Here is a 57671-nt window from a genome sequence, read left to right on the forward strand (position 1 = left end):
GCGGCGGCCGCGAACTCGTCCGGACCGAGCTCGCGAGCCAGCTGCGCCAACTGCCGCTCCGCGCTCGCCCGCGTCTCGACATCGCTTTTGCTGCCCAGGCGCCGGAAGAACTTGCGGATCACCTCCTGCGGTTCCTCGTCGAGCACCCCCTCCTGCGCGGCAGCAGCTGTCGCGGGCAGTTCCGGGGCCAGACGTTCCCCCGTCATCGCTGTGCGGGTACCGAGGGTCTCCGCCAAACGGATACGCTGCCCAGCCCGCCTGCGGGAGATCCGCAGCAACACCGCCAGAGCGTCGGGGACCGATCCCCAGATGTCGTCGAGACCACGCAGATCCATCAGATCCGCCAGCCAGGTGTGCGACTGCCCGAACAACGACCGCGTCACCGCCTCGGTACGCACCAACACCGCACGCTGATCCGCCGTGCTGGCGCCGCGCATGTTCATCCGACTCAGAATCTCCACCTGACGCTCCAACGTCGCCACCACCTGAGCCAGATACGCCGCCTCGATCGGCAACACCGACCCCGTACTGTCGACCGCCGAGTCGTCGACTGCCGCGTCACCGACCGCCGAGTCACCGACTGCTGTCCCCGAACCCTCATCCCCCATGAGCATGACACCACGATAACCAGACCCACCGACAAGTTTTCGAACACACGTTCCCATACCGTCGGAGTTGCTGGATACTTCGATCGTCCGCGAACTCGAGCGAACCGGACGAGACAGCTGATCGAGCAACAGCCTGAAACTTACGGTCGATCAATCCAATTCGTCGTTTGCCACCGACTCGATCCAGTCGACGGCGGCGTCGGTCAGTTCCGACTGATCTGCCGAAGAATGCCCGGCCCACCACGCCGGGTCGGGCGAATCTCCCGCGACGGAGAGAAGTTCGGCTTGAACATACGGGTCGAGCGGCTCACCGTTGTGTTCGATCAACCACGATCGCGTACGGACTGCCAGTAATGGCCACACTTGTTGGATCTGCATCACTTCATCGTTTCGCCAGGTACGGGCGCCGTCAATCGGGGTCGACCCTGAGATTTACCCCGAAGCGCGATCAGTGTCCGAACATCCGTCGGAACGACGTTCCGAGTGGGTGTTTGGCGGTGACGGAGCCGAAGCGGACTTTGCCGCGCACGACAACGTGCAATCGGCCGATGGGCGGGCCGGTGCGGACCTTGTTGTTGGCGCTGCCGCCCACGGTGTCGAGGCCGTTGAGGTCGACCGTCGCCTCCTCGGGGACAACGAGAGAGATTGTGCTGCAGTAATCGTCGACGGTCACCTCGACCACCTGAGTCGACATGATCGCCTGTGTGAAATCGAGCGTGATCGTCGACATCTTGCTCTGGATCGACAACTTCGGCGGCACGTGCCACGGCCCTTTGCGCGACACCGTGGACATCGTTCCGCGCACCACGTCGCCAGGACCGCCGTGAGCGTTTCCTGCGTGCCCCTGCCAGGGCGAATGCGTCGGCGGTTGATAGGCAGGCGCCGGGACGGCGTTGTACGGAGTGGGACTGGGCGGGCGGTGCTCCTCGGCGATTTGCATGCCAGGTAGGTCGGCGAGGACGGAGTTCAGTTCACCGCGGGTCTTGGCGGCCAGCGCCGTGTCCATCCGCTCGGTGAATTCGCCCAGTGACAGCATGCCCTGCCCTACTGCGCGCTGCAGGAGCTGACCCACATGCTCCTTCTCTGCGTCGGACACTCGTAGATCCCTCGCCTCCATGCGTTCCAGGATAGGTGTCGACGCCGAACCTGGCCATCATGCGGATTCGAGCACGCTCAGCATCCCCGCCACCGACAGCGGCCAGCCGAACTGCTCCGCCCTGGCCCGCGAGGCCGTCCGTCGGGCTGGAGCGGGTAGGTCGAACACCCTCGACAGTTCCGTCGCCAATCCATCTGCGGTGTCGTCGAAGCGCCCACCGCAGTCGGTGGTCACGATGTCGGCCAGCGCGGACGACCTCGATACGACGACGGGGGTTCCGGTGGCAAGCGATTCGAGTGCGGCCAGCCCGAATGTCTCGTGCGGGCCCGGCGCCACCGCGACATCCGCCGAAGCGAGCAGGGCGGCGAGTTCCTCACGCCCGTCGACGAATCCGAGGAACTCGATGGGGAGCCCTCGGGCTCTCCGTTCGAGCCCGGCGCGCCTCGGTCCGTCGCCTGCGATCACCAACCGGACATCGAATCCGGAATGGTGAAGCGCAGCAACCGAATCTATGCTGCGGTCCACCCGTTTCTCCACCGACAATCGACCGCAGTGGACGAGCAGTCGGCCACAGCCCCGATGCCAGGGCGACGCGGAATCGCCGACGCGTCGGCCCGGATGAAACATGTCGAGGTCGACGCCGAGTGGAACCTGCGAGACGTTGGTGGCGCCGATGCGCTCGAACTCGCGTCGGGCAAAAGCGGTGGTGCACACGACGGCGTCGTACGTCTCGGCTGTGCGACGGTTCGCGACGTCGGCGAGTGCTCGTGCCGTCGCGTCGGGCATCATCTGCCCGAGTAGGCGATCGAGGCGCTCGTGGGAGATCATCACGCTTCGAACTCCGCGCCGGGCTGCCCACTTCCCCATCCCTCTCAGCGTGAGGCGGTCCGACACCTCGACGACGTCGGGACACAGCGCACTCAGGAGTCCGGCTGTGGATCGAGGATTGACCGCGCGATAGCCACCGGTGAAGGGGATCTTGCCTGCAGGACGGGTGATGCGCAGAACCCCCGACGGCAGGATCGTCTCGGTCGCTCGCTCTCCTGGCACGACCAGAATCACCTCGTGGCCGGCCGCCGTGTAGCCCGCACCCAATTGATCCACGGCGGTTCGAAGACCGCCGGAACGCGGTCCGTAGAAGTTCGCAAGCTGCACGATGCGCACTGCGTCGAGTGTGACCGCGCGCCGTGACCGTTCGTCGACGAGTAGGAGAACGACGAGTAGGAGGACTCTGAACGTCGGAAGTCCGGACAACGACCTTCCCCGCACTACCTAACGGCCAAATAGACCGCTCACCACGTTTTTCTCGGCGAATCGCCGGGTAAATTCGTGGAGATGGAGATCACGATCGATGCCGTTGGGGAGGCGAGAGCCGGTGCGGTGTGGGAGCGGTACATGGACCCACGCCAGTGGTCGTCGTGGGCAACGCAGATCGTGTCCGTCGAATACTCCATGTCGCGCGTGTGCACGCAGTCGTTCGGCCGGCTCGAAGGCCCACTGTGGCTTCGACTCGACTTCGAGGTGACCGAAGTAGACGAAGCGGGCTGGACGTGGACGTCGAAAGTCTGGTTCAAGAATCGCAAGCTGGGGTTGACGCTCACCCACGGGGTGGCGTCTCGGCCGGACGGGAGCCGCACCTGGCTGACCCTGGATGGACCGCCGGCCTTCGTGCTCCCGTACCTGCCGTACGCGCGGTGCGCCATCGGGCGCCTCGTCCGGCGCTGAACAGGCTGGCCAGGACTTCCGCCTGCCCAGCCTGGGCGTCACTCGGTGCGGGTGGTGGTCTTCGGGTCCGTCGGAGTGTCCGTCACGTCGTCCGGATCGGGCGTCGGGAACGACGGTGAATCACCGGATCCGTCGATGTGCTCGTCGAACTCTTCGATTGCGCGTCCGCGCTCGTTCGCGCTCTGCCCGGTGTCGGCATCTTGACCGCGCGTCTTCTCGGTGGGATCGACGGTGGTGTCGACGGGCTTGTCGGTATCGGTCATGCGTTCAGGTGTGCCCGTCCGCGCGGGCACGCAAACACTCGGCTACAGACCCTGTTCGATCGCGTAGCGCGTCAATTCGACTCGATTCGCGAGTTGCAGCTTGCGCAACGTGGCCTGCACATGATTCTCGACGGTTCGATGACTGAGCGTCAGCTTCGTGGCGATCTGCTTGGAGCTCAACCCTTTTGCGACCAGACGAAGAACCTCGGTCTCGCGTTCGGTCAACGTCGGGCGAGAGTCTCGCTCTCCCTCCGGCGCGCTCGACATCCGCCGGTACTCACCCAGAACCAACGCCGCGAGTCCGGGCGTGAACACCGCCTGCCCCGCAGCGGTGGAACGGACGGCCTCGTACAGTTCGTCGGCCGACGCGCTCTTGACCAGGTACCCCGTCGCACCCGCTTTGATGGCGTCGAGTACGTCCTCCCGTTCGGACGATGCGGACAACACCAGAATTCGGCTGTTCTTCGAGCCCTCGAGGACCTTGCTCGTCGCATCTGCTCCATTTCCGTCCGGCAGATGCATGTCCATCAGCACGACGTCGGGCTGTGTGGCCTTCGCCCGCCTTCCTGCGGCGCCGACGCTATCTGCCGTCGCGACGACGTCGAATCCCGCGGCCTCCAGATCCCGTGCGACGCCGTCGCGCCACATGGGGTGGTCGTCGACGACCATGACGGTGATCTGCTCCTGCGTCATCGTTTGTCCTTCGGGTCGTTCCGCCGGCTCCACTCCTGCCCCTTCGGGTCGTTCCGCTGTTTCGGCACTTTGATCTCCCATTCGGTTCCGACGCCGACGTCGGTGTCCAGCACAGCCGTTCCGCCGATCGACGAGACCCTGCCCAGTATCGACTTCGACACGCCCATCCGCCCTTCGGCTTCCGCAGCCGCCAGTCGGCCGGGAGCGATACCGTCGCCGTCGTCGCGCACGCTGACGATGACCATGTCGTCGACGTCCTCCAGCAGGACATAGGCTCGAGCACCCTCGCCTGCATGAAGCGCGACGTTGGACAGTGCAGTGTCGACCACGGCGGAGAGTTCCTCGGCCACCGACCTGTCGAGCAACACCGGATCCGGCGGGGAGGACACCGAGACAGTGGTGCTGCCGTAGGGACGAAGAAGGCTGCGCAAGTCCACTTCAGCCTGGGTGGCGTCGACTCGGCTCGGCTCCCCCTGCTCGGAGATGAGCATTCGCAACGCTACTTCCTGTTCACCCGCCAGCTCGGCGAGTTCGCCTGCAACACCACCGATTTCCGATCCACGACGGCGAACGAGCGCGAGGACCTGCAACACACCGTCGTGCACCTGCCGGGCGAGACGTTCTCTTTCCTCGGTGATTGCCGCGAGTCGGGCCGCGCGCTGGAGTTCGGCGTGCGCTCGATGGGCGGTGTTGCTCGCCAACCCGAGCGCAAGACCGACGGACACCAGAACCGGTGCGGTCGCATCGGTCCACAGATCCAGATCGATCTGATCGCGCACCACAGCACTGACCACCGACAACAGGATGCCTGACGCGATACCGCCCTTGGGCCCGAACAGGATTGCCGCCGAAATGACCGCATTGGTCGCCCACAGCGTGGTTGGGAGGGTTTGGTGAGTGCTGTACCACTCGTATTCCGACACGAGGCGAGTCGACGCCATCAGCCCGATCACGACGATCTGGTCGGCGAGTACCACCTTCCACCGCGGGAGCGTCGCCCTCGACAGCAGCGCCGCGGACAGACCGGTCCATACCGCCATCAACGCCACGAAGAACCAGCTCAGCCGAGCATTGCTGTAGTAGGACATCGAGGCCACCTGATAACTGATCGCGTAGATCAACGTGATCAGACGAAACGCCTGCGAGGCCCGCCACAGCGGCGTGACAGCGTCACCCATCGGTCGGCTTCCGTTCCGAGCCGGTCTCTTTCGACAGATCCGGGGTGCTCAGACTGCCCGGGTCGAGTTCGCGATTGTGGGGATGCGGGCTGTCGGCCTCGGCCGGGAACAGAGGCTCCCCTGGATCGTGTTCTTCCAGTTCCTCGTAGACCTCGTCGGGATCGTCGGCGAGCAACGACCGAACCGCAGTGTTGAGGACGGCGACGATGGGGACGGCCAGCAGGCCACCGACGATTCCGGCCAGCAGAATGCCGACGGTGATGGCCAGTACCACCGCGAGCGGGTGCAATCGCACTGCACGGCCGAGCAGCAACGGTTGCAGCACATGCCCTTCCAGCTGCATGACGGCGACGACGATGCCCAGCGTGATCAGCGCCGTCAGCCAGCCCTTGGTCACCAAAGCGATGAACACGGCCACGAATCCGGTGACGAACGCACCGACGATCGGAATGAACGCTCCGATGAACACGAGCGATGCCAACGGAAGTGCGAGCGGTACGCCGAGGATGGCCAGACCCGCGCCGATTCCGATGGCGTCGGCTGCGGCGACGGCGACCGTCGCGCGCACGTATCCGACGAGGGATCCGAAGCCTTGACTGCCGGCGAGGCGGATCCGCCGTCGCGCTCCGGTGGGGGCGAGTCTGGTGACGAATTCCCAGATCTGGTCTCCGCCGTACAGAAAGAAGATCAGGATGAACAGCGTCAGCGCGGCGCCGGTGAGGATTTCGCCGATGACGGTCGCAGTGGTCAAGGCGCCCGACGTCACTGCGGCCTGGTTGTCCTGGATGACCTTGACGAGGTTCTCGCTCGCCTGACTGATCTGATCCTGCGAGATGTGGAAGGGCCCGTCGGCCAGCCACCGCTGGACGTCGTTGATCGACGTGGTGAATTGGTCACCCAACTGCGGTAGCCCCTCGATGAACTGCTCGACGACGAACGTCATGATCCCGGCGACGACGCCGATGCTCGCGATGATGACGATCACGACGGCCGCGGCCCTCGGCACGCCGCGTCGCTGCATCCAGTCGACGAGCGGGAGCAGCATCGCCGACGCGAGTAACGCGAGGCCGAGGGGGATGACCACGGTGTCCAGCCGTGCGACGACGTAGCAGAACGTGATGAAGCCGGCGAAGATGACCAGCAGACGCCAGGTCCATTCGGCGCCGATCCGGACAAGGGGATGCACCGAATCGGCAGGAGTGGAGCCTGCGGAATGACCAGATGGGCCAGGAGTGGAGCCTGCGGAATGACCAGATAGGCCAGGAGTGGAGCCTGCGGAATGACCAGATAGGCCAGGAGTGGAGCCTGCGGAATGACCGGAGGGGGCCGCTGTTGGAGGGGGTGCTGGACGGCTGGGAAGTACCTTTGACGCTTCTGCCTGCGGCTCGCGTTCGGTCACCCGGTAAATTTAACCCGTGCTGGCATCTTTGAGAGCGGTCTCGCTCACCCTGAAGAGTCGCTGGCCTCTCTATATGTTGTCGATGTTGCTGTCGAATCTGTTCGGCGCGGTGTTGGTGTTCGCGTTCGTGCGGTACGGGCTTCCCATCGAGGAGTCGCAGTCGATCGTCGCGGATCGTGTTCGCAATGTGTACGTGTTCGGGGCGTATCTGGTCGCAGCCGGTGCGGTGAGTCTGTATTACGCAGCTCGGACGTTGCGGAGTGTGATTCGGTGGCAGTTGCGCGGTGGCCCGCCGAACCGCAAGGAGCAGATGGCGACGCTGCATGCGCCGCTGCGACAGGCGATCGTGCATCTCGTCCTGTGGGTCATCGGCGGCGTCCTGTTCGTGCTGCTCACGGTGACGGAGATGCCGTCGCTGGCGGTGGCGGTGATCGTCACGGTGGTCATGGCGGCGACGGTGACGTTCGGTTTCACGTACATGCTCGGCGAGAGAATCCTGCGGCCGGTGGCTGCGATGGCTCTCAGCGAGGGCCGATTCGACCGGACGATGACGCCGGGCGTCGGGACCAGAATGGCGATGACGTGGGGTCTGGGCACGTTGATGCCCGTCATCGGCATCATCTTGCTGTGCGCGACGCAATTGACGACGGATCTGGTGTTCTCCACCGATTCGTTCGCGGTGGCGATCATCCTGCTCAGTGTCCTGGCGATCGGTCAGGCGTTCATTCTGTCGATGCTGACGGCGAGTCAGATCTCCGATCCCATTCGCCAGCTTCGCCGGGCGATCGAGCGTGTCCAGCGTGGGGACAACGACGTCGAGGTCGACGTGTTCGACGGCAGCGAGATCGGTCGACTGCAGGTCGGCTTCAACCGGATGATGGAGGAATCGGCCGAGCGTCGAGTGCTGCGGGAGCTGTTCGGTCAGCATGTCGGCGAACACGTGGCCCGACGCGCATTGCAATTCGGTACCGAATTGGGCGGGGAAACTCGCTTCGTGGCGGTGCTGTTCGTGGACATGGTCGGATCGACGGCCACGGCGTCGGAGCGCCCACCCGGTGAAGTCGTCGAGCTTCTCAACGAGTTCTTCCGTGTGGTGGTCGACGTGATCGATCAGCACCACGGTTTCGTCAACAAATTCATGGGCGACGCCGCCCTCGCGATCTTCGGGGCGCCGCTGGACCGGCCCGACGCTCCGACGGCAGCATTGGCTGCCGCACGTGACCTGCGGTTTGCCCTCGACGACATCGTCGGACTCGACATCGGCATCGGTGTGTCGGCCGGCCTTGCGGTGGCAGGAAACATCGGCGCTAAGGAACGCTTCGAGTACACCGTCATCGGAGACCCGGTCAACGAGGCATCTCGTTTGACCGAATTGTCCAAACTTCGGCCCGGCCGCGTGCTGGCGTCGACGTCCGCTCTGTACTTCGCAAGTGACGAGGAACAGGAACACTGGGAGCTCGGAGATCAGGTCCAACTACGCGGCAGACGACGCCTCACCCACCTCGCATGGCCCGTGGAGCACCCGTGAACGTTCGACTCGTGTGGTTACCCTGTGAAGGTGGCCGAACCGAGACCCGAGCATGTGGCCGGCGCTCCTGAGGCAGGCAACCGAGGCCGGAGAAACCGCCTCCGCTGGCTGAAGTGGATCGCCGGGGTCGCGTTGATCGCTCTGCTCGTCGGCGAGGGCATTTATCTGTGGCCGCGGTTGCACGAGTCCTGGCAGGCGCTCACCGAGATCCATTGGGGTTGGCTCGCCGCGTGTGTGTTCACCCAAGCCGTGTCGCTGAGCGCGTTCGGGCGGGTGCAGAAGCAGTTGCTTCAGGCCGGCGGTGTGCGGGTTCGTCAGGCCAAGTCCGTCGCCGTCATCTACGGCAGCACTGCAATGTCTCTGACGCTGCCCGCCGGTCAGGTGTTCTCGACGGCGTTCACGTACCGCCAGACCCGACGCTGGGGTGCGAGTCCCGTCGTCGCGTCGTGGCAGCTCGCGATTTCGGGTGTCATCGCCGCTGCCGGGCTGGCCGTCCTCGGCGTCGCGGGCGCGTTGCTCGTCGGCGGATCGGTCAACACCTTCACACTGGTGCTTCCGATCGCCGGTGTGCTGGCGATCGTTCTTGCCGTTCGGTACGTCTCGGCGCACCCTCGGTCCATCCGCAGTGCGGCGCGGTGGGTTCTGCACAAGGTGAACGACTTTCGCAATCAGCCTGCCGATGCCGGGCAGGAGCGGATCGACGAGATCATCGAACAGGTTCAGTCGGTACAGCTCGGTAAGCGAGACGCCGGCCTGACGCTCGGCTGGTCGGCGGTGCATCGTCTCGCCGACGTCGCCTGCCTCGGTTTCGCGTGCTTCGCCGTCGGCGCAGATCCCCGCCTGTCCGGGTTGCTGTTCGCGTTCGCCGCCGCCAAGGCCGTCGGGTCGGTGCCGCTTGCTCCCGGCGGACTCGTCATCGTCGACGCCACCCTGATCGCGCTGCTGACCAGCGCGGCGTCGATCAGCGCGTCGCAGGCCGTGGCAGCGGCGTTCGTCTACCGCGCCGTCAGCTTCATCCTCGTCGCCGTCGTCGGCTGGATCGTCTTTCTCGTGCTGTTCCGTAAACACCAGCACGAGGACCTGGGGTACGACATCGCGTTGGAGAAGCAGGAGGCCAGGAACCTCCACCTCGACGTCCAGCCGAAGATCGACAGGTCGGATCCGGAACCTGCCTGATCACCGTGCGAGCGTGAGGATTTCGACTCCGTCGTCGGTGACGGCGATGGTGTGCTCGCTGTGCGCGGTGCGACATCCGGTGGAACTCTTGAGCGTCCAGCCGTCGGTGTCGGTGATCAACTTGTCGGTATCGGCCATCACCCACGGCTCCAGGGCGAGCAGCAGACCCGGCCTGAGCGTGTAGCCGCGGCCCTTGCGGCCACTGTTGGAGACGTGCGGATCCTGATGCATCGTCGAACCTATTCCGTGCCCACCGAATTCGGTGTTGACCTTGTAGCCGGCACCGGTGAGGACCGACCCGATGGCATGGGAGATGTCGCCCATCTTCACGCCCGGACCCGCGGCCTCGATTCCGGCGGCCAACGCGCGCTCGGTGGCGTCGATCAGCGCGACGCTGTCCGCGGGCTTCGTCTCGCCGACGACGAAGCTGATGGCGGAGTCCGCGGCGATACCTCCGAGCAGGATCGCGAGGTCGAGCGAGAGCAGGTCGCCGTCGGCGAGGGTGTAGTCGTGAGGGCGGCCGTGCAGAACAGCGTCGTTGACGCCCGTGCAGATGTAGTGACCGAACGGGCCGCTACCGAAGGACGGCGCGTAGTCGACATAGCAGGACTCGGCACCTGCCCCGAGAATCATTTCCTTGGTCCACCGGTCGATGTCGAGCAGATTGGTTCCGACGACGCTACGGCTCTTCATGGTCTGCAGGATCTCACCGACGAGTGCGCCGGTCTCGCGCGCCAGGGCGACCTGGCTGGGGTTCAGAATCTCGATCACGGTAGGGCCTTCCCGAAACAATCCAATAACTATACCGGCCGAACTATACCGGTCGACGAATCGAAAAAGTCTCCCGGGAATAGATGCGGACCGCGGTCCGCTTATGTACTATGCGTGTTGAACCTTCAATCAAACAGGAGTTGTCATGACCACCGCCATCGCATTGCCCGAACTGTCCGCAGGCACCTGGAACATCGACCCGGCGCACTCCACCGTCGGATTCTCGGTACGCCACCTCGTCGTCAGCAAGGTTCGCGGCCGCTTCCAGGCTTTCTCCGGCGCCATCACGGTCGCGGAGGACGGCACCCCCTCGGTCAACGCCGAAATCGACGTCACCTCCATCACCACCGACAACGAGCAGCGCGACGGCCACCTCAAGACGGCCGACTTCTTCGAGGTCGAGAAGTACCCCACCGCTACGTTCACCTCCACCTCCGTCAAGGCCGACGGCGGCGACTTCGTGGTCACCGGTGACTTCACCCTCCACGGTGTCACCAAGTCCATCGACCTGAAGCTCGAGTTCAACGGCGTCAACCCCGGAATGGGCGCAGGCCCGGTCGCAGGCTTCGAGGCCAGCACCACCATCAACCGTCGCGACTTCGGCATCTCCATCGACATGCCCCTCGAAGGCGGCGGCGCAGTCGTCGGCGACAAGATCGCACTGACCCTCGAGATCGAGGCAGGCCTCGCTGCTTGATGCAGCCCGCCTCTCTCCACCTGAGCACCGGGTGACCTCTTCGGTCGCCCGGTGCTCTCGTATGTCGGCAAGAACGACCCATTCGGACGGGAGTGGAGCCGGCAGGAACGACCCATTTACTCTGTGTGGGTGACCAAGCGCAGCCCGATTTTCGCCGCCGTCGTCGATCTGATTCTCGTGATCGTGTTCTGCGCGATCGGCCGGCGCAGCCATGACGAGGCGGGTGCCATCACCGGTCTCGTGCACACGGCGTGGCCGTTCGTGGCAGGTGCCGCGGTCGGCTGGGCTGCATCGTGGGCGCTGTATCGGGACAAGTTCGACGCGTACCTGATTGTCCCGACGGGCATCGTCGTCTGGGTGTCGACGGTCGTCGTCGGGATGATTCTCAGGGTGATCAGCGGGCAGGGAACGGCCTTCAGCTTCGTTCTCGTCGCGTCGACGGTGCTTGCTGTTTTCCTGCTCGGGTGGCGCGCACTCGCGAAGTTGTTGCCGACCCCGAAAAACTGACCGTATCTCCCCCAATTCGCCGCCTGAGCATGGGACAGTTCACTAATGGCCGATGTTCAGAGCAAGCAAGACACAGCGTTCTTCGGGCAGCCGTTCGCGCTGGCGAACCTCTTCGGCGTGGAGATGTGGGAGCGATTCTCGTTCTACGGGATGCAAGGCATCCTCATCTACTACCTGTACTACTCGGTGGCCGACGGCGGACTCGGAATTGCGGAGAGTTCGGCGACGTCGATCGTGGGCGCCTACGGCGGAACGGTGTACCTCTCGACCATCCTCGGCGCATGGATCGCGGACAGGCTCCTCGGCTCGGAGCGCACGTTGTTCTACAGCGCCGTCCTGATCATGCTCGGCCATATCGCCCTGGCACTTCTTCCCGGTTTCCTCGGGGTCGGAGTGGGTCTGGTCCTCGTCGCATTCGGTAGCGGCGGCCTCAAGGCGAACGCGACGTCCCTCGTCGGCGATCTGTACGACGAGCACGACAATCGTCGAGACGCCGGGTTCTCGCTCTTCTACATGGGCATCAATCTCGGCGCGTTCGTCGGCCCACTGCTGACCGGTCTGGCGTGGGACACCGCGGGATTCCATGCCGGATTCGGCTTGGCGGCAGTCGGTATGGCGCTCGGACTGATTCAATACACCCTCGGCCGCAAGCACCTCGGCACCATCGGAGCCACGCCTCCGAATCCGCTTCCCGGCGCCGAGCGTGCACGGTGGGCGATCATCGCAGTCGTCGCGATCGTTGCCGTCGCACTACTCGCGATCTTCGGCGCACTCACCGCGTCGAACCTGTCCGACGTGGTGGTGGGCGTGACCGTCGTCGCCGCGATCGGTTACTTCGCAATCATTCTCTCCAGCAAGCAGATCACGAAGATCGAACGCCGACGCGTCATCTCGTTCATTCCGATGTTCATCGCGAGCGCCGCGTTCTGGTCGCTGTTCCAGCAGCAGTTCACGACCGTCCCGCTCATCGCGGATTCCAAGCTGGACCGCAACCTGTTCGGTTGGGAGTTCCCACCCAACTGGGTGCAGTCGATCAACCCGGTCTTCATCATCATCTTCGCCGGTGTGTTCGCGGCTGTGTGGACCAAGCTGGGTGACCGTCAGCCGTCGACGCCGCTGAAATTCGCAGCGGGCGTGTCCATCATGGGTCTCGCTTTCCTGGCGTTCGTGCCCTCGCTCGCGGGTGCATCCATGCCGTTGCTGGCGCTCATCGGCATTCTGTTGCTGTTCACGTTCGCGGAGCTTTTCCTCTCGCCCGTCGGGCTTTCGCTGTCCACGAAGCTCGCACCGGAGAACTTCCACACGCAGATGGTCGCGCTGTTCTTCCTGTCCGTCGCGCTCGGCTCGGCCATGGCAGGCACGCTTGCGGGTTACTACGATCAGGACAACCCGAATCCGTTCTTCTACACGGTCGGCGGTGCTTCCATTGCCGTCGGTGTCGTCCTCGTCGCCCTCACGCCGTGGATCAAGAAGATGATGAGCGGGGTTCGCTAACCCCGGTACAGCCAGGCGGCCAAGCCGAGTCCGAGCACGCCGACGGTGATCCGCAACACCGTCGGCGGAATGACTTTCACCACCGGGGGTCCGCAGTAGCCACCGGCGAACGCCCCGATGGCGAGGGCAAGCGCGGCGAGCCAGTGCACGTCACCGGAGAACACGAAGACCAGAGCAGCGATTGCGTTCGCTATGCCGAGAAAGAAACTCTTCAGAATGCTTGCGCGCCAGATCGAATCGGACGTACAGATCAACGCCAGCGCCAGGAAGATCACGCCCGCTCCTGCACCGAAGTAACCCCCATAGATCGCCACGAAGAACAGCGACACGGGGTACAAACGCGGGAATTCGCCTCCGGCAGCCAATTTCCGGATACGCGGCTGAGCCAGCAGCGCGATTGCGGCGAAGGCGACCAGAAACGGCACGACGGCCTCGAAGGAATCCTCGGGCGCGAACAGCAGCAACAGTGCACCGGCGAGCCCACCGGCAGCGGAGATCGCCGCGAATCGGACGAGTTTCTTTCCGTCCTTGGCGATCTCGCTCGACGCATTGGTGGTGGCCCCGACTCCGACCGCCACCATCGCCACCGTGTTGGTGACATTCGCGGCGACCGGCGGTACGCCTGCCATCAACAGCGCCGGATAGGACACCAGTGACGCCAACCCGGTCACGAAACCCACGAGGCCGGCGAAGAAACCGGCGACGACGAGTAGTCCGAATTCGAGCAGAGTCACGAAGGGTAAAGCTACTCGGTGGTGCCGGAGTCCAATGCAGTCAGCATCTGTGTGCCCATCTTCACGGCCTGATCGGTGCCGTACGCATCCTCGATGTACACCGCGAACGCCAGGTCACCTCGGGTGCCGATGAACCAACGGTCGTCGTCCGAATTGCCGGCGAAACCGGTCAAGCCGTCGTAGGCAGCAAAACCCTCGTCCTGCGCGGAGTTCTGGAAGATTTCCCGAAGACGCTGCAACGCAGACTCGGGAATCGCTGCCGTCTCCTTGCTCGCGGTCGCCGTCTGACCTGCCACGATCGACGGCAGCGTCGCGCCGCCTCTCGCCACGGCCGCACCCATCTGGGCCAGACCGAACGGGGTGACCGTGACGTCGGACGACGTGTTCCCGACGTTCCGGAAGCGATCGATGGAACTGCTGCTCGACGGGAACTGCCCCGTGTAGGCGTTCAGGCCCGGCATCGAATAATCGACGCCGAAACCGAGACTCGTCGGATCCACATCGTCGACCGCCAGCAGATCGGCAGCCGATCCGACGGGATACATCGCCGAGAACGCGATCTGGCCCTGCTCGTTGGCATAACTGTTCTGGGCAGCGGCGACTATCGCACCGGTCGAGGGTGCGATGGCCACGATCGAGGCAGACGACGGCGCACTGACCACCGCTTCCTCGGCCGCGAGCTGGACCCGCGGATCGAGCGTCGACTGCAGATCCGGACCGGCAGGCCCCTGGAAGCCTGCCTGCCGAACGTAGGTGCCGTCGGGCCCGATGACGTCGACGGCCCAACCTGCCGTCGCGTCACGGTTCTGCTGCCACGCGTCGCGCAACGAGTCCAGCAGCGGCGACGTGATCCGGCGGTCCCCCGCGATCAGCTTCGGCGTCTGCGTGATGACAACACCGGGAATGGCCCTGAGATCATCCTCGAGCACCGCGAAGTCGTCGTCGCGCAGATTGACGGCGAGCACCGAACTGCCCGGCGTCGCCGCCAACTCGGTGAGCAACGAGTCCGGCGTGATCAGAGGGGCGACGACGTCGATGACATCGGCGAGCTGCGCGGTGGACGCCGCTGGGTCCGGCATCTGCGCAGGGTCGAGCAGAACGGCGTTGATCGTCCGCTCGTTCATCAGCACGTTCCGAGCCGAATCGAAGACCAACGGCGGCGCTGCATCGGTGCGTACGTACCGGACCGAACCACCCGGCACCATGTCCGGCGCCACCACAGCCGGCTCCCACGCGATGCGCCACCCGACACTGAGCTTCTTCGCCGTGCCGCGGGTGTCGTAGGCCCAATCCTGACCGTCACGGAAATGCCAGTCGGAATCGACGGTGAAGAATCCCGAGTCGCCGCTCAGATCGATGAACTGGCCGACCTCGAAGTCCCCCGTCGACTGCCCGCCCGCCGCCAAACCGTCGAACATCTGTTGGAGACTCGCAGCCGCAGCGTTCGGATACGTGGTCAACGCCGCCGCAGCCTGGACATCACGGTCGTTCAGCGCCGCCACGAACTGGTCCACGACGCGCTCGCCCTCACTGGGCGGACTGTCCAGCGCCCAGAACGCAACAGTCGACGTCACAGCAAGACTTGCCCCCACAGCAACCACGTAGCGGCCGCGTATCCGGCGCACAACCGGCATCCCCACAGAACTCATGAGTCACAATATTCACTAGAGTCACACGAGTAACAAGCACGGTATTCACTCGCTCCGGTCACGATTCGGCGTCGCCGGCTCCCTCTTCGGTCAATGCACCGCCCGACGCTCAGCGCAGGAATCGACCTGCAGCGTCGACGGCGGGTGCGGAGCTCTGGGCGTCGTACACGAAGACTGCGAAGGCGAGGTCGTCCTGAATGCCGACGAACCAGCCGTGTGCGCCTTCGTTGCTGGGACCGAATTCGGCGGTGCCGGTCTTGCCGAGCAGGCCGGGGATGTCCTGCAGCTGAGTGGCCGTTCCGGCGGTGACTGTTTCTCGCATCATCGTCTTGACCTGGTCGGCGACGGTGGCATCGACAGGCGCCACCGTCTTGTCGGCGACACCGGGTTGACCCTGGACCAGGGTCGGGGGCTTCAGGGATCCACCGGCGATCGACGACGCCACCAGCGCCATCCCGAACGGTGTTGCCGTGACGGCTCCCTGACCGATGGCCGACTCGACGCGTGCAGCCGGGGTGTCCGCGAGAGGGACGCTGCCGGTGACGGAGGTCAGCCCAGGAGTCACGTAGTCGACGCCGAGGCCGTACTGCAGTGCCGTCTGCTGGAGTCCGTCGGCGGGCAGGCCGACGCCGAGTCGTCCCATCGTCGTGTTGCACGAGCGAGCGAATGCCGTGTGCAGTGGCACGTCGCCCAGATCGAAGTTGTCGTCGTTGGGTATCTGCCTGCCCTCGATGTTCTCGGTGCCGGGGCACGGCAGGACCGTGTCGGGGGTCGCTGTTCCGGCTTCGAGGGCGGCGGACGTGGTGACCGTCTTGAACGTCGACCCGGGCGGGTAGAGACCGGTCAGCGCGATCGGCCCCTGCGCATCGGCGGCCGAGTTCTGCGCGACCGCCAGAACGTTGCCGGTGGACGGTTGCAGTGCGACGATCGCCGCTTGCTGCGGGATCGACGCAAGCGCGTTCTCTGCTTTCAGCTGCAGGCCGGTGTCGAGCGTCGTCGCGATGTCCGGCGCGGGGGTGGCGTCGAGCCCGGCGAGCTGCGTCACCGTACCGTCGGCGTTCACCGACTGAACGGACCAGCCCTTGTTGTCGTCGACCTGGGACTGCCACAGCTCGGACACCCCGGTCAGCGCGGGCGACGTCAACGCTCGGTCGGTGGTGAGCAGTCGAAGCTGCGGGGCAAGCGTGACGCCCGGCGTCGCGGACAGGGGTGCGGCGATCGGATCGATGTCCGACTGCCGGAGCGACACCACCGTTGTGGAATTCCCCTGAGAAGCAGCCTGATCGGCGGCAATCGACTCCGCCGTGATGGTCGGCACGATCGGCGTGATGTACGACGCGACGGCCGCCGGGTCGGCGGTGGAATCGACGTTCACCAGGGTGACCGTCTGCTGCGACATCAACTCGGTGCCGCTTCGGTCGAACACTCGGGGAGCGACGAGCGCGTCGGTCGGGGTGTATCTGACGGTGGTGTCGGCGGACAGTCCCGGTGCCAGTACGGCCGGGTCCCATTGAATGCGCCAGCCCTGCTCGGTTTCGGTTGCCGTGGCGGAGGTGTCGTACTGCCACTGCTTCGGTTCGCCGTCGGGTTCCTCGGTGCCGTCGTTGGTCGTCGAGAACCGCCAGGTGGCGTCGAGGGTCACCGCGCCGCCCTCCTCGGATGCCGAGGCGACCTCGAAATCGGGAGTCGCCGTCACGGTGCCGCCCCCGCTCAAACCGTCGTACAGGCCGTTCAGCGACGCTGTCGCGGCGGCAGGGTCGGTGGTGAGCGCGGCCGCCGCGTCGGCCGACCCGCTGTTGATCGCGTCCACGAATGCTTGCGCGGTGGTCATGGGTTCCGGTGGACCGTCGTCCCCGCAGCCGGCAAGAACCAGTGCCACCACAGCACACAGAGCGGGAACCGTCTTCATGGATGTGCGCACCCGTCCGATCATGCCTGATTCCTACGTGAGTGGAAATGACAGGTGATTTCTGGTCGCTCCGCAGGCTCCGCGCCTGTCCCAGGGCCTGCATTTCCACTCACGTAAATGGGTTGCGGGGGACCCGAAGCGGGTCTATCGTGGTTCTCGCCTTGCTGCCAACAGAATCGGAGAGGCCGTTGCTCTTCTAGAGGTTTTCTCGCCTGCATCCCTGCACGCACACCTCTGGAGCAATCATGTCTACATCCCCTTCCCTGCGCATGTCCGATCTCACCTTCGCGTGGCCGAGCGGCGATCCGGTTTTCGACGGACTCGACGCTGTGTTCTCCTCCGGCAGAACAGGACTCGTCGGATCGAACGGGGCCGGTAAGTCCACCCTGCTGAAGATCGTCACAGGCCAGTACACACCGACCCGCGGTTCGGCCACCATCGACGGAGTCGTCGGCTACCTTCCGCAGGACATCGCCCTGCACACCGATCGCCGGGTCGACGACATCCTCGGCCTTCGTGCTCTCCGAGAAGCGTTGCATCGCATCGAATCCGGTGACGGATCCGAGAACGACTTCGGTGTGGTCGGCAACCGCTGGGACGCCGAGGACCAGGCCGTCGCACTGCTCGGGCAACTCGGTCTTGGCCACATCGTTTCTGTCCGAACCGATCTGGACCGTGTCATCGGAACCCTGTCGGGTGGGGAATCGATGCTGTTGGCTCTGACCGCACAGTTGCTGGCGGAGCCGGACGTACTGCTGCTCGACGAGCCGACGAACAACTTGGATCTGCACGCTCGCGCCCGGCTCTACCAGGCTGTTCAGTCGTTCGACGGCGTCTTGGTGGTGACGAGTCACGACGTCGAACTCCTCGATCTCATGGACTCCACGGCCGAGCTGAGGGCCGACCGATCCGGGCCGACTCGGCTGCGGATGTTCGGCGGCAACTACTCGCACTATCGATCGGTGATCGATGCCGAGCAGGAGGCTGCTCGGGCCGCACTGCACGATGCCAAGAACGACGTTCGCAAACAGGAACGCGAATTGGTCGAGGCCAGAACGAAGATCGATCGACGGGCGCGGTACGGCAAGAAGATGTACGAGCAGAAGCGCGAGCCCAAGATCGTCATGGGCGCGCGTAAACGGGCAGCTCAGGTTTCGGCGGGCAAACTACGCAACAACCACATCGAGAAGGTCGACGACGCTCAGGAGGTACTTGCCGCTGCCGAGGAACGGCTCCGTGACGACAAGGAGATTCGCGTCGACCTTCCCGACACGGAAGTGTTTGCCGGACAGCAGATCACGGCGGTCGACGAACTCGCCATCGTCGGTCCGGAGCGGATCGCGTTGATCGGGCCGAACGGCAGCGGGAAGACCACCCTGCTGCGTGCGATCGACAAGGCGGGACCATCGGTACCGTGGCGGTACCTGCCGCAACGCCTCGATGTGTTCGACGAATCACGAACGGTGGCAGAGAATGTCGCCGATGTGGCCGTTCACGCCAGCAACGAGCAGATCCGCGCCCAACTCGCGAGATTCCTGTTCCGCGGCAGCGACGCGGACGCCGTGGTGTCGACGTTGTCGGGCGGGGAGCGCCTGCGGGCGGCGATCGCCCGAATCCTGCTTGCCGACCCTGCACCGAAACTGCTCATGCTCGACGAACCGACGAACAATCTGGACCTCGCCAGCAAGAAGCATCTGACCGAGGCGCTGGCGAGCTACCGGGGCGCACTCGTCGTCGTCAGCCATGATCTGCCGTTCCTACGAGACCTCCAGCCGACGAGATGGGTGGAGTTGTGCCGAGACGAGGAGACCGATTTGCCGGAGTCACTGTAGGTTCGAGCGATGACCGTAGCGGGAATCGTCGGCCGACTGCCCGGAGTAGTCACTGCCCGCGGTTACCGCCGCGAGTGGCTGCGCAGCGACATCACGGCAGGCCTGGTACTGACAGCTCTTCTCATTCCAGCCGGAATGGGATACGCGCAGGCAGCAGGGTTGCCCGCGTACGCCGGGTTGTACGCCACGATCGTTCCGCTGCTCGCGTACGCGGTCGTCGGTCCGTCGAAGATTCTGGTCCTGGGGCCGGATTCGTCGCTGGCGCCACTCATCGCCGCCGCTGTCATCCCGTTGGCCGTCACCGACGACCCGGCGAGCGCTCTGGCGTTGGCGGGGATCCTCGGCGTGCTCGTCGGCGTGATTTTGATCGCGGGTGGCTATCTTCGGCTCGGGTTCGTCACCCAGCTGCTGTCGAAACCCATCAGGCTCGGTTATCTGAACGCGATAGCGCTCATCGTCATCGTCGGCCAGCTGCCGAAGGTCCTGGGGTTCTCCGTGGATGCAGACGGTGTGACGGGGCAGTTCGCGGAGATCGTCCGTTCCGTTCTGGGCGGCGACATCGACCCGGTCGCCGCTGCTGTCGGACTCGGATGTCTCCTCGTCATTCCCGCTTTCCGACGGTGGATCCCGCGCATTCCCGGCGTTCTCGTTGCGGTCGTCGGCGCGATGGTCGCAGCCGCAGTTCTCGATCTCACCGATCGATTGTCGATGGTCGGCGAGCTACCCCGCGGACTGCCTCTCCCCTCGTTCGGAGGGGTCGACTGGGGTGACGTCGTGTCGCTGATCGGGCCCGCCGCCGCGATAGCCCTGCTGGCGTTCGCCGACACGGGCGTTCTGTCCCGCACTTTCGCGGCCCGACACGGCGAAGAGGTGAACGGCAGCACCGAGATGAAAGCCATCGGCGTGGCCAACGTCGCCGGGGGTTTGTTCGGCGGATTCCCGATCTCGGCGAGTGGATCTCGAACACCGGTCGCCGAACAGAACGGTGCTCGAACTCAACTGACCGGCGTCGTGGGAGCCCTTGCGGTCCTCGCGTTCGTCCTCGCCGCACCCGGGGTCACCGCCTACCTCCCCGACGCGGCGCTCGGTGCCGTCGTGATCGTGGCCGCGACGTCGTTGATCGACGTGTCCGGTCTCGTACGGATGTGGCACATGAGCCGGGTCGAATTCGGGCTGGCGGCAGCCGCTTTCCTCGGCGTCGCCCTCGTCGGGGTGCTGCAGGGAATACTCGTCGCGATCGCCCTGTCGTTCTTCGCCGTCGTCGCGCGCGCCTGGCAGCCGTACCGCACCGAGCTGGTCCGAACGTCGGACCGCCCTGGCTTCCACGACATCGACCGGCATCCCGACGGTGAACGGATCCCGGGTCTGCTTCTCGTCCGATTCGACGCGCCGCTCTTCTTCGCCAACGGTGACATCTTCGACCAGTACATTCGCACTGCCGTCGCAGATGCTCCGGTCCCGGTGGAATGGGTGGTCGTGGCCGCCGAACCCATCACCGGGCTCGACACCACAGCCGTCGACGAACTCGTCGAGCTCGATCAATTCCTGGAGGACAAGGGAATTCGCCTTGCCTTCGCCGAGATGAAAGGCCCGATCAAGGATCGGCTCATCCGTTTCGGCGTGGGCAGCAGATTCGACGGGTCCAGATTCCACTACACCGTCGAAGCCGCCGTCGATGCCTTCCATCGCCGCTGAACTACTCCCGCGATCTGCGCGCGAACAGGCGATCACCCCATTCCGACAGGGGATCGAGAAGTGAGTTGAGCTCGCTCCCGTCCGTGCTGAGCCGGTAGTCGACGCGCAACGGAAACCCGTCGGCTGCGGTGCGCACCACGAGACCGTCACGAACGAGCTCGCGCAATTGGTCGGCAAGCACCTTCTCGGAAATCCCACCGATCTGTGTGCGCAGCTCCGCGAAACGACGATCACCCTCCGCGAGCCGCCACAGGATCGTCGGCTTCCACTTCGACCCGATCAAGCCGAAGACCACGTTCACTCCACATGGATTCGGATCGTTCACGACGCACCCCTCCCGCGGCTGTACTTACTTCATTGTGCGTACTCGACGGCAGCGCTGCACCAGGGAATCATTCCGATCATGACCAAGTCGACAGCAATTCTGGGCCTCGGCGCGATGGGTGAAGCAATCACACGTGCAGCGGCGGCCAAAGGACATCATCTTCGCGCATGGAACCGAACCCCGAGGACGATCGATGGAATCGACGTCGAGATGTCGGCAACGGTGGAGGACTCCACGCGAAATGCCGACATCGTCGTCGTGTGCGTGCGAAACCACGAGATCAGCCGAACCGTCATCGATCGCATTCCAGCAACGAACACCAGCGGAGTGTTGATCAACTTCTCGACAGGTACTCCCACCGACACCGTCGACTCGGCTGCGCTGGCCGCTGCCCGAGGAGTCCGGTACGTGACCGGCGCGATGATGGTGCCGACTTCGATGGTGGGAACCGAACACTGCTCGGCGCTCTACGCCGGCGCGGAGGAGGACTTTACCGCCGCACAGCCGATCCTCGACGCACTGGGAGGAAGCAGCGACATCGTCGGGAACGATCATTCGACGCCACCGGCGCTCGATCTCGCGATGCTCGACATCTACTTCTCCGGCATGTACGCCTACTTGCACGCAGCTGCATTGGCCGCAGCTCACGGTGTCGAGCCTGCAGCGTTTCTGCCCTATGCCCGGGGGATCGTCGACACTCTCGGCGGTTCCCTGCCCGCGTCGACGACGTCGCTTCGACACCGTCGGTACGACCAGGGCGACGCCCGGCTGGACATGTGCTTGTCGTTCCTGACGCACATCGTCGAATCGAGTCACCAAGCGGGAATCGACCCCGGTCTGGCGGAACACGTCAGAGCAGCGTCCGCACGGGCTTTGGACCATTGGCCCGCTGCCACGGATTGGGATGTGGTGGCAGAGAAGTTCCTGGGCGAATCCCGCTCCCGACCACGTATGGCCGATACAGGACAATGATGCGGTGGACTTCGCTACCAACCCCGCCGACGGAACCCGCATCGCCTTCCAGGTCGTGGGATCAGGACCACCGTTGCTGCTGGTGCACGGCAGCCTGCTGACGCACACGATCTGGCGAACCTTCGGATACGTCAAGGCACTTCGACCCAGCCGGACGTTGATCCTCGTCGACATGCGCGGCCACGGGCGAAGCGACAAGCCGCACGAGATCGAGGCGTACACGATGGACTCCATCGTCGGCGACCTCGTGGCAGTCCTCGACGCGGTAGGCGTCCCCAGCGCTGATTACTGGGGCTACTCCTACGGCGCCCGAGCCGGCCTGACCCTGGCAGCGCGCGCACCCGAGAGGGTGACCAAGCTGATCTCCGGCGGCGGTTCTCACGGACCGCAGAAAGGCGCCTTCGACCGGCTGTTCTTCCCCGGTTGCGCCGACGTCCTCGCCGACCGAGGAATGGACGGATTCATCGAGGAGTGGAACAAGCACCGGCTGTTCCCCGTCGACGCCGCTACACGTGCTGTGTTCTCCGCCAACGACTCCGACGCCATGGCGGCCTACTTCCGGGCATCCGACGCAGAACCCGGACTGTCCGACGCCGACCTGCGCGGCCTGAAGATCCCGTCACTGTTCTACGTCGGATCCCAGGACACCACGCGACTCGACGACACCGCATCCGCAGCCGCACTCGTGAAGAACTCCGAACTGCACACCATCCGCGGATTCGACCACTCGACCACCCCCGCCGCAAGCGCCGAAGTCCTCGTCGTCGTCGAACCGTTCCTGAAGCATTAGCGTCGTACCCGCTTTTCGGACACCCGGTTTTCAGGACCGAATGTGCCGTTCGGTCACTTGAAGTGACCGAACGCCACGTTCGGTCCGGAAAAGACACGGTCAGAGGTACAGATCCCGCTTACGGACGAGGGCTGTGGCGATGACGCTGATGACGGAGGTTCCGACGAGGAACGTGCAGGCCAGCCAGGGTGATCCGCTGCCTGCTGCGATGAGGGCGGTCAGGATCAACGGTGTGACGCCCGAGGCGTAGATGCCGGAGAACTGGTAGACGATGGACAGTCCGGTGTAGCGGATTTCCGTCGGGTAGAGGCTTGCGTACAGCGTTCCTTGTGCGCCGTAGAACAGGGCGTGGACGAATCCGAAGACCAGGACGAGGCCGAGGCCGAACAGCCACAGGCTTCCGGTATCGAAGAGGGCGAACACCGGGAACACTGCCGCTCCGTAGAGTGCGATGCCGATGACGTAGATCCTCTTGGCGCCGTATCGGTCGACGAGCAGTCCGGACAGCGGGAGCAGCAGTGCCATGACGACGGCTGCGACGGTGACGACGAGCAGCACCGGAACCTTCTCGAAATCCAGTTGTGTCGTTGCGTAGGTGATGGCGAAGACACCCCACGTGTTGAAGGCAGCGCCTTCACCCCACCGCGAGAGAAGACCGAGCACGGTTCCTCGAATGGACTTGCGCGCGAACACCTCACGGACCGGTGCCGACGAGCGTTGCTTCAGGTCGGTGACTTCCTGGAACGCCGGTGTCTCTTCCACTTTCAGGCGTACCACGAGGCCGACTGCCACGAGCACCAAGCTGAGCAGGAACGCGATGCGCCATCCGTAGGCGAGGAAGGCGGCGTCGTCGAACACCGTTTGCAGAAGCGCGAACACCGCTGTGCCGAGCGCCAAGCCGAGTGCCAGTCCGATCTGCGGGATGCTTCCGAACAGGCCGCGCTTCTTCGCCGGACTGTGCTCGACGGCGAGCAGTACGGCGCCGGCCCATTCGCCACCGAGTGCGAAGCCCTGGAGTATCCGAAGAAGGAGCAGAAGGATCGGTGCGAGTACGCCGATCTGTTCGGTCGTCGGCAACGCGCCCATCAGTGCCGTGGCGATGCCCATGATGAACATCGTCAGAGCGAGCGTCTTCTTCCGGCCGATCCGGTCGCCGAAGTGCCCGAACACGACGCCGCCGATGGGTCTGACGACGAATCCGACGGCGAAGGTCGCGAACGACAGCATCGTGCCGACGAACGAGCTCTGATCGGGAAAGAAGAGTCGGTTGAACACCAGGCTTGCGGCGGTGGCGTAGAGGAAGAAGTCGTACCATTCGACTGTCGTTCCGAGGAGGCTCGCCGCGACGACGGTGCGGAGTCGTTTGCGTCTGGCCGGGTCCGATTCGGCCGGTGCGGCCTCGGCGAATGCAGTCATGTGGAGCCAGAGTAAGCCTGCCTCGACAGCAGGTCATGGATTCGAATCAGCCTGATTGCAACCCTGGACACCGTCTGTGGACGTTGCCAGAATCGGACAACATGCCTCTACGCTTCCATTGGTTCCTGCCCACGTACGGCGACTCCCGCAATCTGATGGCGGGCGGACATGGATCGTCGATGTCCGGAGATCGACCCGCGACGCTGAAGTATCTCAACCAGATCGGCGCCGCAGCGGAGAGCAACGGATTCGAGGCGGTCCTGACGCCAACGGGTGCGTGGTGCGAGGACGCGTGGTTGACGACGGCGATGATGATCGACACCACCGAAACCCTCAAGTTCCTTGTCGCCCTACGGCCAGGTCTGCTCAGTCCGACGTTGGCCGCTCAGATGGCCGCGACGTTCCAGTGGCAGTCCGGCGGACGTCTCCTGCTGAACGTCGTCACCGGTGGCGAGGACCACGAGCAGCGACGGTTCGGCGATTTTCTGGACAAGAACCAGCGCTACGAGCGCTGCGGTGAATTCCTCGACGTCACCCGTCGCCTCTGGGCGAACGACGGGCCGGTGTCCTTCGACGGCAAATACATCAAGGTGGAAGAAGCTGCGCTGCAGCGTCATCCGGATCCGGTGCCGCCGATCTTCTTCGGTGGTTCGTCGCCGGCCGCGGGAACGGTGGCGTCGCAGTTCGCGGACACCTACCTGACGTGGGGGGAACCAGCAGCGGCGGTCGCATCGAAGATCGCGTGGATCAGGGACCTTGCGGAGGTGCAGGGCCGCACCCTCGATTACGGCATTCGGCTGCACGTCATCTCACGAGACACGTCCGAGCAGGCGTGGGCAGAGGCGGACCGCCTGCTCGGTGCCCTCGATCCCAAGACCATCGAAGCGGCGCAGGAAAGCCTGTCCCGCTCGGTGTCCGAGGGCCAGCGTCGTATGCGTGAACTGCACGGCGGCGGCACCGCGTACACGGCAGGCGCCGACGCCCGCTCACTGGAGATCGCGCCCAATCTGTGGACGGGAGTCGGCCTGGTCCGCGGAGGGGCGGGCACAGCCTTGGTGGGCTCACACGAGGAAGTGGCCGATCGCATCGCCGAGTACGCGTCGATCGGGCTCGATCACTTCGTTCTCTCCGGTTACCCGCACCTCGAAGAGGCCTACCACTTCGGTGAAGGCGTGCGGCCGATCCTCGAGAAGCGCGGTCTCACACGGGCCCGTGACTCGAGAAATGTTTCGGTCGGAACACCTTTCATGTGATGCTCCAATGAGCATCACATGCGGATGGTGTCGTCTCGATACTCCCCGGACAGGACTTCACCGGAGTTCTCGCGGGCTCGAAGCTCGACGCGTCGAATCTTGCCGGAGATGGTCTTCGGAAGCTCGAAGAACTCGATTCGACGCACCCGCAGGTACGGCGCCAGATGTTCGCGGGCGTACTTCAGGATCTCGATTGCTGTGTCCTCGTTCGGTTCCCAGCCGGCGGCGAGGGCAACGTAGGCCTTCGGCACGGCCAGGCGCGTCTCGTCGGGAGCAGGGACGACGGCCGCTTCGGCCACGGCTGGGTGCTCGATGAGCACGCTTTCGAGCTCGAAGGGCGAGACCTTGTAGTCCGACGCCTTGAACACGTCGTCGGTGCGTCCGACGTAGGTGATGTAGCCGCGTTCGTCACGGGATGCCACATCGCCGGTGTGGTAGTACCCGCCGGACATGACTTCGGCGTTGCGAGCCGGGTTGTCCAGGTAGCCGGTCATGAGGTTGAACGGATGCTGCTCGAGGTCCAGGCAGATTTCACCCTCGTCCGCGCGCTCACCGGTCACCGGATCGATGATCACGACGGGCACACCGGGGAGCGGTCGACCCATCGAACCGAACTTCAGCTCCGCGCCCGGCGTGTTCGCCACCAGCGCAGTGGTTTCCGTCTGACCGAAACCGTCACGAATGTTCAGGCCCCACTGCTTCTGCACGTGCGAGATGACCTCCGGGTTCAACGGTTCGCCCGCACCGATGGCCTCACGCAGCGCACCCCGGCCACCGGAAATGTCGGCCTGAATCAGCATGCGCCACACCGTCGGCGGGGCGCAGAACGTCGTCACCTCGGCGCGACGGATCTGCGCGAGCAGAGCCTTGGCGTCGAACCGGGTGTAGTTGTAGACGAAGATCGTCGCCTCGGCGATCCACGGTGCGAAGAAGCAGCTCCACGCGTGCTTGGCCCACCCGGGTGAACTGATGTTGAGGTGGACGTCGCCCGGCCTGACACCGAGAAAGTACATCGTGCTGAGGTGGCCGACGGGGTAGGACACCTGGGTGTGCTCGACCAGTTTCGGCTTACTCGTCGTTCCCGAAGTGAAGTACAGCAGAAGGCGATCGTCGGGGGCTGTCACCGTCTCGAACGGTTGCGCGTCCTGGACGTCGTACGCCGAACGGAAGTCTGTCCAACCGTCGTGCGCACCGACCGACAGCTTCAGATACTCACCCGGCACCTCGTCGAACTTCGGTGCGTCGGCGCGGTTGACGATGACGGCCTTGGCTTTCCCGCGCTGCAGGCGGTCGGTCAGGTCCGCGGAGCCGATCGCCGTGGTCGTCGGCATCAGAACGGCGCCGAGCTTCATGACGGCCAGCATCGACTCCCAGAGCTCGACCTGGTTGCCGAGCATCAGGATCACCGAGTCGCCTCGGCCGATGCCCAGAGATTCCAGCCACCGCGCCACCTGGTCGGAACGCCGCGACATGGCGTCGAACGTGTACTTGCCCTCGGACCCGTCCTCCTCGACGATCCACAGGGCGGTGCCGTCGTTGCCTCGTGCGTACGCGTCGAACCAGTCGATGGCCCAGTTGAACTTCTCACCGAAGGCGGGCCACTGGAAGTTCTCCGTCGCAGCGTCGTAATCGCCGTAGGCATCCAGCAGTACGTCGCGGGCCTGCTTGAACGCGGTGTAGGCCGTTCCGTCCGTCATGATCACTCCCTAGCTGTGGCGCACATCTCACTTACTCTTCACGCTATTGAGTCGAGTGGTGAGCGCGCTACCCCCGAACAGGGGTACGGGGGTAGCCGCTTGGTTCCGGGGGTGCTCAGATCCGCTCACCCGATTCCGGGTGGAACAGGTGAATTGCACCGTCCAGCCGTGTGAGGGCGACGCTTTCGCCGATCTTCGCGGGAGCGCGAACGGCCGAGCGTGCGACGAGGGACACCGGTCCACCGTCGAGTCCCTTGACCTTGGGGTCGTCGAGGTGGGCGTAGACGTACGATTCGCTGCCCAGCTCCTCGATGAGGTCGACCTTGCCCTCGAAACCTTCCCCGCCTCCACGCGTGATCCCGAGCTGCTCGGGCCGAAGCCCGACGGTCACGTTGTCCAGTCCGAGCGAGGCGAGCTTGGTCAGCTCATCGCGTTCGAGAGGCAACAGGAAGTTGCCGATCTGCACTCCGCCGGACCCGATCGGCACCGTCATGAGGTTCATCGCGGGCGAGCCGATGAAGCCGGCGACGAAAGCGTTGACCGGATTGTCGTAGAGGTCGGTGGGCGACGCGAACTGCTGCAGCTTGCCACCGCGCAGCACGGCAACCCGGTCACCCATCGTCATGGCCTCGACCTGATCGTGGGTGACGTACACGGTCGTCGTGCCGAGACGACGCTGCAGGGCCGCGATCTGCGTACGCGTCTGCACGCGCAGTTTGGCGTCGAGGTTGGACAGAGGCTCGTCCATGCAGAACACCTGGGGCTCACGAACGATGGCGCGGCCCATGGCAACTCGCTGACGCTGACCACCGGACAGCTTGCCCGGCTTGCGGTCGAGGTACTCCGTCAGGTCGAGGATCTTGGCGGCCTCCGCGACCTTCGCCTTGCGCTCCTCCAGCGGGACGCCGCGCATCTTGAGCGCGAAGCCCATGTTCTCCCCGACGGTCTTGTTGGGGTAGAGCGCGTAGTTCTGGAAGACCATGGCGATGTCACGGTCCTTGGACGGCACGCCCACCATGTTCTTGCCACCGATCTCGATGGCACCGCCGTCGATCTCCTCGAGCCCGGCGAGCATGCGCAGAGCGGTGGACTTGCCGGAACCGGACGGTCCGACGAGGACGACGAACTCACCGTCCTGGATGTCGAGGTCGAGTGAATCGACGGCGAGCTTGTCGGCACCTTCGTAGACGCAGGATGCCTTCTTGTACGTGATTGCAGCCATTTCAGTGAGCTCCTGTACCTATTTGATGGCGCCGAAGGACAGACCGCGCACGAGCTTGTTCTGCGCGAACCATCCGGCAAGGACGACGGGGAGGGCTGCGAAGGTCGCAGCGGCGGACAGCTGCGCCCAGTACAGGCCCTGTCCGGTGATGAAGCCGACGAGGTAGACCGGAATGGTCTGTGCCTGAACGGCGGTGAGGTTGACGGCGAAGAAGAACTCGTTCCACGAGAAGATGACGCAGATGAGCGACGTCGCGGCGATACCGGGAGACACGAGCGGCAGGATCACCTCACGCACCGAGGTCCACAGCGATGCACCGTCCATGCTGGCGGCCTCGAGCAACTCGCTCGGAACTTCCAGGAAGAACGACCGCATCATCCACACCGCGATGGGGAGATTCATTGCGGTGTAGAGGATCACGAGTGTCCAGATGTTGTCCAGCATGCCGATGTCGCCGACGATGACGTACAACGGAACGATTGCCGCGACCACCGGGAGCATCTTGGTGGAGATGAAGAAGAACAGCACGTCCTTCGTCTTCTTCACCGGCCGCAGCGACAGAGCGAACGCGGCCGGAACACCCAGCAGCAGAACGAGAAGCGTCGAGACCACGGTCGCGAACGCCGAGTTGAGCAGGGTGGTGCCGATACCGCTCTCGAGCACTCCGCGGTACTGATCCAGCGTCGGGGTGAAGAACAGCTTCGGTGGGTCCGAGTAGGCGTCGGCCTCCTGCTTGAAACCGGTCAACACCATCCACAGCACGGGGAAGAAGAACGTGATGCCCGCGACCCAGGCGACGAACGACCAGATGGTGCCCGGGCCCCACTTGCTCTTGCGCTTGATGGCGACACCGTCGGATGTCTGCGGTACTGCTTTCTTGTTCGTGGTAGCGGTACTCATCACGCAGCCTCCTCGTTTCCACTGAAGCTCTTGAAGATCAGTCTCAGCGCCAAGGTGCTGACGATGATGGTGGCCACCACCGTGACCACACCCATGGCCGCGGCCTGCCCGATGTCGAATCCGAGGAAGGCGCGCTGGTAGATGTAGAACGGCAGGTTCGCCGAGGCGACACCCGGGCCGCCCGAGGTCATCATGTACACCGCGTCGAAGGTGTTGACCAGGTAGATCGCACCGAGGACGGCACCGAGTTCGATGAACCGCCGCAGGTGCGGGAGGGTGAGCTCCCGGAACAGCTTGAAGGGCCCTGCGCCGTCGACTCGCGCCGCCTCGGAGATGTCCTTAGGCATCGACTGCAGGCCGGCGAGAATCAGCAGCATCATGAACGGCGTCCACTGCCAGATCAGGTTGGCCATGACGGCCGGCAGCGGGTAGCGAGAGACCCAGTCGATCTGGTCCACGCCGAACGGGCTGAGCACGAAGTTGATCAGGCCGAAGACCGGATCGAACATCGTGGTCTTCCAGATCAGCGCACCGGCGACCGGAGTGATCAGGAACGGTGTGATCAAGAGCGTACGGATCAGGCTGCGGCCGATGAACTTTCGATCCAGCAGCAACGCCAGGAACAGACCGAGGATCACCGAGATGATGACGGTGCCGACGATCATGATCACCGTGTTCAGTGCGACTTCACGAAACTGACTGTCGCGGAACACGTCGACGTAGTTGTTGAGCCAGTTGAACTCTCGCGAACCAGGTCGGACAAGGTTCCACGACTGAGTCGAGTAGTACAGCGTGAACAGGAAGGGGATCTGGGTGACGACGATAGCGAACACCATCGCGGGCAGGAGCGGGCCGCGTCGACGCCACCCCTCGGCCTTGGAGATGGTTCTCGGTCTCGGTACGAACTTCTCGGAATCGGCTTCCGCCGATCGCGTTTCGGTGGTGGTCATCCCTGGCCCTCCTGGTACGTCTTACCGACCACTTCGGCGTACTGCTGCGCTTGTTCGAGCGCGTCCTGGACGCTGATTCGTCCTGCTACTGCTGCACTGATCTGTTGGCTGACACGAGTTCCGAGGTCCTGGAACTCGGGAATGGTCAGGAACTGCACGCCCGTGTACGGGACGGGGTCGACCGTCGGATTGTTGGGGTCCGCACCGTTGATCGAGTCCAACGTCACCTGGCCGTACGCCGCAGACGCTTCCTTGTACTCGGGAATCTCGTAGGTGGACAGGCGGCTTCCGGGCGGAACGCGCTCCCACCCCAGCTCGTTTCCGACCTTGTTCAGGTACTCCTTGCTGGTCATCCACGACACGAACTTCCATGCGTCGTCGGGATTCTCCGAGGTGGTGGGGATTCCGAGCGCCCAGGAGTACAACCAGCCGTTGTCGCCCTTGGCTTCGCTCGGAGCCTTGGCGTATCCGATCTTGCCGACGACGTTGCTGGACGTCGGATCCTCGAGCACAGACACGGCGGAGGTGGCGTCGTACCACATCGCGGTGTTGCCCTGCGAGAGCTGCGTTCCGCACTCGCTGAATCCGCTGGTTGCGGCGCCGGGCTGGCCGTGCTCGCGGACAGTGTCGACGTAGAACTGAACGGCCGCTTCGGTTTCCGGGCTGGTGAGCTGTGCGTTCCAGTCCTCGTCGTACCAGCGTCCACCGAACGAGTTGATGACGGTGTTCAGCGGGGCGAGAACCTCTCCCCAGCCGGGCTTTCCGCGGAGGCAGATTCCCGAGACGTCAGGGCTGTCGAGTTTCGCGGCGGCGTCGGCGACTTCCTGCCACGTCGGCTCCTCCGGCATCGTGATGCCTGCCGCTTCCATCAGATCCTTGCGGTACATCAGGAACGACGACTCACCGTAGAACGGGACGGAGTACATGCTGCCCTCGTAGGACAGTGACTCCTTCAGCGTCGGAATGAAGTCGTCCTCGTCGTAGCCAGGCGTCGCGTCGGCGTACTCGGACAGGTTGGTGAGCCAGCCGTTCTCGGCCCACTGCGGGGTCTCGAAGTTGCTGATCATCACGACGTCGAACTCACCGCCACCGGTGGCGACGGACGCGGTGATCTTGGCACGAGCCTCGTTCTCCGACAGAGACACGAACTTCAGCTTGATACCCGGGTTCTCGGCCTCGAACTCGGGCGCCAACGAGATGGCGTCGGACATCTGCGAGTTCGACACGATGGCGACGGTGATCGTCGTGCCGTCACCGTCACCACCGATCGAACCTGCGCCGGCACAGCCGGACAGCGTCAGGGTCGTCGCGAGCGAGGCCGCGACGACCACCTTGGGTAATAACCTCACTGGGACACACCTTCCGTTGTATGCGCCATCAACCAACGCGCACTTTCGATGTCGGTGACGAGTACGGAGGCGAAGCCACCGCGAAGTGCACCGAGTATTGCCTGGTGTTTCTTCACACCACCGGAGATCAGAATGGCCCGGTCGCACGACCGAATGGCGTCGAGTCCGACGGACACCGTTCGGTCCGGAAGCGAACCGCCCGTCGGGGTCCCGTCGGCATCGAAGAATCGTCCACCGATTTCACCGACGGCGCCGAGACTGCGGAGCTCGTCGATGATCTCCAAGTCGATGAAGCTGCCCTCGAACAGCGTGGTCGACGTGGAAACGGGACCGAGGCCGTACATCATCGCTTCGGCCTCGGTCCCGGCTTGTAGGGCGCGGGATATCACCGAATCCTGCTGCAACGCCGTCACTGTCGCCGGATCGGCGTACAGCGGCGCGTTGAGCCGGACGGGCCGCGCCTGCAGATATTCCGCGCAGCGACCCAGGGTGTATTCCACACCGGTCTGGTAGTCGGCCGAACTCATCGACCCGTCGAGCTGGACCACCTGGGCGCATTTCGCGCCCCTTGACTTCAGCGAGTGTGCGACGGCCACGGTTTCCGGGCCCCACGTGAATCCGAGTGTGTCGGTCGACGCCAACCGTCTGGACAACACCGCGGCCGCGGCACGCCCGAGCGATCCGTACCCCCGGTCGGTGCCGTCGATGACGTCGGGAACGACGAGAGCTTCCGTCAGCCCGAAGGTTCGCTCGAGATCGCGTTCGATATCGGCGTGCACGGTGCCCTGCAACTCGTCGGGCACGTTGATCTCGATGGTGACCAGCCCGAGCGCTCGCGCTTTGGCGACCAGCCGTCCTGCGGTGGGGCGGGAGACCCCGAGCTTGGCGGCAATCTCCGCCTGCGTCGCCCCCTCGACGTGATACATCGACGCCGCACGGAGGGCGAGCCGCAGGTCGTCGGTGGTTTTCGACGAGCGCTGCGGTCCCGGAACCTCGGGGACCGAAATTGTCACGACTCTCCTGCGGACGGTGAGCATATGCTCAGGGTGTGTTCTTCTGCTCACTAAGCTAACATTCAGGTGTGATCTACACAACACCAACCCAAGAGGAGTTTCCGGTGCCACAGTCGATGCAGGTCAGCGTTCTCAGCGGACCCCACGAGATTCGACTGGAGGAGCGACCGGTTCCCACCCCGGCGGCCGACGAGGTTCTGGTCCAGGTCACCGCCGTCGGAGTCTGCGGATCCGACGCGCACTACTACCGGGAAGGCCGAATCGGCGACCATGTCGTGAACGGCCCACTGGTACTCGGACACGAAGCAGCAGGCGTGATCGTCGGAGTCGGTTCCGCAGTGGCCGACACCCGAATCGGCCAGCGCGTCTCGATCGAACCTCAGCGCCCGGATCCGACGAGCGCACAGTCGCGCGCCGGCCGATACAACCTGTGCCCGTCCATGGAGTTCTTCGCGACGCCGCCGATCGACGGCGCCCTCGCCGAGTACGTGTTGATCCAGTCGGTCTTCGCGCACACGATTCCCGACGAGATCTCCGACGAAGCCGCTGCCCTCTTCGAACCGTTGTCGGTCGGCATCGCGTCGGCCCAGAAGGCACGAATCACCGCCGGCTCCAGCGTGTTGATCGCGGGCGCGGGCCCGGTAGGCCTCGTCACCGCACAGGTCGCCCGCGCATTCGGCGCCACGACCGTGATCGTCAGCGACATCGACGCGGCTCGTCGGGTCAACGCATCCACCTTCGGCGCGACGCAGGTTCTCGACCCTGCAACGGACGACGTTCGAGAGTTCGAGGTCGACGCGTTCATCGACGCGTCCGGTGCGGCCCGTGCCGTCGTCGACGGCATTCATGCGGTTCGGCCCGCAGGTACCGTGGTGCTGGTGGGTATGGGTGGATCCGACTACGCGTTGCCGATCTCGTTGATCCAGAACCGCGAACTGGTACTGACCGGAGTGTTCCGCTACGCCAACACTTGGCCCATCGCTCGTGAACTGGTGCTCGGAGGCCTCGTCGATCTCGACGCCATGGTCACCGCACGGTTCGATCTCGCTCACGCCGAGGACGCGTTGAACGCGGACAAGGTCGCTGGAAGCATCAAAGCTGTTGTCATCCCAGGATTCTCGAAGGAGACCGACGTATGAAGCTGAACTCGCGCACTCTCGACGACTTCATCGAGGACGTCGCGGTACCCACCTACGATCGGTCCGAGGTGACGGCCGGGATCGTGCACTTCGGTGTCGGTGGGTTCCACCGCGCCCACCAGGCGATGTACGTCGACCGGCTGCTTCAGCAGGGCGAGGCGTCGGAGTGGGGAATCTGCGGTGTCGGCGTCCTCCCCGGTGACCGGAAGATGAAGGACGTCATGGACGCCCAGGACTGCCTGTACACGCTGGCGCTCAAGCACGCGGACGGCACCTGGGACACCCGAGTCGTCGGATCCATCGTCGAGTACCTCTTCGCACCGGACGATCCCGAGGCCGTGATCGAGAAGATGGCCGCGGAGTCGACGCGTATCGTCTCGCTCACCATCACCGAAGGCGGGTACAACTTCTCCGCGACGACGGGCGAATTCGACGCCGAGAATCCCTCCATCCAGGCCGATCTGAAGGACGGGGCCGTTCCGTCGACGACGTTCGGATTGGTCGTCGCCGCTCTCGCGCGACGCAAGGACCGCGGACTGAAGCCGTTCACCATCATGTCCTGCGACAACATCGAGGGCAACGGGCACATCGCGCAGTCGACGTTCACTGCGTTCGCGCACCTGAAAGATCCCGAGTTGGCGCAGTGGTTGACCGCCGAGGGGGCATTCCCCAACTCGATGGTCGATCGCATCACGCCCGTGACCACTCCCGAAGTGGTGCAGAGCCTTTCGAAGCGTTACGCGCTGGACGATCAGTGGCCTGTCGCGGGCGAGCCGTTCACGCAGTGGGTCCTCGAGGACAAGTTCACGCTCGGTCGCCCTCCGTTCGAGGACGTCGGAGTACAGGTGGTCGAGGACGTCACGCCGTACGAGCTGATGAAGCTGCGACTGTTGAACGCGAGCCATCAGGCACTCGCGTACTTCGGCTACCTCAGCGGCTACCGGTTGGTGCACGAGGTAGCCCAGGACTCACTGTTCTCCGAATTCCTGCTGGCCTACATGAACAACGAAGCAACTCCGACGCTGCAGCCGGTCCCCGGCATCGATCTGGATGACTACAAGAAGACACTGATCGAACGCTTCTCCAACCCGGAGATCCGCGACACCGTCGCGCGGCTGTGCGCGGAATCGTCGGACCGAATTCCCAAGTGGCTGTTGCCCGTCATCCGCAAGAATCTCGAAACGGGCGGAGACATCCGGTTGTCCACTGCCGTCGTCGCCAGTTGGGCGCGCTACGCCGAAGGCGTCGACGAGCAGGGCCAGCCGATCGAGATCGTCGACCAGCTCGCCGACACCCTGATTCCGATTGCCCGGAAGCAGCACGACGATCCCACGGCCTTCATCGCCAACCGCGCAGTCTTCGGCGACCTGATCGACAACGAACGCTTCGTCACCGAATACCGCACGCAGTTGGACTCTCTGCACTCCGAAGGCGCCCGCGCGACCCTGGAACGCCTCCGCCACACGTGAGTGGAGATGTAGGGCAGGGCCTACATCTCCACTCACACAGGGGTTACTTGCCGAACTCCGCCGTTCCGACGGTCCAGGCCTTGGCCTGATCGCTGAGCGTGAAGCCGAGGCCCGGGCGGTCGGAGAGATGCATCCTGCCGTCGCGGGTTTCGAGGTGCTCGTCGAACAGCGGATCGAGCCAGTCGAAGTGCTCCACCCACGTCTGCAACGGGTACACCGCCGCGAGGTGGAGGTGAATCTCCATCGCGAAGTGCGGTGCGAGCTGCAGGTTGTGGTGCTCGGCCAGCGAGGCCAACTTGAGGAACTGCGTGATTCCGCCGATACGCGGGGCGTCGGGCTGAATGATGTCGACCGAACCTGCCTCGATCAAGCGGACGTGCTCTCCGACGCTGGCCAACATCTCACCGGTCGCGATGGACGTGTCGAAGGTGCGCGCGAGCATCGCGTGACCTTCGGCGTCGTAGGCATCGAGCGGTTCTTCGATCCAGACGAGGTCGAACTGTTCGAGAATGCGGCACATACGGTTCGCCGTCGGGCGATCCCATTGCTGATTGGCGTCGACCATGAGCGGGACGTCGTCGCCGAGGTGCTCGCGGACAGCTGTGACGCGGGCGATGTCGGTGCGCCAATCCGGCTGACCCACTTTGAGTTTGATGCCGCCGATTCCGGCCGCGAGGGATGCCGTCGCATTGTCCAGGACTTCTTCGATCGGGGTGTGCAGGAACCCGCCGGAGGTGTTGTACGTCTGCACGGAATCGCGTGTCGCACCGATGAGTTTCGCGAGCGGCAGCTGCGCACGCTTGGCCTTGAGGTCCCAGAGTGCGATGTCCACGGCCGCGATGGCCTGTGTCGCAACGCCGCTGCGCCCGACCGACGCCCCTGCCCACTGCAGCTTGGTCCAGATCTTGGCGATGTCGCTGGGATCCTCGCCGATCAACACCGGTGCGATCTCTTTCGCGTGTGCGAACTGGGCCGGTCCACCGGCACGCTTGGAGTAGCTGAAACCGATTCCTTCGTGGCCCTGCTCGGTTCTGATCTCCGCGAACAGGAACGCGACCTCGGTCATGGCCTTCTGCCTGCCGGTCAGAACCTTGGCATCGCTGATGGGGTTCTTCAGCGGCAGCGTGATCGACTTCAGCGTGACGTGTGCGATCCGGTCGATGGTCGCGTCGCCGGCCGCGAGGGCCTTGATCGCCGCGTCGGGTGCGGTGAGGCCGCTGGTGGGCTTCGAGGTTCTTGTCTCTACGTCGATGGACACTGCGACTGATCTCCCTTGAACGGCTGGTGGTGTACCTCACACGCTAGGGGGTCCATCCATTCAAGTCCAAGACTATTTGTGGATACATCGATACTGGTTCAGCATCGCCGACGCGGGATGGAAATACACCGGACTGCATGCATCTCCATCCCGAAAGCCCGTCAGTCGACGAGGCGTTCGCCGGTCACGGTCGAGAACAGATGCGTCCGCTCCGCCGCATAGGACAAGGTGATCTTCTCGCCCCGACGTGGCGGAATGCGGCCGTCGGCGCGCACGACGATGGGCTGCTTGGCTCCGTTCACGTCGGCCTGGCCGTAGACGTAGGCGTCGGCGCCGAGTTCTTCGACGACGTCGATGGTGACCTCCAGGCCCTCTCCCGTCGTGATCTCCAGATCCTCGGGACGTACGCCGAGCGTGACCGAGCTTTCCCCGATGCTCGCAACAGCCGAGCGTGGGACCGGCACGATCTCCCCGCCGAAGCTGACGCCGCCGTCGACAAGCGGAAGTTCCAGAAGGTTCATCGCGGGCGACCCGATGAACCCGGCGACGAACACGTTGTTCGGGTGCTCGTACATCCGGCGCGGAGTGTCGCATTGCTGCAGCACGCCGTCCTTGAGCACCGCGACGCGGTCGCCCATCGTCATGGCCTCGACCTGGTCGTGGGTGACGTAGACGGTGGTGGTGGCGAGGCGACGCTGGAGCGCGGAGATCTGCGCGCGCGTCTGCACACGCAGCTTGGCATCGAGGTTGGACAGCGGCTCGTCCATGAGGAACACCTGCGGCTTCCGGACGATCGCGCGGCCCATCGCGACACGTTGACGCTGACCGCCGGACAGCGCCTTGGGCTTGCGGTCGAGGAACTTGGTGAGGTCGAGAATCTTGGCCGCATCCTCGACGCGCCGCTTGATCTCGCCCTTGTCCTCACCCGCGATACGCAGGCCGAAGCCCATGTTCTCGCCGACGGTCATGTGCGGGTAGAGCGCGTAGTTCTGGAACACCATCGCGATGTCGCGGTCCTTCGGCTGGAACTCGGTGACGTCGTTGCCGCCGATGGTGATCGCGCCGCGGTCGACGTCCTCGAGCCCCGCGAGCATGCGGAGCGACGTCGACTTTCCGCAGCCGGACGGGCCGACGAGGACGAGGAACTCGCCGTCCTCGATCGCCAGATCGAGCTGATCGACGGCAGGCTTGTCCCCGCCGGGAAAGAACTTGGTGACGTTCTCGAACGCAACTGTTGCCATGTTGGGTGTGCTCCTTCACCGGCAGGAACGTGCCGGACGATCCGAGTGGGAGGTGAACGTAGTGTTCATGTATGTGAACTTGAGTCAAGATGGTGACTTCGTTTCGAACTATGCACTAACGTGATGCGCAGCACAAGACTTTTCGACGGAAACGAGGAAACATGACGACGCTGTTGATCACCGGCGCGGCCGGAAACATGGGCAAGATGCTCCGGCCACTGCTACGTCGCCCGGACCGGACACTGCGGTTGTTCGACATCACCGAGATAACCGATATCGACTACGCCACAGAAGAATTCGTCCAAGGATCGGTCACGGATCGCGACGCCGTATCGCGTGCGGTCGACGGCGTCGACGCCATCCTGCATCTCGGCGGTCTCAGCACCGAGGACTCCTGGGCCAACATCCTCTCGGTCAACGTCGACGGCACCCAGGCGATCTTCGACGCTGCCGTGACCCACGGAGTGACCCGGGTGGTGGCAGCGTCGAGCAATCACGCGGTGGGCTTCTGGACGCACGACGAGGCAGGCGGAAAGCCGTTGCCCGGCGACGTCGGCCCGCGTCCCGACGGCTTCTACGGCTGGTCGAAGGCTGCCGTCGAAGCACTCGGACGGCTGTATCACGATCGTTTCGGAATCGACGTGGTGAATCTGCGCATCGGATCGAGCTTCGAGAAGCCACCGAACTACCGCGGCCTGGCCAGCTGGATGTCGCCGGCCGACACCGCCCGCCTCATCGAAGCTTCACTCTCCGACAGCGCCAAGGGATTCCACACCGTCTGGGGAATCTCGAAGAACTCCCGCGCCTGGTGGTCGGGCGAGCAGGGCGCCGCCATCGGATACGAGCCCCAGGACGACGCCGAGCAGTTCGCCGACGAATTCCTCGCCGACCACGAATGGACCTTCGACGACCCGATCCTCCAGCGCGTCGGTGGTGCCTTCTGCGACCACCCACTGGGCACACGCATGCACTAGTGGGCTGCCCTGTTCGCACCGAACGTGACGTTCGGTCACTTGAAGTGACCGAACGTCACGTTCGGTGCGGCGGGGGTGAGCGGCTAGGAGTAGTCCGCGATGACGGAGCCGAGGGCGTTCAGCTGTGGCTTGTTGACCAGTCCGAGGTGGTAGAGGTGGAGTTCGTTCGCCCCGGCTGCGACGGTGGCGGCGACGTGGGCGCCGGTGTCGTCGAGTTTCTTCGGCGGCAACACGGAGACGTAGGCGCCGACGGCGGTGTTCTCTCCCACCAGGGCTCGGGTGCGCTGCACGACGGAGACGGTTTCGGCGGTTCCGGGCCAGGCCGAGACGAGGACGGCGTCGACGTCGGAGGCGGCGGTGCTGGTCAAGGCAGGCGATGGGCCGGTCTTCCAGGGATCGGGGTGGCCGTGCAGCGTGACGCGGACGTCGGGCGACTCGGTTCGGACGGCGGCGAGTACTGCTCCGCGCAGCCGGTCGGCGTCGGCGTGGCGCACGGTCAACACGGCGTCGGCTTCCACGCCGTCGAGTACGTCCTCGATCGTCGACGACGGCTCCAACGTTCCCGCGGACAATGCGTCGATTCCGTCGCGCAGTTTCGCGACGATCTTGTCCGAGTCGACGCCGTGTTCGGCCCAGGCGGACAGCTCGCGGGGAGTGCAGCTGATCGACATCAGGGTGTCCCCGATTCCGGGGTAGGCCCCGTCGGTCTTCTCGTGCGGCCCGACGTGCGCGATTCCCAGCTGACCTGCGGCTTCGACCGACACGCCGTACACGTCGACACCGCGGATCGCTTCGCTTGCCAGGGTGCGTGCGTACGCGACGATGTCCGGGTGGCCGGGTGCCAGTGCGTACGGGTACCGGTCGCCGAATGCGTTGACGACGGTTGCGCCCGGGTTGGCCTGGCCGATGATCGTGCTGTGGGACAGCACGATCCACGCGTGCACCTTGATTCCGGCTGCCACGAGAAGCGCGGCGGCGTCGCCGAATGCGTCCTCGGAGCCACCCCATGATGCCGTCGGGGCGGCGATCGCAAGGCCGTCCCACGCGTCGCCGCGCACGGGCCGGTACAGAGCCGCGTGGTGGGCGTCGACCACTTTGTGCTGCGGATGCAGGGGGGTGGCTGCGCGGGTCGAGTGGTAGCTCGCGGCGAGCGCGACCTCTCGAACGCCGAGGTCCAGGGCGCGCTGGACGAAGTGCGGGTCGCCCAGCACGTCCCACGGGTAGGCGTGCGCGACGATGCGGTCGACGGTGTGCTCGGACATTCAAACCCCTCAGGATGGATTCAACAGATGGGACGGAGTTCACACATGGGAACACATGACGAGCGCGGCTGTCCACGATCGGACCGTCGAGCAGCGATCCTCCGCGCCCTGGGGTCCACACCCGACCTGCACGAGGGCACTCCCCACGTCGCCTTCGGCCGCACGTGGCACGTCGACACAGCCGCAGACACGGAGAACTCCGGCGTCGACGGCATCGAGTTGACCTGGACGGTCCCCGGGGAGACGGCTCCGACCGAGGCCTGGCTGCTGACGCCTGCGAACCGCACGGACCGTGACCTACCCGCCGTTCTGCTCCTCCACGCGCACGACGGGATCAAGTTCCACGGCAAGGAGAAGGTGGCCGACGGTCCGGACGGACCGATCGCCGCCCTGTCCGACATGCGACGACGCGGGTACGACGGTAGGTCCGTGGCGGCGGGACTCGTCGCCGCCGGCTTTGCCGTCCTCGTGCACGACGTTTTTCCCTGGGGCAGTCGCCGGGTGGCGTGGGAGGACTTTCCCGAGCGAGCGAAGAAGGCAGCCGGCGCATCGGCGCTGGATTCGAGCGCTCGGTACGAGGTCGCGGCTCGTGAGCACGAGCACGGACTGGCGAAGACAGCGGCGTTGACCGGGTCTTCGCTGGCTCGACAGGTTCTCCGGGAAGACCTGGTGGCGCTGGAGGTGCTGCGGGGGATTCCTGGTGTGGATGCGTCGAGAATCGGTGTCGCCGGGTTCTCGGGTGGAGGCGCCAGGGTCGCGCATCTGCTCGCCGCGGCGGAGGTGAAGGCAGCGGTGATCACCGCGATGATGAGCACGTTCGCCGACGTCGCGGACGGTCACGCCGACGACACCACCTGGCTGATGATCACCCCAGGCCTTCCGGCTGTGTGCGATTGGCCGGACGTGGCCGCCTCCGGTTTCCCGACGCCGTTGCTGGTTCAATTCGCCCGGCGTGACAGCCATTTCGGGCCGAAGGGCATGTCCGACGCGGAAGCTGCACTTCAGCACGCGTACGGAGGATCCGACGCCCTCACCACCCAGTGGTTCGAGGGCGGCCACGTGTTCACCTCGGACATGCAGGACGCCGCGGCTGCATGGTTGGGCAGAATGGTATGACCCGTCACGCTTGACACGGCTTGTGACTGCGGTCATAGTAAGTCACAGCAATTCACATAGAAGACGTGAGTTCATATACGTGAACGGATGAGAGCGATCGAGCGACCCACGAACGACGCGCCCGAACCGCTGCGGCTCGCTCGCCCAGCCCCGTCACCCGGAACCCCGTCACCCGGACTTACCTGAACCGTTCCTCTTCACGCCCACCGGAACCCATGCCGCACAGGCCCGTCACCCTCGGAGCGTCACCCATGGTCACCACCACCGAACCCAGATCGGGAGGAACGGCTGCGTCCGCCGCAGCTGCCCCGATCCGGAAGAAGCGCCGCATCTCGGCGCCCTACATTCTCATCGCACCCGTCGTCGTACTGCTCGTGGTCTTCATCTTCTACCCCGTGGGCAGTGTCTTCTACTACAGCCTGCAGTACTACAACCCGACGACGCCGTGGGACAACGGTTTTGCCGGCCTCGAGAACTTCAAGCTCATGTTCGCCGACGACGCGTTCTGGAACAGCCTCGTCGTCACCGCCAAATGGGTCGGTGTGCAGGTCGTCTTCCAGCTGATTCTCGGACTCGGACTGGCGCTGCTGGTCAACGAGGTCTTCCGGGGTCGCGGACTCGCCCGCGCGCTCGTCTTCTCGCCGTGGGCCGTGTCCGGAGTTCTGACGACCGGCATCTGGCTGCTCATCTACAACCCGTCGACCGGGTTGTTCAAGCTACTCGGCGACATGGGCATCGGCGACGGCACGGCCGCGCCCATCGCCGATCCTGACACCGCGTTCTGGGCCACGTCGGTCGCCGAACTGTGGCGTGGTGTCCCGTTCTTCGCGATCCTGATCCTCGCGGAACTGCAGAGCGCACCGAAGGATCTGTACGAGGCTGCGAACGTCGACGGCGCCAACCGCTGGCAGCGGTTCCGTTTCGTCACCCTCCCGCACCTCAAGGCCGTCATCATTCTCTCGACGCTGCTTCGCGGCGTGTGGGAGTTCAACAACGTCGACCTGCTGTACACACTGACCGCCGGTGGACCGGCAGACGTCACGACGACGTTGCCGCTCTACGTCTCGCAACTCGCCACCACTGCCCAGGACTTCGGATACGGCTCGGCACTGACCACCGTGGCATTCGTGATCCTGCTCTTCTGCTCGATCCTCTACTTGCGCCTGAGCAAGTTCAACAGCGACAAGGCCTGAGAACATGACCACTACCGCCGATCGACCGGTGATCACCACCCCGGCACCCGACTCCCACACCGAACTGCGCGTGCACAAGACCAAACCGCGTTTCTTCAGCGTCGGCTTTCCGCTCGCGCTCTACCTTCTGTTCACGCTCGTTCCGTTCTACTGGATGATCGTGTTCGCGTTCCGTCCCGCGGGATCGAACTCGATGCTTCCCTGGCCCATCACGTTCGATCACTTCGACACCGTGTGGAACACACTGGGTTTCAGCTTCTTCTTCAAGAACTCCCTGATCGTCGCCGGGTTGTCCTTGGTCCTGACGACCTTCGTGGCCCTGGCAACCGGATACGCGTTGGCTCGCTTCAAGTTCCGCGCCAAGATCCCCCTCGTCATGGCGTTGCTGTGCAGCCAGTTCGTGCCCGGCGCCATGCTGCTCATCCCGCTGTTCCAGGTGTTCCGCGAAATGGGTCTGGTGAACAACCTGTTCGGCCTCATCGTCGCCGACACCGTGTTCCAACTACCTTTGGCCGCGATGCTGATGGCAGGCTTCATCTCCCAGATCCCCGTGGAGCTCGAAGAAGCAGCGATGGTCGACGGATGCTCCCGCATGAAAGCGTTCCGAATCATCATGCTGCCGCTGCTGCGGCCCGGCCTCATCGCCGTCGGCTCGTTCGCCTTCATCGGCAGCTGGAACAACTTCCTGTTCGGTCTGATGTTCATCAGCAGCCAGGAGAAGTTCACGCTGCCAGTCGGATTGAGCTACACCATTGGTTCCTACAACGTCGACTTCGGCGTCCTCGCGGCCGGCGGTCTCATCGCTGCAGTGCCCGTCGTCGCCGTTTTCGCCGTCATCCAGAAATACCTCGTCCAGGGCCTCAGCGCCGGAGCGGTGAAGGGCTGAACAATGACGACCACACATTTCGCCAGAAGAACGTTCCTCGTCGGCGCCGTCACCGCACTCGTCCTCGCCGGATGCAGTTCGGAAACATCGTTGCCCGACGGCGCACTGGGCGACCCGAACAACGGAACCCTCACCTTCTGGGACAACAATGCAGGACCGGATCGAACTCCGCTGTACGAGGAACTGATTCGCCGGTTCGAAGCTGCGAATCCCGGCATCGACATCGAATACGTCGGTCTGCCGTCGGACAGTGCGCAGCAGAAGTACCAGACGGCACTGGCCGGCGGCTCGGCCCCGGACCTCGGCATCGTATCGACGGCCTACCTGGCTCCGCTCGTCGCTCAGAACGCCGTCATTCCGTTGGACCAGTTCCTCGACGCCTCGCCTCAGAAGGCGGACTACGACCCCAAGATCATCGAATCCGCGCGTGAGTCCGGCGGCGGAGAGGTGCTCTACGGTCTGCCGTTCACCAGCAACAACGCAACGCTGTGGTACCGCGCCGACTGGTTCGACGAGGCAGGCCTGGAACCACCGGACACCTGGGACGAGTTCTACGAGGCGTCGGACGCACTGACCGACAAGGCCGCCGGCCGGTACGGATTCACCATCCGCGGCGGAGCGGGATCGATCTATCCGCTCCTGCAGCACATGTTCGCGACGACCGGTATCGAGAACTTCTTCGACGGCAGCGAATCGACGGTCAACCGCCCCGAGATGGTCGAGGCCATCGAACGATTCGCCGCTCTGTACGACGTCGACACTCCCACCGCCGACGTCAACAACGGATTCCCGCAGATGGTGGCCAGCTTCGGGGGCGGGTCGGTTGCAATGATGCAGCACAACCTCGGCTCGCTCAGCAACCACAGGAAGGCGCTCGGCGACAAGGTCGGCGCAGTCGCACTTCCGCTCGCGGACAACGGCGTCCGCACGGTGATGACCGACCCGTTCCCGTCGTACACGGTCTTCAAGTCCAGTCAGCACCAGGCTGCAGCGTGGAAGTTCCTCGAGTTCATGACGTCTCCGGAGTCGCAGGCGTACTGGAACGAGAACGTCGGCCAGATTCCGGTCAACACCGTTGCGCGATCGGCGCCGTCGTTCCAGGACATGCCGTCCGTACAGGCCGCTCAGGCCGCACTCGACGACCCGAAGACCGTCCTGGTCACGCCGCCGGACTACCTGCCGGACTTCGGCAAGATCGTCCAGGTGCAGATGCTGGGCCAGTGGCAGAAGGTTCTGATCGGGCAGCTCAGCGCCCAGGACTTCGCCGACGACTTCGCCGAGAAGCTCAATCGTTCCAAGGCCAAATACGATGCCCGTCAGGGCAAATAGGGGATAAGCACCATGTCCAGCGTCATCACGGAAGTTGCCGTGCAGGTGTTCAAGACGGAGGCGCGCACGTCGGTCGACTCCTACGGACACCGTCACCCCGGCCCGTCCAGCCAGTCCACCCAGGCGTTGCTGCGCATCACCGACTCCGACGGAGCCAGCGGTTACGTTCTCGGCAAGCCCAACTATCTGCGTCAGGACCAGGTGGAGCAGTACTTCCAGTCGGTCCTGATCGGCACCGATCCGCTCGCCCGCGAGTCAGTCGAGAAGAAGTTCGCGATCCGTCAACGCACCAAGGCCGTCGAACTGCCCGAGCACACGCTCAGCTACGTCGACCAGGCTCTGTGGGATCTGGCGGGCAACAAGTTCAGCACACCGGTGTGGAAGTTGCTGGGCGGAGCCCGATCCGAGGTGAAGGCGTACGCGAGCACCATGTGCGGTGACGACATCGAGGGCGGCCTGTCCTCACCGGAGGACTTCGCGTCCTTCGCTCGCGATCTGAAGGCACGCGGTTACCAGGGCATCAAGCTGCACACCTGGATGCCGCCGCACCCCGGCGCCCCCGACCTCCACCGCGACATCGACGCCTGTGCCGCGGTACGCGACGCCGTCGGCCCCGGCTTTTCTCTGATGCTCGACGGCTACCACTGGTACTCGCGCACCGAAGCCCTCACGTTGGGCCGCGAACTCGACCGGTTGAAGTTCGCCTGGTTCGAGGAACCGATGGACGAGTTCTCGTTGCGTTCGTACAAGTGGCTCGCGGACCAGATCGACACCCCCGTCATCGGTCCCGAGACCACTCCGGGACGGCACAAGTCGAGGTCTGAGTGGATCGCCAACGAGGCCTGCGACATCCTGCGGGTCGGCGCGATGAACGGCGGCGGGATCACGCCGGCGATGAAGACGGTGCACATGGCCGACGGGTTCGGGCTCGAGTGCGAGATCCACGGCAACGGTGCCCCCAACCTCGCGCTCGTCGGCGGGGCGCCCAACGTTCACTGGTACGAGCGGGGGCTGCTGCACCCGCACACCGACTACGACTGGGTTCCCCCGCACTTGAAGTCCATCGTCGATCCCATCGACGAGAACGGAATCGTGCACATGCCGGACCGCCCCGGCCTCGGTGAAGAGATCGACCACGAGTACGTCTCGGAAAACCTCGTCGAAGAATACTGATGTCTGTAGGTGAAACTGCGTTCCAGATGAGGGACACTGTCCTCATGGTGAACGATGTCAAGGCTCCCGCACCCGCTGCTTCCGACTCCCAGCCGGTGAAGTCTGCGGAACGGACCATTCACATCCTCGAGACCTTGGCCGCCTCGCCGACCCGGATGAGTCTCGGCGAGCTGCAGGAGGCGTGCAAGTACCCACGGTCGTCCTTGCACGCCCTCCTGCGCACCCTGAAGGAACTGCGGTGGATCGAGGCCGACGAATCCGGTTCGCGCTACGGCATCGGCACCCACGCACTGCTGACCGGCACGTCCTACCTCGACAAGGATTCCGTCGTGGGACGTGCCGCCGCGGTGCTGGAGGCGCTGCGATCGGATGTTCGGCACACCGTTCACTTCGCCCGACGCGACGAGGACCACGTCATCTACCTCGCCAGCCGGGGCTCGAAGCTGGAAGTCCGGCGCATGCACCGCGTCGGACGCAAGCTGCCGTGCCACGTCACCGCGCTGGGTCAGGCGCTGCTGGCGGAGCTGACCACCGACGAGGTGACTCAGCTGCTGCCCCAGCAGCTCGAGCGGTACACCGACAACACCATCGTCGACCGCGACGCGCTGATCGCGGAGCTGGCCGAGGTGCGCAAGCGCGGTTGGTCGCTGGAGCAGGAACAGGGAACGGTCGGCGTCGTCTGCATCGCGACGGTGGTGCCCTATCGCATTCCCGCCACCGACGCGCTCAGCGTGTCGATGCCCGCGGAGGTGGCGTCGTACCCGGGCGAGCTGGAGCGTATTGCCGGCGTTCTGACCAAGCATGCCGACGCCTGGGCTCGTGAGCTCCGCGCCGAGGGCGTGCGCTGACCCGGCCGAGCGTTCACAGGCGAGAGATGTTGGCGGCGATGTCCGCGACTCTCCCGACGAACGTGTGGTGGGTGACGCCGGAGGAATGCGGGGTCATCAGAATGTTGTCCAGATCCGCGAAGGGCAGCGTGCTCGGCTGACCGACGCCGTCGGGGCCGGGGTACCGGTACCACACATCGATCGCGGCAGCGGCAATCACATTCCGGGACAATGCATCGAACAGTGCCTGCTCCTGAACGAGTGGACCACGGCCGACATTGACGAGGACGCCGCTACTGCCCAGCCCGGACAACTCGTCCGCACCGATCATGCCGCGCGTCGCGTCGGTCAGCGGCGCCGACACGACGACGACGTCGGACCATTCCATCAGTTTTCCGAGTTCGGCTGTGCTGCCGAACCATTCGAGGCCGACGTCGGCTGCTGTACCGCTACCGGTCACTGCGGCTCCGTGCGCTCCGTAGGCGTCGAACAGCCTCCATGCCTGGCGACCGATGTGCCCGAAGCCTACGAAGCCGATCCGGGCACCCACGAGCGACAGCGGTTGCGGAATCGACGGGTCGTAGACGGAGGTGCGGAACACGCCGGTCCGCAGCGCCCGGTCCTGCGCCAGGAAGTTGCGACGCAACATCACCGTCGCGGAGACGATGTATTCCGCTATCGACCGTTCGTGGTGAAAGGTGGTGCACACCTCTACGTCCGGACTCAGTCCGGATCGGTCGACGTTGTCGGTTCCAGCACCGACGACGTGAACCATCGTCAACCGGGACCCGGCCGCTCCCATCGCTGCGCTGAACTTTCCGCCCACGTACACGTCGGCGTCGGGCAGTTCCTCGAGCACACGAGATTCGTCGAACGGAACCACCCAGACCACTTCGGCCCCGACGGGTAATGCCTTCTCGAACTCCGCCCTGTGCGGCAGTACGTTCCGATCACCGACGACGATTTTCAGCGCGTGTGCAGTCATCGCAGTAGTGCCGGTCGCTTGCTGTCGAAGGCCCATCCGTCGATGAGGTATTGCATTCCGATGGAGTCGTCGCGAGCACCGAGTCCTTCACGCTGATACAGCTCGTGCGCGGCATCGACTTGCGCCCAGTCCAGTTCGACACCGAGGCCGGGCTTGTCCGGCACCGTGAGGTATCCGCCGTCGATCTCGAAGGGCTCCTCGGTCACTCGCTGACCGTCCTGCCAGATCCAGTGCGTGTCGATTGCGGTGATGTGCCCCGGTGCAGCGGCGGCAACGTGGGTGAACATGGCGAGCGATACGTCGAAGTGGTTGTTGGAGTGCGATCCCCACGTCAGCCCCCAGGCGTCGCACAGCTGCGCGACGCGGACCGAACCGCTCATCGTCCAGAAGTGCGGGTCCGCCAGCGGAATGTCGACGGCGCCGGAGCGGATGGTGTGGCCCATCTCCCGCCAGTCGGTGGCGATCATGTTGGTCGCGGTCGGCAACCCGGTCGCCCGCTTGAACTCCGCCATGACCTCTCGGCCGGAGAATCCGCCCTCGGGGCCGACCGGATCCTCCGCGTAGGCGAGGACGTCGCGCAATCCGCGGCAGGTCTCGATCGCGTCCTTCAGCAACCATCCACCGTTGGGATCCAACGTGATTCGAGCGTCAGGGAAGCGTCGGTGCAGCGCCGTCACGGCAGCCGCCTCCTCGGCAGCGGGAAGTACGCCGCCTTTGAGCTTGAAGTCCTGAAATCCGTAGCGCGCCTGAGCGGCCTCGGCGAGTCGAACGACGGCATCGGGGGTGAGCGCCTCCGAATGACGGATGCGAGCCCACTCGTCGGCCCCGGCCGGCTCGTCGGATGCCGTCCGGTACGCCAGATCCGTTTTGGCGGAGTCGCCGACGAAGAACAGGTAGCCGAGGGCCTGGACCTTCTCGCGCTGTTGTCCCTCGCCGAGCAGCGCGGCGACGGTGACTCCGAGATGCTGTCCGAGCAGGTCCAGCAAGGCCGATTCGATTGCGGTGACTGCGTGGACGGCGATCCTCAGGTCGAACGTCTGCGCGCCTCGACCGCCGGAGTCCCGGTCCGAGAACGCTGTTCGCATCGAATGCAGGATCGCGTTGTACGCACCGACCGACTGGCCCTCGACCAGAGACCGGGCATCCTCGAGGCACCGCCGGATGGGCTCTCCACCAGGAACCTCGCCGACGCCGGTGCGGCCGTCCGAATCGGTGAGCACCACCAGATTCCTCGTGAAATACGGTGCGTGCGCACCGCTGAGGTTGAGCAACATGCCGTCGTGGCCGGCAATGGGGATCACTCGCATCTCGGTGACGACGGGGGTGGCGGTGGTGCGCGCGTTCATCGGTGGAACCTTCCGTGGTCGTGACTCGGCTCACACGAACCCTATGGTTCCGAACCTATGCGTGTCCAAGACGAGATAGGCATAGATCGATACCCGGCGGGTATCGATGCCGGGGCTATGGAAGCGCGAAGTATGGCTACCCTAATATCGAACAGGTCAGAGTTGAACAGGTCTCGACAGGAAGCTGCCCGGATGCCCCCGACCGTTCCCACTGAACGCAGCTCGTCGGAACCGAGGACGTTCGACGCCGTGACCCTGTCGTCGTGGTACGTGACGCCCGCCATGCTCCGCGTACGCCTGGGCGGTGCCGATCTGTCCGGCTTCGCGACCACCGGCGTCCCCGACGAGCGTCTTCGCTTGATCTTCGAGGACGACACCCTGCGCAGCTACACCGTCCGCCGGTTCGATCCGGCCGGCCCTCACCTCGACATCGACTTCGTGGTGCACGACGGCGGCGTTGCCGCGCAGTGGGCAGTACAGGCGCAGCCGGGCGATCGCATCCGCGTCTCGGAGCCGCACGGATGGTATCGGCCGCCCATCGACACCGAGTGGCAGCTGCTGGTTGCCGACATGACCGGATTACCTGCACTCACCCGTGCCGTCGAACAGCTCCCCCGGGGCGCCACAGCCCACGTCATCGCGTCGGTGCCGAGCCGGGAGGACGAACAGCAGGTGCCGAGCGCAGCCACCGTCACGTACGAGTGGACGACCGACCAGGAGTTGCTCGCGGCAGTTCGATCCTTCGACAGACCCAGCGGCACCGGTTATCTGTGGGCGGCGACCGAAGCGTCCGACGCCCGGGCGATCCGGAAGCTCTACCACCGCGAACTGGGGTGGACTCCGGACCGATTCGAGATCAAGGGCTACTGGCGACGCGACAAGGAGACCTGGCAGCAACGGTTCGCGGAGGTCCGCGAGCACATCGATTCCGTTCGTGACCGCGCACTCGCCGAGGGCCTCAGCGGACACGAACTGACCCAGGTCGTCGACGCCGCCCTCGAAGAATCCGGACTCTGACCACCACACCACCACCAGGAGAAGAAATGACCACCCTCACCGCCCACGCACCCGTCACCGACGATCTCTCGCGTAGACACTTCGGAGCCGCGGCCGGCCTCGCGCTCGCGTCGCTGCTCGCGGCCTGCGCACCCGACAGCGACACCACACCCGCTGCAAACGACGGGACACGGACCCTCTCGACGCCCATGGGTGACGTCGTCGTCCCGGCCGGCCCGACGCGAATCGTCAGCCTCGACGCCTATGTGGGCCTGCAGACGCTCGACGAACTCGACGTTCCCGTCGTCGCCACGGGCACGCTGGGTGGAGGTGTCCGCACGCTGGTCGGCGAGGCATCGCAGCAACTGCCGTCCATCGGCGTCACCGCTCTCGGCGATGTCCAACTCGAGGCCATCGCAGCAGCGAACCCCGATCTGATCGTCGGACGTCAGCCCATCGGCGAGCCGTTCTACTCCGAACTGTCGACCATCGCCCCCACCGTGTTGATTCCGTTCACGTACTGGCGTGACCAGTACATCGACGTCGCCGACGCAGTCGGCCGCAAGGACGACGCCGTCGGTGCATTCGTCGGGCTCGACGATCGCATCGCCGATCTCCGAACCGACATCGCACAGGCGTGGCCCGACGGGCTCAGGTTGTCCGTGGTGCGCGTGTCGGACACGTCGGGCGACGTCCGGTCGTACAACACCCTCGCGGCGTCGTCGACGTTCCTGTACGCGGACATCCTGTCCGGCGCGGGGATCGCTCCGACGGCCGACACCGCGCCAGGTGCAGATCCGACCAAGGTCAACGTCGCCGTCAGCTCGGAGAACCTACCGATGATCGACGCGGACGTGATCCTCTACTACGTCGGCGCAGGGGGTCAGGCCGACGCGGGCGACGAGGTGGAGCAGTCACTGGTGTCCAGTCCACTCTGGTCGACGTTGTCCGCAGTGCAGGCCGGACGCGCCTACAAGGTCGACTCCGCGCCGTGGTTCGACGGGTACAACCTCACGGCCGCAGCTGCGGTCATCGACGATCTTCGACGCACCCTGCTCTCGTAGCTCACCTCTTCGGTAGCCCTCGTCGATCGATGCCGTTCAGGTATCGAAGGTAAGACTTTTTGACTTGGACACGTATCGATCGGACTCCTAACGTTGATGTCGAGTCCGAGCCACACCCTCACGCGGTGTCGCCGATCGAGTCGAGTACAAGGAGTCACCCATGACAGCATCACTGACGCAGTCCACCGAACTCACCGGCAAGTCGATCATTGCGGGCAAGGCGGTGCAGGGTTCCGGAACCGCCATCTACGGCATCGATCCGAGTACGGGCCAGTCGCTCGAACCGGCTTACCACCACGGCGATCTGGGCGACGTCGACGCTGCCGCTGCTGCCGCCTGGGCAGCGTTCGCGGACTACCGCGCCACCTCCTCCGAGACCCGGGCCCAGTTCCTCGACGCGATAGCCGACAACATCGCCGCACTCGGCGACACCCTGATCGAGCGTGCAGTAGCAGAATCGGGACTGCCTGTCGGACGCATCACCGGCGAAGTCGGCCGCACGACGGGCCAGCTACGACTCTTCGCTTCCGTACTCCGCGAGGGCAGCTGGAACGGTGCACGCATCGACCCCGCTCAGCCGGATCGCGCTCCGCTCCCCCGCGCCGACATCCGTCAGCGGAAGATCCCACTCGGACCGGTAGTCGTGTTCGGCGCCAGCAACTTTCCTCTCGCCTTCTCCGTCGCGGGCGGAGACACCGCATCCGCACTCGCCGCCGGCTGCCCCGTCATCGTCAAGGCGCACGACGCGCACCCAGGAACGTCCGAGTTGGTCGGACGCGCGATCTCCGACGCGGTGGCCTCCACCGGAATGCCGTCGGGCACCTTCTCGCTGCTCTACGGCTCCGGTCGCGGGCTCGGTACGGCGCTGGTGACGGACCCCCGCGTCAAGGCAGTCGGATTCACCGGATCACGTTCGGGTGGAACGGCTCTCGTCGCCGCTGCAGCAGGACGCCGCGAACCGATCCCCGTGTACGCCGAGATGAGCTCGATCAACCCGGTGTTCGTTCTGGACCACGCGCTGCAGACCCGCGGCGCCGACCTCGGCCGCGCGTTCGTCGCATCGCTGACACTCGGATCGGGCCAGTTCTGCACCAACCCAGGCCTGGTCATCGCCGTCGACGGCCCCGGCCTCGACTCGTTCGTCGACGCCGCGCGTGCAGCAGTGTCCGAGACCGCCCCGACGACCATGCTCACACCGAACATCGCCGCCAGTTACGCGAGCGGCGTCGAGGAACTCGCACAGTCGGCCACCGAGGTCGCGCGCGGGACGGAAACCGACGCCCCGAACGCCTGCCGCGCAGCGCTGTTCGTGACCGACGCAGATTCCTTCCTCGCGTCCGAGGTGGAGCAGCAGGAGGTCTTCGGTGCATCGAGCCTCGTCGTCAAGTGCACCGACGCGCAGCAGGTTCGGGACGTCGCAGCCCTTCTCGAAGGCCAGTTGACGGCGACGATCCACGCCGACGACACCGACCATGCCGAAGCCGGCAAGCTCCTGTCCGAGCTCGAGCTCAAAGCCGGTCGGATCCTGTTCGACGGATGGCCCACCGGCGTCGAGGTCGGACACGCCATGGTGCACGGCGGCCCGTTCCCCGCGACGTCCAACTCGGCCACCACGTCCGTCGGCTCGCTCGCGATCGAACGCTTCCTCCGGCCCGTTGCGTACCAGGACGTTCCGAACTCGCTGCTCCCCAGCGCTGTCGCGGACGGCAATCCGGACGGAATCTGGCGCCGCATCGACGGCCGACTCACCCAAGACTGACACCTTTCCCTCACCACACAGGAGATACGAAATGCTCGACGGAGTCCTCTTCTTCCCAGTCACCCCGTTCACCGCATCCGGCGAGGTCGACTACGACCTGCTCGCCGCTCACGTCGCCAAGGGCGTCGACGCCGGCCCGGGTGGAGTCTTCATCGCCTGCGGCACCGGCGAATTCCACGCCCTCGAAGCCGAGGAGTTCGGCAAGATCGTCCGCACCGCAGTCGACGTCGTCGCCGGACGCGTCCCCGTCTACGCCGGTGCAGGCGGATCCGTCGCGCAGGCAAAGGCTTTCGCCCGGAGCGCGAAGATCAACGGCGCCGACGGCATTCTCCTCCTCCCGCCCTACCTCGTGACGATGCCGCAGGCAGGGCTCGTCAGCTACACGAAGGCCGTCGCCGAGACCACGGATCTTCCGCTCATCGTCTACAACCGCGGCAACGCGCGCTTCACCGAAGCCTCCGCAGTCGAGGTCGCACAGTTCCCGACAGTCGTGGGATTCAAGGACGGCACCGGCGATCTCGACCAGGTCGGACGCATCGTTCGTGCAGTTCTGGACTCGCTCGAACCGTCGGGCAAAGCTTTTCAGTTCTTCAACGGCCTGCCCACCGCCGAGGTGTCGCAGCAGGCGTACCGCGCGATCGGCGTGACGCTGTACTCCTCCGCGACCTTCGCCTTCGCGCCCGAACTGGCACTGGCCTTCTACCAGTCCATGGAGAGCGGCAACGACAAGCTCACGGCCGCGCTGCTTCGTGAGTTCTTCCACCCGTTGGTGCGCCTGCGTGATCAGGTTCCCGGATACGCCGTCTCCCTCATCAAGGCAGGCGTCACCATGGAAGGCATCGAGGCAGGACCTGTCCGTCCGCCGCTCGTCGACATCAGCGCACCGCATCTGAGCGAGCTCACCGAGATCGTCGCGGCGGGCCGTGCAGTTCTGGCGAACGAGCTCGCGGTCCACTGATGCCCGGCAGTGTTCGCGGACCCGTCCGCATCACCGGCGCACGGATCACGCCCGTCGCGTTCGTCGACCCGCCCCTGCTCAACACCGTGGGTGTGCACCAGCCGTACGCACTGCGCGCGATCATCCAGTTGGACACCGAGGCCGGCATCGTCGGCCTCGGTGAGACCTACGCCGACACAGCGCACGTCGCCAGGCTCGAAGCAGCCGCCGACGCCATCACCGGCCTGGACGTGTTCGCACTCAACGTGATTCGCGCGGCCATCGACACGCAACTGGCAACGTCGACGATCACCGGTGGCGACGGCGTCGCAGGCATGATCACGACCGCGAGCACCACCGATCGTGTCTTCTCGCCGTTCGAGGTCGCGTGCCTCGATGTGCAGGGCAAGGTCCTCGGGCGTCCCGTGTCGGACCTACTCGGTGGAAAAGTGCGCGACTCCGTCCCGTTCAGCGCGTACCTGTTCTACAAGTGGGCCGCGCATCCCGGCCGGGAGCCCGACGAGTGGGGCGAAGCGATCGATCCCGACGGCCTGGTTCGTCAGGCACGGAAGATGATCGACGAGTACGGCTTCGGCGCGATCAAGGTCAAGGGAGGCGTCTTCCCGCCCGACGAGGAGATCGCCGGAATCAAGGCGCTGCGGGAAGCGTTCCCCGACCTTCCCCTGCGGCTCGATCCCAACGCCGCGTGGACGGTCGACACGTCGATTCGCGTGGCGTCCGAGCTGGACGGCATCGTCGAGTACCTGGAGGATCCGACGCCGGGACTCGACGGCATGGCCGAGGTCGCTCGGGAGGCGAAGATGCCTCTCGCGACCAACATGTGTGTCGTCGCGTTCGACCAGCTCGCACCGTCGGTGTCGAAGGACTCAGTGAAAGTGGTTCTGTCGGACCACCATTACTGGGGAGGGCTGCAGCGGTCTCGGTTGCTCGCCGGGATCTGCGACACGTTCGACCTCGGACTGTCCATGCATTCCAACAGCCATCTGGGGATCAGCCTGGCCGCCATGGTCCATCTCGCCGGCGCGACGGACAACCTCACCTACGCCTGCGACACCCACTGGCCGTGGAAAAACGAGGACGTGATCAAGCCCGGTGTCCTGAAGATCGTCGACGGATCCGTCGCCGTTCCCACCGGTCCCGGGCTTGGCATCGAGATCGACGAGGACGCACTCGCCGCGCTGCATCAGCAGTACCTCGATTGCGGACTCCGCGACCGCGACGACACGGGGTACATGCAGAGCATCGATCCCAGTTTCGTGAACACCAGTCCACGCTGGTAACTACATCGAGCAAGGCCACTCGTGGGTTAGGTTGATACCCGACCTGACCGCGAGTGGTCTTTTTCGATATCGGGAGTGAATGGGTTGTTTTCCCTCAATCGCCTGACCTGCTTCATCGCCGTCGCCGAGGAGCTGCACTTCGGTCGCGCCGCGGAACGCCTACACATGACTCAGCCACCGCTGAGCCGTCAGATCCAGCAGCTCGAGAACGAACTCGGCGTGCAGCTGATCGACCGCACCAGCCGATCGGTGATGCTCACCGCGGCAGGCATCGCCTTCCTCCCCGACGCCCGACGCATCCTCGACCTCGCCGAAGGCGCGGTACTCACCGTCCGGCGCGTGCCCACCGGAGACCTCGGTACCGTCGTCGTCGGTTTCACCGGAGCGTCGGCGCACGCAGTGCTGCCGCAGCTGTTGGAGAAGGCACGCATCGAGCTACCGGACGTCAAAATCGTTCTGCGCGAAATGGTGTCCGCGGTGCAGATGGAATCCCTCGCCATCGGAGACCTGGACCTCGGTCTTGCTCGACCACCGCTCAAACGTCCCGGCATCGCCTCCCGGCCGGTCCTGCACGAGTCACTCGTCGCTGCGCTGCCCGCCGACCATCCCCTCGCTGAACTCGACAAGCTCACCATCGCCGACTTCGACGACCAGCCGACCATCATGTACTCACCCGTCGACGCCCGGTACTTCCACGAACTGCTGATCAGTACGTTCACCGTCGTCGGCGTCACGCCCCGATACGTGCAGTACGTGACACAGGTCCACACGATGCTGGTCCTCGTGCGCTCGGGAATCGGAATGGCACTGGTCCCCGAATCGTCCACGACCATGCAACCGAGCGGCGTCGTCTTCCGTCCCGTCGAGACCACCCCCCGACGCCCCGTCGAACTCAACGCAGCCTGGCGCGTGGACAACGACAACCCCGCCCTGCACCGCTTCATGTCCGACGTCCTCCCGTCCCGGGAATGGCAGTAGGTCGGCGGGCGTGATGTAACAGTTCCGCTCTCGGCAGGCGGGATCCCGTCCGAAAAACACGGAATTGTCACACGACACCCGGACGGCGCGACTTCCTCCGTCGTCGAACCACCTCGACGATCCGACGAGCGACCGCTTCCGGGTTCGACAACACATCCACGGCCGAGAACCGAAGGACCAGCCAGCCTTCCAGGACCAGGTCGTTCTGGCGTCGACGGTCCCGGCTGAACACACCCGGTGCACTGTGGAATTCTCGGCCGTCCACCTCGACGATCACCATCGCCCAGACGTCCACGAAGTCGCACAGGTACCGGCCGACCAAGTAGTTGGTCTCGAGGCGCAGGCCCAGGACGATGAGCCGGCGATCCAGCACACGCTCGGGCTCGGATGCGAACCCGGTTGCCGCCGACTCGAGCTGCCGGCGCGCGCGACCGTTACCTCTGCGCCTCGGGACCTCGTCCAACAAGGCGAGCACCTCTTCGGAGGGAACGTCGCCCGTGAGGCGCTCGTCGACGATACGTGCCACGACCTCCGGCTCCATCACCGAAACGCAGTCGATCAGCGTCCGGGGTCGAGCGACCACCGGGAGCCCCTGACATTCGGACAGCTCCCCGATCTCCAGCGTGCGTCGATGAACAGTCAGCCAGTCCGGCGTTCGCGCGGTGATTCCGATGGGCAACGTGAAGTCGTGCTGCTCGGGCGCATCGATCCACCCGAACAGCCACGCCGCAGTGCGATGACTGAGCACAGCCCGGGGTTGCCACAGCGTGATGGCATGACACCGGGCAATGACGGTGGGTTCACCGGAACAGTAGATCCGCGGCAGAATCCGTCGAAACCTACGGGAGATGGCGCTACTGGAGATACCCGACGCCAGCAATTGGTCTCTGGTGGCCAGTCCGTGAGGGTGCATGACCCGAAGTGTCGGACACCCGGCTACCCATGATTCGTCGTCGACCTGGTGTTTCGAGAAGCCTGTGGACAACTCGGTGACTGTGGACAACGGGCGTGGTGTAGCAGTTCCGCGCGTCTCGGGCGGGATCCCGCCTGAGATGAGCGGAATTGTGACATCTCACCCACGAGACTCTAAACTGATGTGTCCTCACACAATCTCGGAAAGTGGATCTCACATGCTCGGAATTTTGTTCTCCCTGTTCAGCGACGCGTTCAACATCTTCTCCAACGGACAGAGCCTCGGCTTCTGGTGATCCGTCGGATCAGCGGGGCAGACCTATTGCTGGTTTGACCGCCACCACCGGGCACTGAGCTTCCAGCAGTACTCGCTGAGAGATGCTGCCCAGGAACAGTTTTCCGACCGGTGATCGGCGCCTGATGCCGATCACCACCAGGTCGGTTCCCTCCGCGTAGGACAGGTCGATCAGGTTGTCGGCGTGCGAGCGCCCGGGTTCGTTGTCGTGCACCTTCACCACGACGCCGCCGGCTCCTGCCTCGTCGCGCGCGGATTCGATCGCAGCGCCGAATCCGTCTTCCGAGGCACTGTCCTCCTCGGCGACGACGACGAGGTCGACGCCGCGTTGCACGGCTTCGCCGAACGCGAAGGGCAGTGCGCCTCTACCTTCGACAGTCGGCGAGTAGC

At 64.8% G+C, this 57671-nt stretch carries 53 protein-coding genes (1 of these 53 running past the window's edge); 26 read left to right on the plus strand and 27 right to left on the minus strand.

Annotation, left to right across the window (positions count from 1 at the left end):
* The 4 genes from H292_RS0118345 to H292_RS0118360 all read right to left on the minus strand — a co-directional run.
* Nucleotides 1-614 (minus strand): DUF222 domain-containing protein (locus H292_RS0118345; RefSeq protein ID WP_020112329.1); only part of this gene is annotated, 614 nt, incomplete at its 3' end.
* Nucleotides 615-758: 144 nt separating this feature from the next.
* Nucleotides 759-986 carry a hypothetical protein gene (locus H292_RS0118350; protein WP_033190291.1) on the minus strand — a complete coding sequence of 76 codons (228 nt, stop codon included), beginning with the start codon at nt 984-986 and terminating at the stop codon, nt 759-761.
* Nucleotides 987-1056: 70 nt separating this feature from the next.
* Entirely contained in the window at nt 1057-1725 is a 669-nt protein-coding gene (locus H292_RS0118355) for a DUF1707 SHOCT-like domain-containing protein (protein WP_019667840.1), read from the minus strand.
* A 36-nt stretch (nt 1726-1761) separates the two neighbouring features.
* Nucleotides 1762-2868 carry a glycosyltransferase gene (locus H292_RS0118360; RefSeq protein ID WP_027498909.1) on the minus strand — a complete coding sequence of 369 codons (1107 nt, stop codon included), beginning with the start codon at nt 2866-2868 and terminating at the stop codon, nt 1762-1764.
* Between the two features lie 171 nt (nt 2869-3039).
* On the opposite strand from H292_RS0118360, the gene H292_RS0118365 reads away from it, so the two are divergent.
* Complete coding sequence (locus tag H292_RS0118365) at nt 3040-3429, plus strand: hypothetical protein (protein WP_019667838.1); 390 nt, start codon at nt 3040-3042, stop codon at nt 3427-3429.
* Nucleotides 3430-3467: 38 nt separating this feature from the next.
* Here the strand turns inward: H292_RS0118365 and H292_RS0118370 are convergent, their stop codons facing one another.
* Genes H292_RS0118370 through H292_RS0118385 form a run of 4 tightly spaced genes read right to left on the minus strand, consistent with a single transcriptional unit; the run spans nt 3468 to nt 6749 of the window.
* The gene (locus H292_RS0118370; RefSeq protein WP_230594016.1) at nt 3468-3692 is read right to left on the minus strand and encodes an autophagy-related protein 2; all 225 of its coding nucleotides are present in this window, start codon (nt 3690-3692) and stop codon (nt 3468-3470) included.
* Nucleotides 3693-3734: 42 nt separating this feature from the next.
* On the minus strand, nt 3735-4385 hold the full coding sequence (locus tag H292_RS0118375; RefSeq protein ID WP_020112333.1) for a response regulator: 651 nt from the start codon (nt 4383-4385) through the stop codon (nt 3735-3737).
* Nucleotides 4382-5563, minus strand: a complete 1182-nt coding sequence (macS, locus tag H292_RS0118380; RefSeq protein ID WP_020112334.1) for a MacS family sensor histidine kinase — start codon at nt 5561-5563, stop codon at nt 4382-4384. The genes H292_RS0118375 and macS overlap by 4 nt, the downstream gene beginning before the upstream one ends.
* Complete coding sequence (locus H292_RS0118385; protein WP_020112335.1) at nt 5556-6749, minus strand: AI-2E family transporter; 1194 nt, start codon at nt 6747-6749, stop codon at nt 5556-5558. Before H292_RS0118385 ends, macS begins: the two co-directional genes overlap by 8 nt.
* 286 nt (nt 6750-7035) lie before the next feature.
* On the opposite strand from H292_RS0118385, the gene H292_RS0118395 reads away from it, so the two are divergent.
* Nucleotides 7036-8490 (plus strand): adenylate/guanylate cyclase domain-containing protein, encoded by a 1455-nt coding sequence (locus tag H292_RS0118395; RefSeq protein WP_020112337.1) that lies wholly within the window; start codon nt 7036-7038, stop codon nt 8488-8490.
* A gap of 30 nt (nt 8491-8520) precedes the next feature.
* Nucleotides 8521-9666 (plus strand): lysylphosphatidylglycerol synthase transmembrane domain-containing protein, encoded by a 1146-nt coding sequence (locus tag H292_RS0118400; protein ID WP_371828036.1) that lies wholly within the window; start codon nt 8521-8523, stop codon nt 9664-9666.
* Here the strand turns inward: H292_RS0118400 and map are convergent, their stop codons facing one another.
* The gene (map, locus tag H292_RS0118405) at nt 9667-10437 is read right to left on the minus strand and encodes a type I methionyl aminopeptidase (RefSeq protein ID WP_020112339.1); all 771 of its coding nucleotides are present in this window, start codon (nt 10435-10437) and stop codon (nt 9667-9669) included.
* Nucleotides 10438-10582: 145 nt separating this feature from the next.
* On the opposite strand from map, the gene H292_RS0118410 reads away from it, so the two are divergent.
* The 3 genes from H292_RS0118410 to H292_RS0118420 all read left to right on the plus strand — a co-directional run bounded on the left by H292_RS0118410 (nt 10583) and on the right by H292_RS0118420 (nt 13135).
* A complete protein-coding gene (locus tag H292_RS0118410) occupies nt 10583-11134 on the plus strand; it encodes a YceI family protein (RefSeq protein ID WP_019667830.1) in 552 nt (183 codons plus the stop codon).
* A gap of 123 nt (nt 11135-11257) precedes the next feature.
* Nucleotides 11258-11641, plus strand: a complete 384-nt coding sequence (locus tag H292_RS0118415; RefSeq protein WP_094620583.1) for a DUF3054 domain-containing protein — start codon at nt 11258-11260, stop codon at nt 11639-11641.
* Nucleotides 11642-11686: 45 nt separating this feature from the next.
* Nucleotides 11687-13135 (plus strand): peptide MFS transporter, encoded by a 1449-nt coding sequence (locus tag H292_RS0118420; RefSeq protein WP_020112341.1) that lies wholly within the window; start codon nt 11687-11689, stop codon nt 13133-13135.
* Here H292_RS0118420 and H292_RS0118425 read toward each other — a convergent pair.
* From H292_RS0118425 to H292_RS0118435, 3 genes are all read right to left on the minus strand, one after another.
* Nucleotides 13132-13869: a sulfite exporter TauE/SafE family protein gene (locus tag H292_RS0118425; RefSeq protein WP_020112342.1), complete on the minus strand. Its 738-nt coding sequence runs from the start codon at nt 13867-13869 to the stop codon at nt 13132-13134. The two genes, H292_RS0118420 and H292_RS0118425, sit on opposite strands and share 4 nt — an antisense overlap.
* Before the next feature lie 11 nt (nt 13870-13880).
* A complete protein-coding gene (locus H292_RS0118430) occupies nt 13881-15443 on the minus strand; it encodes an NTF2-like N-terminal transpeptidase domain-containing protein (protein ID WP_020112343.1) in 1563 nt (520 codons plus the stop codon).
* A gap of 184 nt (nt 15444-15627) precedes the next feature.
* The gene (locus tag H292_RS0118435; RefSeq protein WP_027498912.1) at nt 15628-17451 is read right to left on the minus strand and encodes a penicillin-binding transpeptidase domain-containing protein; all 1824 of its coding nucleotides are present in this window, start codon (nt 17449-17451) and stop codon (nt 15628-15630) included.
* A 245-nt stretch (nt 17452-17696) separates the two neighbouring features.
* On the opposite strand from H292_RS0118435, the gene H292_RS0118440 reads away from it, so the two are divergent.
* Both H292_RS0118440 and H292_RS0118445 read left to right on the plus strand, forming a co-directional pair.
* A complete protein-coding gene (locus H292_RS0118440; protein ID WP_020112345.1) occupies nt 17697-19259 on the plus strand; it encodes an ABC-F family ATP-binding cassette domain-containing protein in 1563 nt (520 codons plus the stop codon).
* A 9-nt stretch (nt 19260-19268) separates the two neighbouring features.
* Nucleotides 19269-20954, plus strand: a complete 1686-nt coding sequence (locus H292_RS0118445) for a SulP family inorganic anion transporter (protein WP_020112346.1) — start codon at nt 19269-19271, stop codon at nt 20952-20954.
* A gap of 1 nt (nt 20955) precedes the next feature.
* Here H292_RS0118445 and H292_RS0118450 read toward each other — a convergent pair whose 3' ends face one another.
* On the minus strand, nt 20956-21279 hold the full coding sequence (locus tag H292_RS0118450) for a winged helix-turn-helix transcriptional regulator (RefSeq protein WP_230594018.1): 324 nt from the start codon (nt 21277-21279) through the stop codon (nt 20956-20958).
* A gap of 78 nt (nt 21280-21357) precedes the next feature.
* Here H292_RS0118450 and H292_RS0118455 point away from each other — a divergent pair, with 78 nt between their 5' ends.
* On the plus strand, nt 21358-22251 hold the full coding sequence (locus H292_RS0118455) for an imine reductase family protein (protein ID WP_020112347.1): 894 nt from the start codon (nt 21358-21360) through the stop codon (nt 22249-22251).
* A 4-nt stretch (nt 22252-22255) separates the two neighbouring features.
* Nucleotides 22256-23041 (plus strand): alpha/beta fold hydrolase, encoded by a 786-nt coding sequence (locus tag H292_RS0118460; RefSeq protein WP_020112348.1) that lies wholly within the window; start codon nt 22256-22258, stop codon nt 23039-23041.
* 99 nt (nt 23042-23140) lie between these two features.
* Here H292_RS0118460 and H292_RS0118465 read toward each other — a convergent pair whose 3' ends face one another.
* The gene (locus tag H292_RS0118465) at nt 23141-24457 is read right to left on the minus strand and encodes an MFS transporter (protein WP_020112349.1); all 1317 of its coding nucleotides are present in this window, start codon (nt 24455-24457) and stop codon (nt 23141-23143) included.
* Nucleotides 24458-24558: 101 nt separating this feature from the next.
* Here H292_RS0118465 and H292_RS0118470 point away from each other — a divergent pair, with 101 nt between their 5' ends.
* Nucleotides 24559-25710, plus strand: a complete 1152-nt coding sequence (locus tag H292_RS0118470) for an LLM class flavin-dependent oxidoreductase (protein WP_020112350.1) — start codon at nt 24559-24561, stop codon at nt 25708-25710.
* A 14-nt stretch (nt 25711-25724) separates the two neighbouring features.
* On the opposite strand, the gene H292_RS0118475 is transcribed toward H292_RS0118470, so the two are convergent.
* From H292_RS0118475 to H292_RS0118500, 6 genes are all read right to left on the minus strand, one after another.
* Nucleotides 25725-27407, minus strand: coding sequence for an AMP-binding protein (locus H292_RS0118475; RefSeq protein WP_196806183.1), 1683 nt, complete (start codon nt 27405-27407; stop codon nt 25725-25727).
* 115 nt (nt 27408-27522) lie between these two features.
* Nucleotides 27523-28629 (minus strand): ABC transporter ATP-binding protein, encoded by a 1107-nt coding sequence (locus H292_RS0118480; protein WP_020112352.1) that lies wholly within the window; start codon nt 28627-28629, stop codon nt 27523-27525.
* 18 nt (nt 28630-28647) lie between these two features.
* Complete coding sequence (locus H292_RS0118485) at nt 28648-29529, minus strand: carbohydrate ABC transporter permease (RefSeq protein WP_019667814.1); 882 nt, start codon at nt 29527-29529, stop codon at nt 28648-28650.
* Complete coding sequence (locus H292_RS0118490) at nt 29529-30479, minus strand: carbohydrate ABC transporter permease (RefSeq protein WP_019667813.1); 951 nt, start codon at nt 30477-30479, stop codon at nt 29529-29531. The genes H292_RS0118485 and H292_RS0118490 overlap by 1 nt, the downstream gene beginning before the upstream one ends.
* The gene (locus tag H292_RS0118495; protein WP_442978571.1) at nt 30476-31828 is read right to left on the minus strand and encodes an ABC transporter substrate-binding protein; all 1353 of its coding nucleotides are present in this window, start codon (nt 31826-31828) and stop codon (nt 30476-30478) included. Before H292_RS0118495 ends, H292_RS0118490 begins: the two co-directional genes overlap by 4 nt.
* Nucleotides 31825-32865, minus strand: coding sequence for a sugar-binding transcriptional regulator (locus H292_RS0118500; protein WP_080738078.1), 1041 nt, complete (start codon nt 32863-32865; stop codon nt 31825-31827). The genes H292_RS0118495 and H292_RS0118500 overlap by 4 nt, the downstream gene beginning before the upstream one ends.
* A gap of 92 nt (nt 32866-32957) precedes the next feature.
* Here H292_RS0118500 and H292_RS0118505 point away from each other — a divergent pair, with 92 nt between their 5' ends.
* Together H292_RS0118505 and H292_RS0118510 are read left to right on the plus strand one after the other, a co-directional pair.
* Nucleotides 32958-33980 (plus strand): NAD(P)-dependent alcohol dehydrogenase, encoded by a 1023-nt coding sequence (locus H292_RS0118505; protein ID WP_020112355.1) that lies wholly within the window; start codon nt 32958-32960, stop codon nt 33978-33980.
* Complete coding sequence (locus H292_RS0118510) at nt 33977-35449, plus strand: mannitol dehydrogenase family protein (RefSeq protein ID WP_020112356.1); 1473 nt, start codon at nt 33977-33979, stop codon at nt 35447-35449. Before H292_RS0118505 ends, H292_RS0118510 begins: the two co-directional genes overlap by 4 nt.
* Before the next feature lie 43 nt (nt 35450-35492).
* On the opposite strand, the gene H292_RS0118515 is transcribed toward H292_RS0118510, so the two are convergent.
* Together H292_RS0118515 and H292_RS0118520 are read right to left on the minus strand one after the other, a co-directional pair.
* Nucleotides 35493-36707, minus strand: coding sequence for an L-talarate/galactarate dehydratase (locus H292_RS0118515; RefSeq protein ID WP_020112357.1), 1215 nt, complete (start codon nt 36705-36707; stop codon nt 35493-35495).
* A gap of 161 nt (nt 36708-36868) precedes the next feature.
* Nucleotides 36869-37948, minus strand: a complete 1080-nt coding sequence (locus H292_RS0118520) for an ABC transporter ATP-binding protein (RefSeq protein WP_019667807.1) — start codon at nt 37946-37948, stop codon at nt 36869-36871.
* Between the two features lie 161 nt (nt 37949-38109).
* Between H292_RS0118520 and H292_RS0118525 the strand changes: the two genes are divergently transcribed.
* Nucleotides 38110-38922 carry an NAD-dependent epimerase/dehydratase family protein gene (locus tag H292_RS0118525; RefSeq protein ID WP_020112358.1) on the plus strand — a complete coding sequence of 271 codons (813 nt, stop codon included), beginning with the start codon at nt 38110-38112 and terminating at the stop codon, nt 38920-38922.
* Between the two features lie 83 nt (nt 38923-39005).
* On the opposite strand, the gene H292_RS0118530 is transcribed toward H292_RS0118525, so the two are convergent.
* Nucleotides 39006-40184: a hypothetical protein gene (locus H292_RS0118530; protein WP_020112359.1), complete on the minus strand. Its 1179-nt coding sequence runs from the start codon at nt 40182-40184 to the stop codon at nt 39006-39008.
* Between the two features lie 45 nt (nt 40185-40229).
* Here H292_RS0118530 and H292_RS0118535 point away from each other — a divergent pair, with 45 nt between their 5' ends.
* From H292_RS0118535 to H292_RS0118560, 6 genes are all read left to right on the plus strand, one after another.
* Nucleotides 40230-41300, plus strand: coding sequence for a dienelactone hydrolase family protein (locus H292_RS0118535; RefSeq protein ID WP_020112360.1), 1071 nt, complete (start codon nt 40230-40232; stop codon nt 41298-41300).
* A gap of 251 nt (nt 41301-41551) precedes the next feature.
* Nucleotides 41552-42493 (plus strand): carbohydrate ABC transporter permease, encoded by a 942-nt coding sequence (locus H292_RS0118540; RefSeq protein ID WP_019667802.1) that lies wholly within the window; start codon nt 41552-41554, stop codon nt 42491-42493.
* Between the two features lie 4 nt (nt 42494-42497).
* Nucleotides 42498-43379, plus strand: coding sequence for a carbohydrate ABC transporter permease (locus tag H292_RS0118545; protein WP_026348247.1), 882 nt, complete (start codon nt 42498-42500; stop codon nt 43377-43379).
* A 3-nt stretch (nt 43380-43382) separates the two neighbouring features.
* On the plus strand, nt 43383-44708 hold the full coding sequence (locus tag H292_RS0118550; RefSeq protein ID WP_020112361.1) for an ABC transporter substrate-binding protein: 1326 nt from the start codon (nt 43383-43385) through the stop codon (nt 44706-44708).
* Nucleotides 44709-44720: 12 nt separating this feature from the next.
* On the plus strand, nt 44721-45881 hold the full coding sequence (locus H292_RS0118555; RefSeq protein ID WP_020112362.1) for an enolase C-terminal domain-like protein: 1161 nt from the start codon (nt 44721-44723) through the stop codon (nt 45879-45881).
* A gap of 44 nt (nt 45882-45925) precedes the next feature.
* On the plus strand, nt 45926-46729 hold the full coding sequence (locus H292_RS0118560) for an IclR family transcriptional regulator (RefSeq protein ID WP_170947494.1): 804 nt from the start codon (nt 45926-45928) through the stop codon (nt 46727-46729).
* 13 nt (nt 46730-46742) lie between these two features.
* Here the strand turns inward: H292_RS0118560 and H292_RS0118565 are convergent, their stop codons facing one another.
* Both H292_RS0118565 and H292_RS0118570 read right to left on the minus strand, forming a co-directional pair.
* On the minus strand, nt 46743-47678 hold the full coding sequence (locus tag H292_RS0118565) for a 2-hydroxyacid dehydrogenase (protein WP_027498915.1): 936 nt from the start codon (nt 47676-47678) through the stop codon (nt 46743-46745).
* 11 nt (nt 47679-47689) lie between these two features.
* A complete protein-coding gene (locus H292_RS0118570; RefSeq protein WP_020112364.1) occupies nt 47690-49039 on the minus strand; it encodes an enolase C-terminal domain-like protein in 1350 nt (449 codons plus the stop codon).
* Between the two features lie 192 nt (nt 49040-49231).
* On the opposite strand from H292_RS0118570, the gene H292_RS0118575 reads away from it, so the two are divergent.
* The 6 genes from H292_RS0118575 to H292_RS0118600 all read left to right on the plus strand — a co-directional run bounded on the left by H292_RS0118575 (nt 49232) and on the right by H292_RS0118600 (nt 56074).
* Nucleotides 49232-50056 carry a siderophore-interacting protein gene (locus tag H292_RS0118575; protein WP_020112365.1) on the plus strand — a complete coding sequence of 275 codons (825 nt, stop codon included), beginning with the start codon at nt 49232-49234 and terminating at the stop codon, nt 50054-50056.
* Between the two features lie 26 nt (nt 50057-50082).
* The gene (locus H292_RS0118580; protein WP_020112366.1) at nt 50083-51099 is read left to right on the plus strand and encodes an ABC transporter substrate-binding protein; all 1017 of its coding nucleotides are present in this window, start codon (nt 50083-50085) and stop codon (nt 51097-51099) included.
* Nucleotides 51100-51259: 160 nt separating this feature from the next.
* On the plus strand, nt 51260-52858 hold the full coding sequence (locus tag H292_RS0118585) for an aldehyde dehydrogenase (NADP(+)) (protein ID WP_020112367.1): 1599 nt from the start codon (nt 51260-51262) through the stop codon (nt 52856-52858).
* A gap of 31 nt (nt 52859-52889) precedes the next feature.
* Nucleotides 52890-53816, plus strand: coding sequence for a 5-dehydro-4-deoxyglucarate dehydratase (locus tag H292_RS0118590; RefSeq protein WP_020112368.1), 927 nt, complete (start codon nt 52890-52892; stop codon nt 53814-53816).
* The gene (locus tag H292_RS0118595) at nt 53816-55096 is read left to right on the plus strand and encodes a glucarate dehydratase family protein (protein WP_020112369.1); all 1281 of its coding nucleotides are present in this window, start codon (nt 53816-53818) and stop codon (nt 55094-55096) included. The genes H292_RS0118590 and H292_RS0118595 overlap by 1 nt, the downstream gene beginning before the upstream one ends.
* Nucleotides 55097-55180: 84 nt before the next feature.
* A complete protein-coding gene (locus H292_RS0118600; RefSeq protein WP_020112370.1) occupies nt 55181-56074 on the plus strand; it encodes a LysR substrate-binding domain-containing protein in 894 nt (297 codons plus the stop codon).
* Between the two features lie 67 nt (nt 56075-56141).
* On the opposite strand, the gene H292_RS0118605 is transcribed toward H292_RS0118600, so the two are convergent.
* On the minus strand, nt 56142-56987 hold the full coding sequence (locus tag H292_RS0118605) for an endonuclease domain-containing protein (RefSeq protein WP_081631878.1): 846 nt from the start codon (nt 56985-56987) through the stop codon (nt 56142-56144).
* A gap of 304 nt (nt 56988-57291) precedes the next feature.
* On the minus strand, nt 57292-57671 hold the 3' portion of the coding sequence (locus H292_RS0118610) for a universal stress protein (protein ID WP_020112372.1). Its footprint extends 16 nt past the window's final position; the window shows 380 of its 396 coding nt (coding positions 17-396); its start codon lies off the right edge, out of view; its stop codon occupies nt 57292-57294.

The sequence above is a fragment of the Rhodococcus sp. 114MFTsu3.1 genome, assembly GCF_000383555.1.
Classification (GTDB): Bacteria; Actinomycetota; Actinomycetes; order Mycobacteriales; family Mycobacteriaceae; genus Rhodococcoides; species Rhodococcoides fascians_E.

Coding starts and splice junctions, on each gene's coding strand:
- H292_RS0118480 (WP_020112352.1), bottom strand. CDS start 28,629: ATGGCTGCAATCACGTACAAGAAGGCATCCTGCGTCTACGAAGGTGCC.
- H292_RS0118370 (WP_230594016.1), bottom strand. CDS start 3,692: ATGACCGATACCGACAAGCCCGTCGACACCACCGTCGATCCCACCGAG.
- H292_RS0118585 (WP_020112367.1), top strand. CDS start 51,260: ATGACAGCATCACTGACGCAGTCCACCGAACTCACCGGCAAGTCGATC.
- H292_RS0118395 (WP_020112337.1), top strand. CDS start 7,036: ATGTTGTCGATGTTGCTGTCGAATCTGTTCGGCGCGGTGTTGGTGTTC.
- H292_RS0118475 (WP_196806183.1), bottom strand. CDS start 27,407: ATGACGGACGGAACGGCCTACACCGCGTTCAAGCAGGCCCGCGACGTA.
- H292_RS0118485 (WP_019667814.1), bottom strand. CDS start 29,529: ATGAGTACCGCTACCACGAACAAGAAAGCAGTACCGCAGACATCCGAC.
- H292_RS0118365 (WP_019667838.1), top strand. CDS start 3,040: ATGGAGATCACGATCGATGCCGTTGGGGAGGCGAGAGCCGGTGCGGTG.
- H292_RS0118470 (WP_020112350.1), top strand. CDS start 24,559: ATGCCTCTACGCTTCCATTGGTTCCTGCCCACGTACGGCGACTCCCGC.
- H292_RS0118560 (WP_170947494.1), top strand. CDS start 45,926: ATGGTGAACGATGTCAAGGCTCCCGCACCCGCTGCTTCCGACTCCCAG.
- H292_RS0118455 (WP_020112347.1), top strand. CDS start 21,358: ATGACCAAGTCGACAGCAATTCTGGGCCTCGGCGCGATGGGTGAAGCA.
- H292_RS0118410 (WP_019667830.1), top strand. CDS start 10,583: ATGACCACCGCCATCGCATTGCCCGAACTGTCCGCAGGCACCTGGAAC.
- H292_RS0118500 (WP_080738078.1), bottom strand. CDS start 32,865: ATGCTCACCGTCCGCAGGAGAGTCGTGACAATTTCGGTCCCCGAGGTT.
- H292_RS0118555 (WP_020112362.1), top strand. CDS start 44,721: ATGTCCAGCGTCATCACGGAAGTTGCCGTGCAGGTGTTCAAGACGGAG.
- H292_RS0118350 (WP_033190291.1), bottom strand. CDS start 986: ATGCAGATCCAACAAGTGTGGCCATTACTGGCAGTCCGTACGCGATCG.
- H292_RS0118420 (WP_020112341.1), top strand. CDS start 11,687: ATGGCCGATGTTCAGAGCAAGCAAGACACAGCGTTCTTCGGGCAGCCG.
- H292_RS0118545 (WP_026348247.1), top strand. CDS start 42,498: ATGACCACTACCGCCGATCGACCGGTGATCACCACCCCGGCACCCGAC.
- H292_RS0118490 (WP_019667813.1), bottom strand. CDS start 30,479: ATGACCACCACCGAAACGCGATCGGCGGAAGCCGATTCCGAGAAGTTC.
- H292_RS0118525 (WP_020112358.1), top strand. CDS start 38,110: ATGACGACGCTGTTGATCACCGGCGCGGCCGGAAACATGGGCAAGATG.
- H292_RS0118570 (WP_020112364.1), bottom strand. CDS start 49,039: ATGAACGCGCGCACCACCGCCACCCCCGTCGTCACCGAGATGCGAGTG.
- H292_RS0118375 (WP_020112333.1), bottom strand. CDS start 4,385: ATGACGCAGGAGCAGATCACCGTCATGGTCGTCGACGACCACCCCATG.
- H292_RS0118520 (WP_019667807.1), bottom strand. CDS start 37,948: ATGGCAACAGTTGCGTTCGAGAACGTCACCAAGTTCTTTCCCGGCGGG.
- H292_RS0118580 (WP_020112366.1), top strand. CDS start 50,083: ATGACCACCCTCACCGCCCACGCACCCGTCACCGACGATCTCTCGCGT.
- macS (WP_020112334.1), bottom strand. CDS start 5,563: ATGGGTGACGCTGTCACGCCGCTGTGGCGGGCCTCGCAGGCGTTTCGT.
- H292_RS0118505 (WP_020112355.1), top strand. CDS start 32,958: ATGCAGGTCAGCGTTCTCAGCGGACCCCACGAGATTCGACTGGAGGAG.
- H292_RS0118535 (WP_020112360.1), top strand. CDS start 40,230: ATGGGAACACATGACGAGCGCGGCTGTCCACGATCGGACCGTCGAGCA.
- H292_RS0118510 (WP_020112356.1), top strand. CDS start 33,977: ATGAAGCTGAACTCGCGCACTCTCGACGACTTCATCGAGGACGTCGCG.
- H292_RS0118605 (WP_081631878.1), bottom strand. CDS start 56,987: ATGCACCCTCACGGACTGGCCACCAGAGACCAATTGCTGGCGTCGGGT.
- H292_RS0118355 (WP_019667840.1), bottom strand. CDS start 1,725: ATGGAGGCGAGGGATCTACGAGTGTCCGACGCAGAGAAGGAGCATGTG.
- H292_RS0118530 (WP_020112359.1), bottom strand. CDS start 40,184: ATGTCCGAGCACACCGTCGACCGCATCGTCGCGCACGCCTACCCGTGG.
- H292_RS0118440 (WP_020112345.1), top strand. CDS start 17,697: ATGTCCGATCTCACCTTCGCGTGGCCGAGCGGCGATCCGGTTTTCGAC.
- H292_RS0118540 (WP_019667802.1), top strand. CDS start 41,552: ATGGTCACCACCACCGAACCCAGATCGGGAGGAACGGCTGCGTCCGCC.
- H292_RS0118435 (WP_027498912.1), bottom strand. CDS start 17,451: ATGATCGGACGGGTGCGCACATCCATGAAGACGGTTCCCGCTCTGTGT.
- H292_RS0118550 (WP_020112361.1), top strand. CDS start 43,383: ATGACGACCACACATTTCGCCAGAAGAACGTTCCTCGTCGGCGCCGTC.
- H292_RS0118595 (WP_020112369.1), top strand. CDS start 53,816: ATGCCCGGCAGTGTTCGCGGACCCGTCCGCATCACCGGCGCACGGATC.
- H292_RS0118575 (WP_020112365.1), top strand. CDS start 49,232: ATGCCCCCGACCGTTCCCACTGAACGCAGCTCGTCGGAACCGAGGACG.
- H292_RS0118445 (WP_020112346.1), top strand. CDS start 19,269: ATGACCGTAGCGGGAATCGTCGGCCGACTGCCCGGAGTAGTCACTGCC.
- H292_RS0118465 (WP_020112349.1), bottom strand. CDS start 24,457: ATGACTGCATTCGCCGAGGCCGCACCGGCCGAATCGGACCCGGCCAGA.
- H292_RS0118590 (WP_020112368.1), top strand. CDS start 52,890: ATGCTCGACGGAGTCCTCTTCTTCCCAGTCACCCCGTTCACCGCATCC.